59 protein-coding genes (2 of these 59 only partly in view) are annotated in these 57,671 nt (G+C 35.8%); 15 read left to right on the top strand and 44 right to left on the bottom strand.

Features of this window, described 5'->3' with window-relative positions:
* The 30 genes from SFA27_RS10230 to SFA27_RS10085 form a co-directional block, all read right to left on the bottom strand.
* Positions 1–536 carry the start of a M12 family metallo-peptidase gene (locus SFA27_RS10230; protein ID WP_407297970.1) on the bottom strand. 1,627 nt of this gene lie to the left of the window's left edge, so the window shows 536 of its 2,163 coding nt (coding positions 1–536); it begins with the start codon at positions 534–536; the stop codon falls past the left edge of the window.
* 180 nt (positions 537–716) lie between these two features.
* Positions 717–2,207 (bottom strand): MFS transporter, encoded by a 1,491-nt coding sequence (locus tag SFA27_RS10225; protein ID WP_047374457.1) that lies wholly within the window; start codon positions 2,205–2,207, stop codon positions 717–719.
* A 106-nt stretch (positions 2,208–2,313) separates the two neighbouring features.
* Positions 2,314–3,492 (bottom strand): acetyl-CoA C-acyltransferase, encoded by a 1,179-nt coding sequence (locus tag SFA27_RS10220; protein ID WP_047374454.1) that lies wholly within the window; start codon positions 3,490–3,492, stop codon positions 2,314–2,316.
* 56 nt (positions 3,493–3,548) lie between these two features.
* Positions 3,549–3,959 (bottom strand): hypothetical protein, encoded by a 411-nt coding sequence (locus tag SFA27_RS10215; protein WP_407297969.1) that lies wholly within the window; start codon positions 3,957–3,959, stop codon positions 3,549–3,551.
* Between the two features lie 3 nt (positions 3,960–3,962).
* Positions 3,963–4,367, bottom strand: a complete 405-nt coding sequence (locus SFA27_RS10210) for a hypothetical protein (protein ID WP_047374449.1) — start codon at positions 4,365–4,367, stop codon at positions 3,963–3,965.
* A 149-nt stretch (positions 4,368–4,516) separates the two neighbouring features.
* Entirely contained in the window at positions 4,517–5,611 is a 1,095-nt protein-coding gene (locus SFA27_RS10205; RefSeq protein WP_047374447.1) for a hypothetical protein, read from the bottom strand.
* 79 nt (positions 5,612–5,690) lie between these two features.
* Positions 5,691–6,398, bottom strand: coding sequence for a hypothetical protein (locus SFA27_RS10200; protein ID WP_407297968.1), 708 nt, complete (start codon positions 6,396–6,398; stop codon positions 5,691–5,693).
* Positions 6,364–6,918 (bottom strand): RNA polymerase sigma factor, encoded by a 555-nt coding sequence (locus SFA27_RS10195; RefSeq protein WP_407297967.1) that lies wholly within the window; start codon positions 6,916–6,918, stop codon positions 6,364–6,366. The genes SFA27_RS10200 and SFA27_RS10195 overlap by 35 nt, the downstream gene beginning before the upstream one ends.
* A 113-nt stretch (positions 6,919–7,031) precedes the next feature.
* Positions 7,032–8,414 carry a nucleoside permease gene (locus SFA27_RS10190; protein WP_047374441.1) on the bottom strand — a complete coding sequence of 461 codons (1,383 nt, stop codon included), beginning with the start codon at positions 8,412–8,414 and terminating at the stop codon, positions 7,032–7,034.
* Between the two features lie 22 nt (positions 8,415–8,436).
* A complete protein-coding gene (locus tag SFA27_RS10185) occupies positions 8,437–9,036 on the bottom strand; it encodes a bifunctional nuclease family protein (protein ID WP_047374438.1) in 600 nt (199 codons plus the stop codon).
* A 189-nt stretch (positions 9,037–9,225) separates the two neighbouring features.
* Positions 9,226–10,173 (bottom strand): electron transfer flavoprotein subunit alpha/FixB family protein, encoded by a 948-nt coding sequence (locus SFA27_RS10180; RefSeq protein ID WP_047374436.1) that lies wholly within the window; start codon positions 10,171–10,173, stop codon positions 9,226–9,228.
* 41 nt (positions 10,174–10,214) lie between these two features.
* Complete coding sequence (locus tag SFA27_RS10175) at positions 10,215–10,961, bottom strand: electron transfer flavoprotein subunit beta/FixA family protein (protein WP_047374434.1); 747 nt, start codon at positions 10,959–10,961, stop codon at positions 10,215–10,217.
* 149 nt (positions 10,962–11,110) lie between these two features.
* The gene (locus SFA27_RS10170; RefSeq protein WP_407297966.1) at positions 11,111–11,818 is read right to left on the bottom strand and encodes an SDR family oxidoreductase; all 708 of its coding nucleotides are present in this window, start codon (positions 11,816–11,818) and stop codon (positions 11,111–11,113) included.
* Positions 11,819–11,898: 80 nt separating this feature from the next.
* Positions 11,899–12,819, bottom strand: coding sequence for a T9SS type A sorting domain-containing protein (locus SFA27_RS10165; protein ID WP_407297965.1), 921 nt, complete (start codon positions 12,817–12,819; stop codon positions 11,899–11,901).
* Positions 12,820–13,029: 210 nt separating this feature from the next.
* On the bottom strand, positions 13,030–14,409 hold the full coding sequence (locus SFA27_RS10160; RefSeq protein WP_047374429.1) for a dipeptidase: 1,380 nt from the start codon (positions 14,407–14,409) through the stop codon (positions 13,030–13,032).
* A 157-nt stretch (positions 14,410–14,566) separates the two neighbouring features.
* On the bottom strand, positions 14,567–14,836 hold the full coding sequence (locus SFA27_RS10155) for a hypothetical protein (protein WP_047374428.1): 270 nt from the start codon (positions 14,834–14,836) through the stop codon (positions 14,567–14,569).
* 138 nt (positions 14,837–14,974) lie between these two features.
* Entirely contained in the window at positions 14,975–16,123 is a 1,149-nt protein-coding gene (locus SFA27_RS10150; RefSeq protein WP_264517795.1) for a class I SAM-dependent methyltransferase, read from the bottom strand.
* Between the two features lie 33 nt (positions 16,124–16,156).
* Positions 16,157–16,477, bottom strand: coding sequence for a GxxExxY protein (locus SFA27_RS10145; RefSeq protein ID WP_407297964.1), 321 nt, complete (start codon positions 16,475–16,477; stop codon positions 16,157–16,159).
* Positions 16,478–16,613: 136 nt separating this feature from the next.
* Positions 16,614–17,777 (bottom strand): methylmalonyl-CoA mutase family protein, encoded by a 1,164-nt coding sequence (locus SFA27_RS10140; protein WP_407297963.1) that lies wholly within the window; start codon positions 17,775–17,777, stop codon positions 16,614–16,616.
* A 103-nt stretch (positions 17,778–17,880) separates the two neighbouring features.
* The gene (locus SFA27_RS10135) at positions 17,881–18,237 is read right to left on the bottom strand and encodes a septum formation initiator family protein (RefSeq protein ID WP_047374422.1); all 357 of its coding nucleotides are present in this window, start codon (positions 18,235–18,237) and stop codon (positions 17,881–17,883) included.
* 3 nt (positions 18,238–18,240) lie between these two features.
* On the bottom strand, positions 18,241–18,855 hold the full coding sequence (udk, locus tag SFA27_RS10130; RefSeq protein ID WP_045497309.1) for a uridine kinase: 615 nt from the start codon (positions 18,853–18,855) through the stop codon (positions 18,241–18,243).
* Positions 18,856–19,065: 210 nt separating this feature from the next.
* Positions 19,066–19,371: an ATP-dependent Clp protease adaptor ClpS gene (locus SFA27_RS10125; protein WP_407297962.1), complete on the bottom strand. Its 306-nt coding sequence runs from the start codon at positions 19,369–19,371 to the stop codon at positions 19,066–19,068.
* Between the two features lie 10 nt (positions 19,372–19,381).
* Positions 19,382–20,740, bottom strand: coding sequence for a hemolysin family protein (locus SFA27_RS10120; protein ID WP_264517793.1), 1,359 nt, complete (start codon positions 20,738–20,740; stop codon positions 19,382–19,384).
* 269 nt (positions 20,741–21,009) lie between these two features.
* On the bottom strand, positions 21,010–21,873 hold the full coding sequence (atpG, locus tag SFA27_RS10115) for an ATP synthase F1 subunit gamma (protein WP_047374414.1): 864 nt from the start codon (positions 21,871–21,873) through the stop codon (positions 21,010–21,012).
* A gap of 86 nt (positions 21,874–21,959) precedes the next feature.
* Positions 21,960–23,537 carry a F0F1 ATP synthase subunit alpha gene (gene atpA, locus SFA27_RS10110; protein WP_047374412.1) on the bottom strand — a complete coding sequence of 526 codons (1,578 nt, stop codon included), beginning with the start codon at positions 23,535–23,537 and terminating at the stop codon, positions 21,960–21,962.
* 16 nt (positions 23,538–23,553) lie between these two features.
* On the bottom strand, positions 23,554–24,093 hold the full coding sequence (atpH, locus tag SFA27_RS10105; protein ID WP_407297961.1) for an ATP synthase F1 subunit delta: 540 nt from the start codon (positions 24,091–24,093) through the stop codon (positions 23,554–23,556).
* Positions 24,094–24,095: 2 nt separating this feature from the next.
* The gene (locus SFA27_RS10100; RefSeq protein ID WP_047374409.1) at positions 24,096–24,593 is read right to left on the bottom strand and encodes a F0F1 ATP synthase subunit B; all 498 of its coding nucleotides are present in this window, start codon (positions 24,591–24,593) and stop codon (positions 24,096–24,098) included.
* Between the two features lie 84 nt (positions 24,594–24,677).
* Positions 24,678–24,872, bottom strand: a complete 195-nt coding sequence (atpE, locus tag SFA27_RS10095; protein ID WP_002979108.1) for an ATP synthase F0 subunit C — start codon at positions 24,870–24,872, stop codon at positions 24,678–24,680.
* Between the two features lie 47 nt (positions 24,873–24,919).
* A complete protein-coding gene (gene atpB / locus SFA27_RS10090) occupies positions 24,920–26,017 on the bottom strand; it encodes a F0F1 ATP synthase subunit A (protein ID WP_047374407.1) in 1,098 nt (365 codons plus the stop codon).
* A gap of 59 nt (positions 26,018–26,076) precedes the next feature.
* Positions 26,077–26,448: a hypothetical protein gene (locus SFA27_RS10085; protein WP_047374405.1), complete on the bottom strand. Its 372-nt coding sequence runs from the start codon at positions 26,446–26,448 to the stop codon at positions 26,077–26,079.
* A 157-nt stretch (positions 26,449–26,605) separates the two neighbouring features.
* On the opposite strand from SFA27_RS10085, the gene ffh reads away from it, so the two are divergent.
* Positions 26,606–27,964, top strand: a complete 1,359-nt coding sequence (gene ffh, locus SFA27_RS10080) for a signal recognition particle protein (protein WP_047374403.1) — start codon at positions 26,606–26,608, stop codon at positions 27,962–27,964.
* A gap of 65 nt (positions 27,965–28,029) precedes the next feature.
* Here the strand turns inward: ffh and SFA27_RS10075 are convergent, their stop codons facing one another.
* The 6 genes from SFA27_RS10075 to SFA27_RS10050 form a co-directional block, all read right to left on the bottom strand.
* Positions 28,030–28,695: a porin family protein gene (locus SFA27_RS10075; protein ID WP_407297960.1), complete on the bottom strand. Its 666-nt coding sequence runs from the start codon at positions 28,693–28,695 to the stop codon at positions 28,030–28,032.
* A gap of 63 nt (positions 28,696–28,758) precedes the next feature.
* Complete coding sequence (locus SFA27_RS10070; protein WP_047374400.1) at positions 28,759–29,421, bottom strand: outer membrane beta-barrel protein; 663 nt, start codon at positions 29,419–29,421, stop codon at positions 28,759–28,761.
* A gap of 74 nt (positions 29,422–29,495) precedes the next feature.
* Positions 29,496–30,152 carry an outer membrane beta-barrel protein gene (locus SFA27_RS10065; RefSeq protein ID WP_047374398.1) on the bottom strand — a complete coding sequence of 219 codons (657 nt, stop codon included), beginning with the start codon at positions 30,150–30,152 and terminating at the stop codon, positions 29,496–29,498.
* Positions 30,153–30,602: 450 nt separating this feature from the next.
* Positions 30,603–31,100 carry a hypothetical protein gene (locus SFA27_RS10060; protein ID WP_047374396.1) on the bottom strand — a complete coding sequence of 166 codons (498 nt, stop codon included), beginning with the start codon at positions 31,098–31,100 and terminating at the stop codon, positions 30,603–30,605.
* Between the two features lie 132 nt (positions 31,101–31,232).
* Positions 31,233–31,895, bottom strand: a complete 663-nt coding sequence (locus tag SFA27_RS10055) for a porin family protein (RefSeq protein WP_047374394.1) — start codon at positions 31,893–31,895, stop codon at positions 31,233–31,235.
* Between the two features lie 119 nt (positions 31,896–32,014).
* Complete coding sequence (locus SFA27_RS10050) at positions 32,015–32,974, bottom strand: PhoH family protein (protein ID WP_047374392.1); 960 nt, start codon at positions 32,972–32,974, stop codon at positions 32,015–32,017.
* Between the two features lie 133 nt (positions 32,975–33,107).
* On the opposite strand from SFA27_RS10050, the gene SFA27_RS10045 reads away from it, so the two are divergent.
* From SFA27_RS10045 to rplI, 7 genes are all read left to right on the top strand, one after another.
* Positions 33,108–33,935 (top strand): S-adenosyl-l-methionine hydroxide adenosyltransferase family protein, encoded by an 828-nt coding sequence (locus SFA27_RS10045; RefSeq protein ID WP_264517791.1) that lies wholly within the window; start codon positions 33,108–33,110, stop codon positions 33,933–33,935.
* A gap of 63 nt (positions 33,936–33,998) precedes the next feature.
* The gene (locus SFA27_RS10040; protein ID WP_407297959.1) at positions 33,999–35,294 is read left to right on the top strand and encodes a dihydrolipoamide acetyltransferase family protein; all 1,296 of its coding nucleotides are present in this window, start codon (positions 33,999–34,001) and stop codon (positions 35,292–35,294) included.
* A gap of 270 nt (positions 35,295–35,564) precedes the next feature.
* On the top strand, positions 35,565–36,188 hold the full coding sequence (locus tag SFA27_RS10035; protein WP_047374387.1) for a hypothetical protein: 624 nt from the start codon (positions 35,565–35,567) through the stop codon (positions 36,186–36,188).
* A 42-nt stretch (positions 36,189–36,230) separates the two neighbouring features.
* On the top strand, positions 36,231–37,583 hold the full coding sequence (locus tag SFA27_RS10030; protein WP_264517789.1) for a chloride channel protein: 1,353 nt from the start codon (positions 36,231–36,233) through the stop codon (positions 37,581–37,583).
* A 195-nt stretch (positions 37,584–37,778) separates the two neighbouring features.
* The gene (gene rpsF, locus SFA27_RS10025; protein ID WP_047374382.1) at positions 37,779–38,120 is read left to right on the top strand and encodes a 30S ribosomal protein S6; all 342 of its coding nucleotides are present in this window, start codon (positions 37,779–37,781) and stop codon (positions 38,118–38,120) included.
* A 32-nt stretch (positions 38,121–38,152) separates the two neighbouring features.
* Positions 38,153–38,455, top strand: a complete 303-nt coding sequence (gene rpsR / locus SFA27_RS10020) for a 30S ribosomal protein S18 (protein ID WP_002979091.1) — start codon at positions 38,153–38,155, stop codon at positions 38,453–38,455.
* Between the two features lie 173 nt (positions 38,456–38,628).
* Positions 38,629–39,132 (top strand): 50S ribosomal protein L9, encoded by a 504-nt coding sequence (rplI, locus tag SFA27_RS10015; protein WP_407297958.1) that lies wholly within the window; start codon positions 38,629–38,631, stop codon positions 39,130–39,132.
* A gap of 301 nt (positions 39,133–39,433) precedes the next feature.
* Here the strand turns inward: rplI and SFA27_RS10010 are convergent, their stop codons facing one another.
* Entirely contained in the window at positions 39,434–40,237 is an 804-nt protein-coding gene (locus tag SFA27_RS10010; protein WP_047375684.1) for an AraC family transcriptional regulator, read from the bottom strand.
* 136 nt (positions 40,238–40,373) lie between these two features.
* Between SFA27_RS10010 and SFA27_RS10005 the strand changes: the two genes are divergently transcribed.
* From SFA27_RS10005 to SFA27_RS09990, 4 genes are all read left to right on the top strand, one after another.
* Positions 40,374–41,708, top strand: a complete 1,335-nt coding sequence (locus tag SFA27_RS10005; RefSeq protein ID WP_407297957.1) for a TolC family protein — start codon at positions 40,374–40,376, stop codon at positions 41,706–41,708.
* A gap of 5 nt (positions 41,709–41,713) precedes the next feature.
* Positions 41,714–42,760, top strand: a complete 1,047-nt coding sequence (locus SFA27_RS10000) for an HlyD family secretion protein (protein ID WP_407297956.1) — start codon at positions 41,714–41,716, stop codon at positions 42,758–42,760.
* 246 nt (positions 42,761–43,006) lie between these two features.
* Positions 43,007–44,569 carry an MFS transporter gene (locus SFA27_RS09995; protein ID WP_407297955.1) on the top strand — a complete coding sequence of 521 codons (1,563 nt, stop codon included), beginning with the start codon at positions 43,007–43,009 and terminating at the stop codon, positions 44,567–44,569.
* A gap of 223 nt (positions 44,570–44,792) precedes the next feature.
* Entirely contained in the window at positions 44,793–46,154 is a 1,362-nt protein-coding gene (locus tag SFA27_RS09990) for an aldehyde dehydrogenase family protein (protein ID WP_407297954.1), read from the top strand.
* Between the two features lie 167 nt (positions 46,155–46,321).
* Here SFA27_RS09990 and SFA27_RS09985 read toward each other — a convergent pair whose 3' ends face one another.
* Positions 46,322–46,894, bottom strand: coding sequence for a thioredoxin family protein (locus SFA27_RS09985; RefSeq protein WP_407297953.1), 573 nt, complete (start codon positions 46,892–46,894; stop codon positions 46,322–46,324).
* A gap of 80 nt (positions 46,895–46,974) precedes the next feature.
* Between SFA27_RS09985 and SFA27_RS09980 the strand changes: the two genes are divergently transcribed.
* From SFA27_RS09980 to SFA27_RS09970, 3 genes are all read left to right on the top strand, one after another.
* Positions 46,975–47,856: a lysophospholipid acyltransferase family protein gene (locus tag SFA27_RS09980; protein WP_047374369.1), complete on the top strand. Its 882-nt coding sequence runs from the start codon at positions 46,975–46,977 to the stop codon at positions 47,854–47,856.
* A gap of 6 nt (positions 47,857–47,862) precedes the next feature.
* Entirely contained in the window at positions 47,863–48,861 is a 999-nt protein-coding gene (locus tag SFA27_RS09975) for a glycosyltransferase family 2 protein (protein WP_407297952.1), read from the top strand.
* Between the two features lie 226 nt (positions 48,862–49,087).
* A complete protein-coding gene (locus SFA27_RS09970) occupies positions 49,088–49,642 on the top strand; it encodes a 3'-5' exonuclease (protein ID WP_407297951.1) in 555 nt (184 codons plus the stop codon).
* Positions 49,643–49,679: 37 nt separating this feature from the next.
* On the opposite strand, the gene apaG is transcribed toward SFA27_RS09970, so the two are convergent.
* The 6 genes from apaG to SFA27_RS09940 all read right to left on the bottom strand — a co-directional run.
* Positions 49,680–50,069 carry a Co2+/Mg2+ efflux protein ApaG gene (apaG, locus tag SFA27_RS09965; RefSeq protein ID WP_047374364.1) on the bottom strand — a complete coding sequence of 130 codons (390 nt, stop codon included), beginning with the start codon at positions 50,067–50,069 and terminating at the stop codon, positions 49,680–49,682.
* Between the two features lie 80 nt (positions 50,070–50,149).
* Positions 50,150–51,403 carry a 2-oxoglutarate dehydrogenase complex dihydrolipoyllysine-residue succinyltransferase gene (odhB, locus tag SFA27_RS09960; RefSeq protein ID WP_047374362.1) on the bottom strand — a complete coding sequence of 418 codons (1,254 nt, stop codon included), beginning with the start codon at positions 51,401–51,403 and terminating at the stop codon, positions 50,150–50,152.
* A gap of 39 nt (positions 51,404–51,442) precedes the next feature.
* Positions 51,443–54,259 (bottom strand): 2-oxoglutarate dehydrogenase E1 component, encoded by a 2,817-nt coding sequence (locus tag SFA27_RS09955; protein ID WP_047374360.1) that lies wholly within the window; start codon positions 54,257–54,259, stop codon positions 51,443–51,445.
* Between the two features lie 125 nt (positions 54,260–54,384).
* Entirely contained in the window at positions 54,385–55,425 is a 1,041-nt protein-coding gene (locus SFA27_RS09950) for an SRPBCC domain-containing protein (protein WP_407297950.1), read from the bottom strand.
* A 244-nt stretch (positions 55,426–55,669) separates the two neighbouring features.
* Positions 55,670–56,938: a glucose-1-phosphate adenylyltransferase gene (locus SFA27_RS09945; protein WP_047374356.1), complete on the bottom strand. Its 1,269-nt coding sequence runs from the start codon at positions 56,936–56,938 to the stop codon at positions 55,670–55,672.
* A gap of 83 nt (positions 56,939–57,021) precedes the next feature.
* Positions 57,022–57,671, bottom strand: partial view of a glycogen synthase gene (locus SFA27_RS09940; RefSeq protein WP_407297949.1) — the final stretch only. It continues 757 nt past the right edge of the window; only the last 650 of its 1,407 coding nucleotides appear in the window; its start codon lies off the right edge, out of view; the stop codon is at positions 57,022–57,024.

The raw sequence follows: 57,671 nt of genomic DNA, 5'->3' as shown, positions 1-57,671 counted from the left end.
TTAGAATCTGAATAGCTTACAAAATCTTCAGAATTTTTAGCTTTTCCTACCACAACATTTCCTAATTCTAGTGTAGAAGCAACACCTACAATATCATCATTAAAAAAACTAAAGGCAACAATAGAGGTATTATCTCCTTTTACAATTCCCTGATAATAGACCCCCGGGGTATATTCTACTGTTTTACTCTTATCGGTAACTACTTTAAAATCGCTGGTTAAGATCTGATGTTTGTACATTTCAACAGTGATCTGTCTGCTGCCATCAAAGGGAAAAGAGATTTCAAGAAAATCAGGTTTTTCTTTGATTAATCTTTTCAATTCTGCAGACTTCAAAGACATAACAGTAATATCTGCTGCTGCCCGTTTGTATTCGGCTATTTTATCAGCCGTTTTATTGGTTTCAAATAAATCGTAGGTTTTAAGTTCCGTTTTCCGATTATGAAATTCCAAAACTTTTTGAGCAACGGGTTTTAAATTTTGAGAAAAACAAAGAATAAAATATTGCAGAAAGCAAATTAATAGAAACTTTTTCATGATTTTGGTAATTTTATCTGTTTTTCACAAATAAACAAAAAAAATCAACACATAGTGAAAAACTACTATTATATTCTAGTATTTATAAAAAGTCTACAAATAAATCAAATCAAATGACAAAACAAATGTTTTTTATTCGTTAAAATAAAAAAAGACGTTAAAAATAACGTCTTTTCTTTTTTATAATGTTTCTCTGTTGGTTCTCATTTTAACCTTCAGGAATCTGATTAAAACTAATCCTGCTGCAAAGAATATGGTCATGGACAATGCCGCGATACGCATATTATTGAAATGCTCAATTAATGTTGCAAAGATGAATGTCCCGATGATGATCGCAATTTTCTCCAATACATCATAGAAACTGAAGTAGGTTGTGTTTTCCATCGAGTTTTCAGGAAGCAATTTTGAATAGGTAGATCTGGACATCGCCTGAAGACCACCCATTACTAATCCTACCACTGCAGCTACTCCATAGAACTGGTATTCTACCGTTGGATTTTCTTTATTCAGGAAATAAGCCCAGAGGCAAGCAACAATCCATAGGATGATAGCAATTGAAATAACGTTTTTGTTCCCGATTCTCTTAGATAGCCTTGAGAAAATAACAGCTCCGATAATGGCTTCAATCTGAATAACCAAAAGGGTTCCGATCAGTTTATCCTGAGCTAGATTGATCTCACTCTTTCCGAATAAGGTTGCCATAAGGAAAATCGTCTGCATTCCTACACTGTAAAAGAAGAAACTCGACAGGAAGAATTTAAGATTTCTGTCTTTGAAAAGCTCTCCTCCTACTTTAAACAGTTCGTGAAAACTTTCTTTTGCAATATCTTTATAGAAGCTCAGATTATCTTTAAATACTTCAAAGAATCCTCCCTGTTCTTCATGCTTTTTGAAGATGTTCTTATAATTCAGTAATACAAGATCTTTAGGAAGCTTGTCTTTCACATCCCCAAACTGAGGAAGGTGTTTGAATGTATATTGAGAGAATCCAAACCACCATGCTCCCGTTAACAGGAAGCTGATTCTTGTAAATAGTAACTGCTGAGCAGCTCCTTTAGCAAAAACCTGAATCAGAACCAAGCAGATTACTACTAAAACTACAGAACCAATATATCCGTAGACATATCCTCTTGCAGAAAGTGCATCCTGCCTGTCCGGTGTGGCAATATCCGGAAGAAAGGAGTTATAAAACACCAAGCTTCCCCAGAAGCCGACACTGGCCGTAATACTGAAGAGAAGTCCCAGAAATACATTGTGCATCCCTGTAAACATGGCTAATCCCATACATGATGTTGCTCCCAGATAGCAGAAAAACTGAAGGAAAGATTTTTTGTTTCCGATAGTATCTGCCAATGAAGATAAAAATGGAGACAACAATACTACAATAAAGAATGATATGGTAAGTGAATATCCATATACAGCATCCGGCTGATATCCTTCTCCAAAAATTTTGATTGTATGTCTTACCGGAACATCAATCCATGTTTTGGTTTCGGCTATGTATTCCTTTTTCTCGTACGCTGTGGTAAGGATAGAGTAATAAATAGGGAAAATAGTAGAGGTAATGACCAGGGAATACACGGAGTTTGCCCAGTCATATACAGCCCAGGCTTTCATAATCTTTGGATTATTCTTTATGTTTTTAGGCTGTCGATTCTCAGTTTCAGACATTTCAAATATATATTAGTAGCACAAAAATAGAAAAACCATTAAGAAATGGATAAGTTTTTAAAAAAATTATCAATTCCTTAATGGTAATATATTCGTAAACAGAATATTAGATATTTTCAATCACGATAGCAGAAGCTCCTCCACCACCGTTGCAGATTGCTGCTGCACCGTATTTTGCGTTATTTTGCTTTAAAACGTTGATTAATGTAACAATGATTCTTGATCCAGAACTTCCAAGTGGGTGTCCTAATGCTACAGCTCCTCCGTTTACGTTTACTTTAGCAGCGTCTAATCCTAAGATTTTGTTGTTGGCTAATCCTACTACTGAGAAAGCTTCGTTGAATTCAAAGAAATCGATATCAGAAACTTCTAATCCCGCTTTTTTAAGAGCGATAGGTAAAGCTTTTGCTGGAGCAGTTGTAAAGTTTTCAGGCTCATGTGCTGCATCAGCGTAAGAAACGATTTTTGCAAGAGGCTTCAAACCAAGTTCTTCCATTTTTTCTTTGGAAACAAGGATCAATGCAGAAGCTCCATCATTCAAGGTAGATGCGTTAGCTGCTGTTACTGTTCCTTCTTCTTTTTTGAATACGGTAGGAAGTGTTGAAATTCTGTCGAAGTTTACTGCTTTGTATTCTTCATCTTCAGCAAAGATTACAGGTTCTCCTTTTCTCTGAGGAATAGAAACCGGAACAATTTCTTCGTTGAATTTACCTTCGCTCCATGCTTTTGCTGATCTTTTGTAAGATTCTACAGCAAAGTTATCCTGATCTTCTCTTGTGATATTATAGTCTACTGCACATTTTTCTGCACATACTCCCATATGTACTTTGTTGTATACGTCTGTAAGACCGTCAAGCACCATCCCATCAAGCATTTTGATATCGCCTAACTTTGTAGCCACTCTTGCATTGTAATAATGAGGAACTAAAGACATATTTTCCATACCTCCTGCAACAATTACTTCTGCATCACCAGCTTTGATCGCCTGAGCAGCCATTGTTACAGCCTTCATTCCTGAAGCACATACTTTATTGACTGTAGTAGAAGGTGTATTGATTGAAAGACCTGCTCCTAAAGCTACCTGACGAGCCGGCGCCTGGCCTTCTCCTGCCTGCAGAACATTCCCCATATAAATTTCCTGAACAGCATTAGGATCTAAACCAATTTTATCCAGTGCTCCTTTTACAGCAGTTGCTCCCAGTTTTGTAGCAGGAACTGTTGACAAGCTTCCCATAAAACTCCCCATAGGTGTTCTTACTGCGGAAACGATGAATACTTCTTTCATGTATATAATTTTTATTTTTAACTAAACGGAACAAAGTTCCATTTTATAGGTTGAATTTATTTTACTTTTACATAGACCACGTCAAACTGAGTTCCTTCAATTTTAGTATTAACTTTCAGAAGGTTATCCTGAGTTGCTAAAATTTTATTATTGAAGACGTCTCCTATCTGTACGGGATTATTTTTATCGGATTTCTCCATAATGATTGCTTTGTAGTTGCAGTCATCCACAAAAACCAATGTTGATTTGATATAGTCTTTCCCATTATTGAAATATTCGGTCTGAACATTATCCTTAATGGTCATATGCCATATTCCTTCCGGGTAATTGGGTCTTACAAATTTCCCTTCTTTGATATTGGCACATTTAGCCGGATTATCCGGTTTTTTCTGATCTGTTGTCTGAGCGTTAACCTGTGCGGCTGCCACCAACAAAATTCCTGCGGAAAATATTTTTAAAAGGTTCATTTTTTATAGTTGTGTGCGATTATTTACTTTTTTGCTCCCTCCTGCAAAAACCAAAAGAAAAGCACCTAAAAATTCTACAGCCCAGCCCCATTTCAGTTTAACGATTCCAGCAAAAGTTTCCTGCCAGGATTTGAATGGTAAAAAGCTAAAGTATTGCAAAGACTGCATCTTCACAGCGAATAAGGTAAATGCAAATAAAAGGATAAGCAGAATACCAAAAAACCTTACGATTTTCACACTGTTATTGACAATTCCAAAGACTGCGCATGCAGCAAATATCCAACATGCAATGGCCAAATAATGATCAAGTTTCCAATAGTTCCAGTTCCCAATAACAGGTACATGTACCAAGGGTAAAAAACTGCCTATAATTACTAACAGTAATCCTAATAACTGAATATTTTTCATATTTACTAAAGTGCCAAAATACAAAAAAAAACACACTTTTAAATAGTGTGTTTTAAAAATAGAATTTCCTTACCCGAACACTTGTTAGTTATAAAAAAGTTTTAATATTTTTACTTATTATACAAAGAAATTAGTTATTTATTGCCAAATTAAAAATTAACATTTGCGATCTCTATCCCAATCTGAAGTCCATATTTTTTCTTTAGCAAAGCATTATTATTAAACGCCGGGGTAAAGTCTTTCTGAATAAACAGGTTGAACCCCGCATAGCTGATTCCTAATTTCCCTCCGAAAACAAGATCGTTCACTCCATGCATCACTTTTTCTCTTTCAACAATTCTATCGGAAAACTCGTTAGAATACTTGGAATAATTCACACTTCCTATTTTCAAACCTCCATAAACACCCAGGATAACAGACAACTGTTTTTGATTGTTATCCAGATATTTCACCCCTTCATAATTTTTATATTTTGGGTTTAAAACAAATTTCAGATCGACAGGAACGGTTAAATAAGTATTGTAAAGCATACTCTTTTTAAGGTTTCCGCGGTCAAAATCGCCAACGAATAAGGTATATTTATCTTGTTTGAATGCCTGCCCGTATTTTGGTGTAAACTGGTCTGATCGTACTCCCAATCCGAACCGGTAGAAAAAAGGACTGGTATAGCTTCCGATCTGATTACCGTACCATAATGTCAGCTGCCAGGAATTGATAACACTGTTTTTTATATCAGAATTCTTGCTGTAAAAATCAAAAGGCTTATTCTTTGAAGTTAATCCTGCTCCACCCATACCCACTGAAAGTTCTAAAGTTTCGAGATAGTTTTTCGGATTATTCTTTTTTTTCCGCTCGTTGAGTTTCATATTAAATCCATTCAGTCCCAGCCAAAGTTGGTTTCTTCCGGATTTTACTGAATCTTCAGATTTAAAAACGGCATCTTTAACCAGTTCTTTGGTTGCCATTTCAAGATCCTGCTTTTGGGAATCTATTTTTTCATTAATAATCTGCTCATATTTTGAAGCGATTGCTGTGCGCTGTTTTTGTTTTTCATCAGGTGTGATTTTCTTTTCTTTAAAGCTCTTATCAATCTGATCCAGTTCTATATTCATTTTGCCTTTTTCAGACATCACTATACTGTCAATTTTTTTTGAATAGACACTCAGGTTATTATCCTGAGTTTCCTGGCCAAATCCATAGCTAAAAGCTATTACAGCAGCCATCAATAGTAATTTTGGTTTCATATTTTTATTAATTTTAAGACAATATTTGATCACTGTCCTTATTCCGGGGCAGTTTTTCTGTGATATAAAGGATAATTATTTATTTGCTTTCCAGTGAGTCAGTGTAGACTGTTACACCAAAGATTTTAAAAGAATTGGGGCTTTTAACTTTAATTTTAGTCATATCAAGTGCTCCGAATTTTCTGGTATCTGTTCTGTTCTCTTCCCGTTTTTTTTGAAACTCTCTTCCCTGCAGGAGTTCATCAGCATTAATATATTCCGTCTTTTTAGTTTCTACAGGAGAAGCTTTGTCTGCTATAGATATTAGCTCTTTTTCCAATATAGGGGCTTTAATCTCATAATCAGCAATTATAATCTGCTCTTCTTTACTTCCGCTTAATCCTTCTTTCTGCAAAATTTCTTTTTGTTGATATACTGTAGGACTGTCTGGAATTTCTTTTATACTCTTTTGATTGGTATTTTTTTCTGTTTTGATATTCTGAACGACATCTATTTCCTGATCCGTTAAGGGTGTTTCCGTACGCTCTTTTGGCAGTTTTGTATGAACGATCGGATTGTCTGTATTGACAGGATGATTTCCATTAAAATAAAGTAACCCTCCTACCGAAACCAACAGAACTAATATGGCTGCATATTTCCACCACTGAAAAGCCTTTTTAGTGCTTACATCAGTACTTTTCTCTTCCCCCCGGTCTATTTGCTCTATCCTGCCCCAAAGATCTGCGGAAGGCTTTATTTCAAGCTTTTCGTAATCAGATTTTAACTGTTTCAGTATTTCTTTTTTCATTTTCTTTTGCTTTTAAAAATTCAGCAAGCCATTTTTTTGCCTTGCTCAACTGGCTTTTGCTTGTTCCTTCAGAGATATTAAGAATTTCAGCAATTTCACTGTGCTTTTTATCCTCAAAGACATGTAGATTAAAAATCAATCTATATCCTATTGGCATCTGGGAAAATATTTCTTCAATATTGAGTTCTTCCGGATATTCTTCATCAGGGGTTTCACTATAATCATCGGCAATTTCCACATCTGCATAGAGAATATTTTTATTCTTCCGGATGAAGGTGATAGAATCATTAACGATAATTTTTCTAAGCCAAAACGGAAAACTTTTCCCGTCTCTGCATTCATTTATTCTGGTAAAGCATTTCATAAATGCATTCAGGAGGATATCTTCCGCATCATGAAGGTTATTGACATAAGAATTTGCAATGGCCAGCATTTTGGGAGCAAACATTTCGTAAAGAGCTTTCTGCCCTCTCCGGTCTTGTTTTTGAGCCAATAAAAAATTCTCTTCGATATTCTTCATGTTTCAGTTTCTATCTATAAGACGGTCTATTTTAAAAAAGGTTGCCTGAAAATAAAAAAAATTGCATTTTTTTTCAAAAATGCAATTTAATATCTTAATAATGTTAGTTTTAATTAATGTTTTACTGATGAAACATCTTCCGGGTTATGTTTGTGTTTAAACAATACAGCAAAGAATATAGCCAGCACCAGCGAATAAATGGCAAATGAAAGCCATATCTGCTGCCAGTCTTTTACCATCACTACAGACGAAAGGGTTCCATCTGAATTAACCGCTGCATTGAAACTGTTTTTCAGTATTTCCAGGAAAGTAGGATTATCAGGGGTTGTTTCCAGATAAGTAGACAAATCTGAAGCGGTTGTAAATTTATGGGTAAAGAATTTATCAATAGCCCAACCTGCAATATAACTTCCAAAAACAGCTCCGAAACCGTTGGTCATCATCATAAATAACCCCTGAGCTGAAGAACGTATTTTTTTATCGGTAGTTGTTTCTACGAAAAGTGATCCTGAAATATTAAAGAAATCGAATGCCATTCCGTATACAATACATGAAAGGATAATCAGAGAAAGTCCGAATCCGTCCGGAACGCCATATGCAAAGAATCCGAATCTTAACACCCATGCCAGCATAGACATCAGCATTACTTTTTTTATTCCGAATTTCTTCAGGAAAAAAGGAATCGCCAAAATAAACAGGGTTTCTGATACCTGAGAAATTGACATGATGATAGTAGATCTCTGTACTACAAATGAGTCAGCATATTTAGGAAAATGGGCAAATTCACTTAAGAAAACATCTCCATATGCATTGGTAAGCTGAAGCGCTGCTCCCAAAAGCATTGAAAATAAAAAGAACAAAGCCATTTTATAGTTCCCAAAAAGTTTGAACGCATTCAATCCTAATTGTTCAGATAATGGCGAGTTTTTATCAATCAACTTTTGTGGCGGACATTTTGGTAAGGTAAGAGCATAAATTCCTAAAAATATTGCTACAGCCCCTCCAATATAGAACTGTCCTTCCGTAGCTTTGTTTCCACTAAGGTTAGTGATCCACATGGCCACAATAAAACCAATGGTACCCCATACACGAATAGGCGGAAAATCTTTTACTACATCCATATTATTATTTTTCAGGATCGTATAAGAAATAGAGTTCGCAAGTGCAATAGTTGGCATATAAAAGCACATAGCCACAAGCATTACCGAAAAGAAAGAATTCGGGTCTGCAGAATGAGGTAATATAAAAAGGATAATCCCATAAAGGATATGTAATACTGAAAATATTCGTTCCGCATTAATCCAGCGGTCAGCAATAATTCCAGTAATGGTTGGCATAAAGATGGAAGCAATTCCCATTGTTCCGAACACAGCTCCAAACTGAGTTCCTTCCCAATGTTTTGTACCAAACCAGAAGTTTGCCATCGTAATCAGCCATGCTCCCCAAACAAAAAATTGAAGAAAACTGAGGATGGTCAGTCGTAATTTTAAATTCATAGTTTATATAAAAAGTATCTCTTTAGTCAATTGTCTTTTTCCTTCTCTTGATTTCTTCCTGAATTTCAAGAGCAGTATCATAGTCTTCTTCTTTTACGGCATCATCCAGTAATTTCTGAAGTTCTTCCATAGAAAGAGATTTTAAGTTATCTTCTGTTTGTACAGTTTCTGAGAAAGATTGTTCTTCTTTGGAAACATCTTCCAGTTCTAATAAAATCCCGGCTTCATTCAGAACCTGCTGGGTAGTAAATATGGGTGCATCAAATCTTACTGCCATGGCAACAGCATCAGAAGTTCTGGCATCCAGAATAAGTTCTTCTTCGTTCACTTTATTTTTAAAGTTGATATTTGAAAAGAATACTCCGTCTACAATCTGATAGATAATAACAGAAACCAGCTCATAGTTGGCAGAGACTATAAATTTTGTAAATAAATCATGAGTAAGAGGACGCGGTGGATGAATATCTTTTTCCAATCCGAGAGAGATAGACTGGGCTTCGAAATTTCCTATAACAACAGGTAATTTTATATGTGTTTCTTCATGCTCCAATAACAATGCATAAGCCCCCGACTGGGTCTGGCTATACGATATTCCGCGAATAATTAGCTGTTTATAATCCATAGCTACAAATATAGATTAATTTTTTATTGTGATTTTACTTTTTTACGCAAAAATAAAAGCCCGGAAAGCCGAGCTTTTATCTGTATTGTTGATGATTGTCAAACGTCAATAGTGAATTTTGCTTTGCAAGTGAATTATTTAATTAAAAATTGACGAGCAAAACGAATTGACTATTCACAATTCACTTTCTTATCCTTTTATTGCTTTAATTTTCTCTGTTAATGCAGGAATAATCTGGAAAGCATCTCCTACTACCCCGTAATCAGCAGACTTGAAGAATGGTGCTTCAGGATCACTATTGATTACTACGATAGTTTTTGAAGAGTTTACTCCGGCAAGGTGCTGAATGGCTCCTGAAATCCCTACAGCAATGTAAAGATTCGGAGAAATTGCCTTACCAGTTTGTCCTACGTGTTCTGTGTGAGGTCTCCATCCGATGTCAGAAACCGGTTTAGAACATGCTGTAGCTGCTCCTAAAACGTTTGCTAAATCTTCGATCATTCCCCAGTTTTCAGGTCCTTTAAGCCCTCTACCAGCAGAAACAACAACTTCAGCTTCTTTAAGGTCTAGTTTACCTGAACTCTGCTCGTGAGAAATCACTTTAGTATCTTCATTAGCTACCGATAAGTTTTTCACTTCTTCTGAACCAGATACTGCATTTTCTTTAACACCGAAAGCATTTTGAGAAACGGTAACAATTACTCCGTTTCCTTCAGCTTTTGCATGCATAAAACCTTTTCCTGAGAATGCTCTTCTCTTTACCTGGAAAGGAGAAAGGCTTTCAGGAGCTTCTAAAGCATTAGTGATTAAAGAATAGTTCTTCATTACAGAAAGCATTGGCGCAATTGAAGAAGCATCAGTAGTGTGAGGGAAAACGATGATGTTTCCGTCTGCTACTTCACTTACAGCCTGTGCGAATGCTTTTGCTGAGAAGTTCTTAAGACCTTCGTCTTTGATATTGATTACATTTGATGCTCCATATTTGTATAATAAATCTGAAGAATCTGTTGGGTTTACAGAGATTGCCGTAACGGTATCTCCAGCTTTATCAGCAACAGCTTTAGCGTAAGAAACTGCTTCAAAAGCTGCTTTTTTGTAAACTCCGTTTATATTTTCTGCGTATACGAATACTGCCATTGTTTTACATTTAATAATTAAAAGATTGAAAAATTTAAAGATTAGATTACTTTAGCTTCTTCGTGAAGTAATCTTACCAATTCATCCAGATTATCAGGAGAAACCATTTTCACAGCTGCTCTAGCTGGAACACTGTCATAAGATACTCCCTGAACTTTTACTTCTGAAGAAGTAGGCTCTACTACCTGTAGAGGTTTTGTTCTTGCAGACATAATTCCTCTCATATTCGGGATGATAAGGTCTTTTTCATCTACCAATCCTTTCTGACCTGCAATAATTGCCGGTAATTTTACAGAAATAGTTTCTTTTCCTCCTTCAATTTCTCTTACTGCAGTAGCTTCACCTCCGTTTACGTCTAATCCTACTGAAGCATTTACGAAGGGCTGGTTCAATAGCTGAGCCACCATTCCCGGAACGGAACCTCCATTATAGTCAATAGATTCTTTCCCGCAAAGGATAAGATCATATCCTCCGTTTTGAGCTACAGCAGCAATTTCTTTTGCTGTAGAATAGCTGTCTTTAGGATCTAGATTTACTCTTACAGCATCATTAGCACCAATTGCCAAAGCCTTTCTGATCACAGGTTCTGTACCAGCATCTCCTACGTTGATTACTGTTACTGTTGCTCCCTGAGATTCCTGAAGTTTAACCGCTTTTGTCAACGCAAATTCATCTAGCGGGTTGATTACCCACTGAATTCCGTTTTTGTCGAAAGCAGATTTATCTGCTGTAAAGTTAATTTTGGAAGTAGTATCCGGAACACTACTAATACAAACTAATATTTTCATGTGTACTATTTTATTTTTTCCCTTTGATGCATAAAATCATGACAGTTTATGCAGAGATTTTGTTTGAATTAATTTTTGCTAATATAAATAAAAAATATATTATGCATGCATAATACTTATTAAATTATTATTCAATACATTAGATGTAGTTACTTCGCTGGTTTTGTTGCCCTAAACTCTATTTTACTTGGCAAAACTCTTGGATTCATCTTTAAAATATCTAATATGAGATTCCCCATATCTTCGGGTTGAATCTTCCAACTGTCTTTTTCTGACGGAATATTTCCATTAAAATGAGTTGCCACCGAACCCGGCATAATGACCGTAGATTTAATATTGTATTTCCTTAAATCAATCATCGCAGCCTGTGTAAAACCTACCACTCCGAATTTTGAGGCATTGTACCCTGTTCCGTTTTCAAAGAAGTTGGCACCTGCGAGACTTGAGATCGTGATATAGTAACCTTCTGTCTTCTTCAGTTCTTCCACAGAAGCTTTTAAGGTATAGAAAACACCTGTGAGATTGGTTTCTATCATATCATTCCACTCTTCTGCCGTGAGCTCATCTACGGGTTTAAATATTCCCAATCCTGCATTAGCAATGATATAATCCACTCTCCCGAACTTTTCAACGGTATATTTTACTGCTTCCTGCTCACTTTCCAGGCTTCTTACGTCAGAAACAATTCCCAGAACATTTTCTGAGTATTGCTTAAGTTCTTCTTCCGCCTTCATGACATCTTCTCTTTTTCTTCCTGAAAATGCTACTGAAACTCCATTTTCAAGTAAAATTTTCGCAATCCCGAAACCAATACCTTTGGTTCCTCCCGTTATATAAGCTGTTTTATTCTCTGACATTGATGACCAAATTTTAATTCTCTAAAGTAATAAAAACGCTCCAATTGGAGCGTTTTACTGATACTAAGATTTATCAGGAATTATTTTTTTATAAATTTCTCTGTGAAGTTTCTTCCTTCTGCTTTTACATTAACCATATATACACCTGCAGTCAGTCCTTTTACATTAATTCTGCTATTGTTTATTTCAGTCTTTATAAGCTTTCCCGTCCCGTCATAGATCTCAACACGTTTTACTGTACCGGGAGAATTAATCTGTATAAAATCAGTGGCAGGATTAGGATAAATTGAAACTTCTTTGGCAATAACCTTAGAATCTTTAATCCCTAATACCAAAAGTTCACTATTCACTTTAATATTATCTATATAAGCCGATCCCAACACATTATTATGGACAAAACGCAGCTGATCTATATTCACTGAACTTGCGGCTGTTCCTGTGTAAATAAGGACATTATTAAGATAGTATCTGATATCTGTGGCAGTTCCCAAAATTTTCACTCTGTACCAGATATTTGGCAGCCAGGCTGAAGGTATGGAAATCAAATCCTGTATGCCTGATACTGTATTCAGAATCTTGAACAATCCGGTTTTATCAAAATCCAGTCTCACAACAAACTGATCATCAATACCATTTACTCCCTGAAAACCAAAATCAGAGCCGTTGAGCTGCGACATATTAATATCAAATGATACGGAGAAGTTGTTGTAAGCAAGAGGAGCCGGCAGATTATAAAAGCCTCCGATAATAGGATCAGACTGAGTTCCGTAGGCTGCTTCTTTAACAATTTTGAGGGAACTGCTTCCGTCGCTGGCTTTATCTACGCTGATGGTCTGATGGGTTACATTTTGAGGCACTCCTCCTGTGGGAGTACTGATCCATCCTGCCTGGCCATGGATATTTCCAGTGTTGAATCCTTCATTGAATTCAAAGGATACAGTCTGCTGTGCAAAAATGCATGATGATAATAGTAAAATTGCAATTGAGTAGTATTTTTTCATAGTAAATCAAGTTTTGTATTAAAAATATAAACTTTCAACAAATGGTGAAATAACTTATTACAAATAAAAAATAACGCTTTTATTCTCAGTGAATTTAATTTTAAAATCCATTAAAAACGTCTTACTACAGAGGCAATACAGCTCAATTCAGAGCAAAAAAATAAGGTATCTCTTTCCAGAAATACCTTACCCTATCTTATTTTTGTTGAATTACTTTGAATAATTTTCAAAAAACAACGGAATACTTTCAATTCCTTTATAGAAATTAAATAATCCATAGTGCTCGTTTGGAGAGTGGATTGCATCAGAATCCAACCCGAAGCCCATCAATACAGACTTAGCTCCTAAAACCTGCTCAAACATCGCTGTAATTGGAATACTTCCTCCTCCTCTGTATGGAAGAACTTCTTTTCCGAATGCAGATTCCATCGCTTGTTTTGCCGCAGCAAATTCTTTGGTATTGGTTGGTAAAACATAAGGCATCCCTCCATGGTGAGGCGTTACTTTAATTTTTACTGTATCAGGAGCAATTTTTTCAAAATATTTCGTGAATTTTTCTGTGATTTCCTGTGGAGTCTGGTAAGGAACCAAACGCATTGAAATTTTAGCAAAAGCTTTTGAAGGAATTACAGTTTTTGCGCCTTCTCCGGTATAACCACCCCAAATTCCGTTGCAGTCTAAAGTAGGACGGATAGATGTTCTTTCTAAAGTTGTATATCCTTTTTCTCCTTCTATATTGCTTAATCCGATTGATTTTTTGAATTCTTCAGGATTATCTTTCAATTTGTTCATATCAGCTCTGTCTGCATCTGAAACCGTTTCTACGTTGTCATAGAACCCGTCAATTGTAATATGACCGTTTTCATCAATCAGATTAGCAATCATTCTTGAAAGAACGTGAATAGGGTTTGGAACCGCTCCACCATAAAGACCTGAGTGTAAATCTCTGTTTGGGCCTTCCACTTCTACTTCTACATAGCTTAAGCCTCTTAATCCCGTTGTCACAGTTGGCTGTTCGTTGCTGTAAATATGAGTATCGGAAATTAAGATACAGTCGCAAGCTAATTTCTCTTTATTTTCATTCACCCAGTCTCCCAAGCTCACAGAACCTACTTCCTCTTCTCCTTCTAAGATAAATTTAACGTTGCAAGGAAGAGCATTGGTTTTCATCATAGCTTCGAAGGCTTTCAGATGCATGAAAAACTGTCCTTTGTCATCCGCAGAACCTCTGGCAAAAATAGCGCCTTCAGGGTGCAGTTCAGTTTTTTCAATATAGGGTTCAAAAGGTGGTTTTGTCCATAATTCCAGTGGATCTGCCGGCTGAACATCATAATGTCCATACACCAGTACTGTAGGTAAACTTTTATCTAAAATCTTTTCCCCGAAAACAATTGGATAGCCTTTGGTCTGGCAAACTTCAACATCATCAGCTCCTGCATTTCTAAGGTGTGCCGCCACTACATCTGCACATTTCAAAACGTCATCTTTATACGCCGGATCTGCAGAAATAGAAGGAATTCTCAATAACTCAAATAATTCATCCACGAAACGCTGTTTGTTTTCGTTAATGTAATTTAATGTCTCTTGCATTGTAAAAATTTATTTTGTTAAAATTAAAAAAAATGCCCGGCAGGGACAAACAAAAAGGCAGGATTTTCCCAACCTTATGCTAATGAGCCTTATAGCCGTCTTTTTTAATAAAAAATGCCCTGCAAAAACAGGGCATTTGTATATTTTGTACTTCTAATTAGTGTTCAGCTTTTGGAGCCTTTTCAGCTTCAGCAGGTTTTGCAGCAGCAGTACTATCTGTTTTAGGGGTTGCAGCTTCCGGCTTTACAGCAACTTCTTCCTTATGCTCTGCAGCAGCTGCATGTCCGTGACCTTCTCCCTGAGCAGCATCAGAATATCTCTCTACTCCTTCTTCCAGTTTCAAAGTCCCTTTATTTCCACCAGCAGGTACTTTTTTACAACTTACCGCTACTGTTGCAATTGCTAAACATATAACTAATTTTTTCATATGTAAAATTTATTTTTTAAAGATCATATGGAACCGCACTATTTTAGTCTCTTCTGATTTATCCAAAAAGCCGGCGATTTCATGTTTAAATTTTTGATTGCCCAAAAGTAAGAAATCCTGCTTTTTTCGGCAACATTTTTATACTGATTTTAATATTATTTTCCCTTTTTTGGATTGTGTAAAAATAAGGTAATGGTCTCCCCCATCTTTCAAACCATATTTTTTCTTGATTTCTTCAGGTTTTAAAGGGTAATTCTTTGAAATGATATTAAACTGTTCTTTTTTCTTAATATTTTTAGAATCAACTGGTTCCATTTCCAAAATTCTCCCGGGAAAGTCTTCCTTCTTTTCATTGGAGGTATAAAAATGACTGTTAGGATGAAGTTTCTTCAGTCCGAATTTCAGTGAAATCAAATTAAAGACTCCCGCTTTCAAAATAGAGTTATTGGGAATGTAAATGTATTTTTCAGGCTCAGAATACTCTGATTCAGCCCTTTCTTCTTCCCAAAATCTGAAGGTAAAGGCAGATTCTCCACTCTCAAGGTTCACACAGTTGCAGATAATCTCATCTGTATTTTCATTGGATAAAACAATAACAACTTCTTTTACATCATTTTTAAGAGCAATAATTTCTATCCTTGAAATACCTGGCAGCACCGACACAAGATACTTAAGATCAATAAGTGGGGAGAGTTTAATGACTACCTGATCGGAAACAGACAGCAATTTTCCCTGAATTTCGAGAATATCAGGAGAAAGGTCCTCCAAAAGAAAAACTTTGTTTTTTTGCTGATCTCTTCTGGCCGGATCAAGATAAATGACATCAAAATGTTCCTGATTCTCGTTCAGGAAATCTTCAAGCTTTTTGTTGATAAAATTTGCCTGACGTCCCAAAATATTCCAGTTATGGGCTACAATCTCTAAAAGCTCTGTATTCTGCTCTACCAAAGTAATATGATCAAAGTTTTGAGACAGATAATAGGCATCAATACCAAAACCGCTTGTTAGATCAATAAACTGATTCCCTTTCAACATTTCAGATTTATAAAGGGCTGTTTTTTCTGACGATGACTGCTCCAGATTAAGCTGTGGCGGGAAAATGATCCCTTCTTTCAAGAGAAAAGGAAATTTTCTTTCAGCAACCTGTTTTCCTTTGATCTGCTGTACAATTTCCTGCATAGAAACTTCCGGAAAGGGTGATTTTTTCAAGAGTAATGCATGTAAATCTACATTCAGATTTGCGTTGATATAGTTTTGGATTTCTTTGTCTAATAATTTATTTCCCACAGATTTCACAAATTGCACAGATTATGGTACTTATTAAATGTTTCCGTTTATTTTTCGAATAATACTTTTATCAATATAATCAGTATTGAAATTAACCAATATTCCTAATTTCAGTTTGGTTAATTTTAAGTAGGTTAAGAGCTGCTTGTGATGAACATTAATTATTTCAGGAATTGATTTTATTTCAATAATAACTTTGTCTTCAACAATGATATCAGCAATAAAACTTGAATCAATAAAAATTCCTTTAAATGTTATGGGTATTGGAACTTGAGTTTTAACGCTTAAACCGTTATTTTTTAATTCAAGTGCCAAGACTTTCTCATAAACTTTTTCTAATAAACCTGGTCCCAACTCGTTATATACAGAAAAAAATAGATTTCCTGATATAAAAACTTATCTCATTTTCATTCATTTGTGTATAATTTAGTTTCTACAGTTGTACTGTAAAAATCTGTGTCATCTGAGAAATCTGTGGGAGCAATTAAATTTATTCAAACATTTCAGCCCAGCGGACCGCTTTTATTTCATTTTCGTTATATAGATCACCGATAGACTTTTTAACGTCTAATTTAGGGTATAAATTCACTCCGATCAGCTTTATTTTTCCTTCTTCAATCCATTGCTGCTCTTCAATAGCATGATCATAGATCTTTTTCTGAACAACTCCCTGTTTCAACAGTTCAAGATATCCTCCGGTTTCTTCTATTTCAACGAACAAAGCCCATGCTTTTTCTGCAAACTGCTGGGTAATGTCTTCAATATAATAACTTCCGTTAGAAGCATCCTCAAATACATTGATAATACTTTCGTAAGCCAGTACAATCTGCTGTTTGAAAGAAATTTCTTCCGAATTATCTGTACTTCTGCTGACAAGATAATTATTGGTGAAAACAGCATCTGCTCCTCCGATCATTGCTGAAGCAAGCTCTAATGTGGAACGGATCAGGTTATTTTCATTATCAGAAACGGCTTTATTTCTTAGTGAAGTTTCTGCAAAGATGTATGGAACTTCATCCATACCATATTCCTTGGAAAGCTGGTTGAAAACGACTTTAAAGGCTCTCAATTTTGCCATTTCAAAGAAATAATTTCCTCCTACTGCTATTCTGAAGATCAGTTTGTTTATAATTTCAGCACCGTATATTTCTATCAGTTCCTTAGCTTTTGCCAGTGCAATACCAAGCTGCTGGTAAATAGCTGCTCCGGCATTCTGATGCAGAGAAATATCGACACAAATATTTCTTTTAAAGTCTTTTGCCAATAGTTCTTTTGCCAGCTGGTCATCTATGCTTCCTTCTTTTTCATTAAAAATATCAATCAGTGAGAAATACTGATCTTCTTCTTTAGGGCTGATGTGTCCTGCAAGATCTTTATTACTGACAAAAATGGTTTTCTGATCAAGGTTTTCTACATTCTGATCAAGGATAAATGCAAATACTTCATCTTCCAGACTTTCATGGTATCTTGCTACCAAATGGGTACTTTCTTCAACTCTGGGCAGATTTACCAAAGGCTTCTGAACCTCCGTGTAAAAAGGCTTCACTTCTATTCCTTCCAAATTCTGCTTTTCTAAAATAGGGTAAATATCCTCTGTTTTAAGTTGTTTTTTGACTAAATTTTCCCAGTTTGAAAATATATCTGTATTTGACATTAGTTTTTTTATTTGTGAATGGTCAATGGTGAATTTTGCTTTGCAAGTGAGTTTTTAAAACTAAAAATAAATTTCATCATTGACGTAATTCTATTCAACTTTATTATTTCTTAGCAACTTTTGTGCTGTCTACCACCAAAATGAAGATCTCTTCATTGGGTTTTTTCATAAAATAATTTTCTCTTGCGTATTTTTCTTTCTCAGACTTATTGTTCATCAGTTTTTTATAAAAAGCATCATTCTTTTCGTATTCTTTTTTGTAGAAGTCGAGCTGCTCTTCATATTTCCTGATTTCACCGTTCAGTTCATTAATTACAAGAAATGAGGTTTTATCGAAAAAAATCATCCATACCAAAAACAGACAGATCGTAATGGTATACTTGTTCAAAACATATTTCTGTATAAGTTTGAATGTTTCAGATTTCGGCTGAATGTCTTTGATAAGGTTGTTTTCTTCCATTTTTTAATGTTTTTTCAACGAGTTTTTAATAACAGTAGTTAAAAAATCAATCGCTACAGAATTCTGCTTCATATTGGGGATAATAAGATCGGCATCATTTTTAGATGGTTCTATGAATTCCTGGTGCATTGGTTTCAAGGTAGTCTGATAACGGTGTAATACTTCGCTCAGATCTCTTCCTCTTTCCTGGGTATCTCTCCTGATCCTCCTGATCAGCCTTTCGTCAGAATCTGCATGAACGAATACTTTCAAATCAAATTCTTTCAGTAATTCTTTATTGGTAAGAACCAAAATTCCTTCTACTACCAATACGTTTTTAGGTTCTACAGTGACATGATCTCCTGTTCTGGAATGAGTGACAAAGCTGTAAATAGGCTGTTCAATAGGCTCATTATTCTTTAAAGCTTTCACATGTTTTATTAATAGTTCAAAATCTATCGACTTGGGATGGTCATAATTCAGAGCTTCTCTTTCCGTCAATGTAAGACCTTGGTTGTCGTGATAATAATTATCCTGAGAGAGGATATTCATTCCCTCAATATCAAGCTGCTGAAGTATCTTGTCAACAACTGTAGTTTTGCCGGATCCTGTACCACCGGCAATTCCTATTACAAGCATTATTTTTTTGTTTCTTTATAGTTGGTACAAATATACTATTTTAGATAAAATATGACAATGTACGAATATTGAGAAATTAAAAGATTCAAGTATTTAAAGATAAAAAGATTTTCTGGAAATCTTACCGGTCTTTGCTATTTATTGCAATTTCTCAACATTCCCCTTTGGATTCAACAAAAAAACCGACAAATTAATTGCCGGTTTTTTATTTTATACGATTTCGCTTGTTAATTCGCGCGAAATTAATTTTTCATGCATAGGTTTCAAAACATCTATTGAGCCCGTTTTTACGGTACATTTGCCTTTGTAGTGAACAAGCATTGTACATTGCTCAGCCTGCTCCAGCGTATGCTTGCATATTTCGATCAGACAGTCTATTACATAATCAAATGTGTGAACATCGTCGTTATGCAGTACCAGTTTATAGACTTCATCCGTATCATCCAGAACGAGGACTTCTTCCTCATACTGCCGCTTTGGGTTTTCGTAATCTTTTATACTGTTATAAAAATTCATTCTAACTGTTTTAAACTTCTCCAATTTTATCTGCTAAATGATCTATAGCATTAGGTTCCTCATAGACCAGCTCCACAAGTTCTACACTTTTATTATTCATTTTCAGAATTTTAAAGTGGTAGTTCTCGAGATCAAATTCCTGGTTTTCTTCAGGGATGTCTTCCAACTCATAAAGAATGAATCCGGCTAATGAATTGTACTCACTTTCTTCTGAAAGCGGCAGTCTTTTAGGCAGAAATTCATTGATTTCGTCCAAAGGCTGCGTAGCCTGTACCCAATAGGTATTATCTGATATTTTATCAACAATTTTTTCTTCGTCGTCTTCTTCATCCTGAATTTCCCCTACCAGTTCTTCCAGAATATCTTCTAATGTAATAATTCCTTCAGTTCCACCAAACTCGTCGATAACGATAGCGATATGTTGTTTTTTAAGCTGGAACGTTTTCAGTAAGTCTGAGACTTTTTTACTTTCTACAACGAAAAAGGCATCTCTCATTAAATCTTTAAGATCTTCATGATCCAGATTTCCTTTTCTTTTAACAAATTCTCTGATGATCTCTTTTGTATAGAAAATCCCGATAACATTGTCAATTGAATCAATATATACAGGAATACGGGAATACCCGCTGTCCATAATCTTATTGATGATATCATTCACATCTTCTTCAAAATCGATGGAAGTAATATTTTGTCTTGGAACCATGATCTGTTTAGCAGAATGATCAGTAAAATCAAATGCATTTTTGATAATCTCATAGTTTTCTTCCTCAATCTCTCCGCTGTCAGCACTTTGTTTTACCAAAAGCTGAAGTTCTTCTGTAGAGTGAATTTCCTGTTCGGAAGCCGGGTGAATTTTAACTAATCTAAGGAAACCATTTGACATTGAGTTCATCAACCATATAAATGGTTTAAAAATTGTGTAAAAAACTCTCAGCGGAACGGCAGTTGCCATTGTAGTTGCTTCGGATTTTCTGATCGCAATTGATTTTGGAATAAGCTCACCAAATACAATGTGCATAATGGTAATCAACACAAAACTTGTCACTACCGAAATTGTAGTAATTGTTGTCTGGGTCAAATCTATATTCAATGAGTGAAAGATATTTTCCACCACATGATGCAGGGCACTTTCTCCTACCCAACCAAGGGCAAGGGAAGCCAATGTAATTCCTAATTGTGTAGCGGAAAGATATTCATCAAGGTGCTTGATGATATGTTCTGCCTGTTTTGCCATAGAATTTCCTTCTGCGGCTTTTAACTGAATTTGTGAGTAACGAACTTTAACAATTGAAAATTCTGCGGCTACGAAGAAGCCATTTAGTAAAACAAGAAATAAGGCCAGCAATAGCCTGACTATGTCCGAGTCCATTTAGAGGTTGTATAAATTTTATTAGGTACAAAGATATGTAAAATAAAAATAACCTGAATCCGGCATAGATTATTTTGATTGAGGATTTTTTGAAATAAAATATAAAGTGATAAAATAACGTTGTTTTTCAATAAAAAAAATAATTGAAGTAACACCTTCATTTCCTCATCAAAAGAAGATTTTTGAACAGCAAATAACAGTTTTATTCTTATATAAGTAAAAAAGCACCGAAGTTATCGGTGCTTTTAATTGTATCTTAAAATAATTCTTTATGAATTTTTCAAAGCTTCTGCTCCGGAAACAATTTCCAAAATTTCGTTGGTAATTGCAGCCTGTCTTGCTTTGTTGTAGAAGATCTTCAGATCATTTCTCAACGCTTCTGCATTATCTGTAGCTTTGTGCATTGCAGTCATTCTCGCTCCATGCTCAGATGCTACTGAATCCAAGATTGATTTGAAAACCTGAGTTTTGATAGATTTTGGAATCAAATTATCCAGGATCTCAGCTCTGTTAGGTTCAAAAATATAATCTGTTTCAACCTGAGGTTCAGTGTTCTCAGGCATTGAAATCGGAAGAAGTTTTTCTGTAGTTACTTCCTGAGTTGCTGCATTCACGAATTTGTTATAAATAACATATACTTCGTCAAATTTCCCTTCTCTGAAGCTTGTCATCACCCCTTCAGTGATATGAGCAACTGCGTCAAAGTTCAGGTTATCATAAACAGAACTTCCATTAGCATATACCGCACGGTTTCTTCTTACAGCATCATATACTTTTTTACCTACTGGTAGAACTTCAATCTCATATTGAGAGTTGTTCTGGAACTGAAGGTTAAGCTCTTTTACGATAGAAGAGTTAAAAGCTCCTGCAAGACCTCTGTTTGAAGTAACAGCGATAAATAGTATTCTTTTAACCTCTCTTTTCTGAGCATATACAGAAATCTGATCAGGATCTGAGCTAGAATTTACATTCTGGATAAGCTCCTGTAATTTTTCAGAATAAGGTCTTAACATTACGATTGCATCCTGTGCTTTTTTAAGTTTCGCAGCGGAAACCATTTTCATAGCACGTGTAATCTGCATCGTAGATGAAATTGACGTAATTCTGCCTCGTATTTCTTTTAAGTTTGCCATATTGGGTTTAGTTGTTGGTTGTCGGCTGTTGGTTGCTAGTTTTAGATATTTCTGTCAACTATCAACCAACAATCATCAACTAATTTTTAATTATATTTAGAAGCTAAATCGTTAGCTGCCTGCTTAAGAACTGCTGTAATATCGTTATCGATTTTACCTGCTTTAATAGCTGCCATTGTATCAGGGTGCTTAGATCTCAGGAATGCGATATACTCAACCTGGAATTCTTTTACTTTTCTGATAGGGACATTTCTTAGCAAGTTCTCAGTTCCAGCGTAGATCATTGCAACCTGGCTGTCTACCGGAAGTGGAGAGTTTACTGGCTGCTTAAGAAGCTCTACGTTTCTTTCTCCTTTAGAGATAACTGCTAAAGTAGAAGCATCAAGGTCAGAACCGAATTTAGCAAACGCTTCTAGTTCTTTATATTGAGCCTGGTCTAATTTCAAAGTACCAGATACTTTTTTCATTGATTTGATCTGAGCGTTACCTCCTACCCTTGATACAGAGATACCTACGTTGATCGCAGGACGAACCCCTGAGTTGAATAGATCAGACTCCAAGAAGATCTGTCCGTCTGTAATAGAGATTACGTTAGTAGGGATATACGCAGAAACGTCACCAGCCTGAGTTTCAATAATTGGAAGTGCCGTTAATGAACCGCCACCTTTTACAATTGGTCTAAGAGATTCTGGCAAATCGTTCATTTGCTTAGCAATATTGTCATCAGCAATTACTTTTGCAGCTCTTTCCAATAGTCTTGAGTGAAGATAGAAAACGTCTCCAGGGTAAGCTTCACGGCCCGGTGGTCTTCTTAATAGTAGAGAAAGCTCACGGTAGGCAACAGCTTGTTTAGATAAATCATCATAAACGATCAATGCTGGTCTACCTGTATCTCTGAAGAATTCACCGATAGCAGCACCTGCCATCGCAGAATATACCTGCATTGGAACTGGATCTGACGCATTCGCTGCAACGATTACAGTATAAGCTAAAGCTCCTTTATCAGAAAGAGTTTTAACGATTTGTGCTACAGTAGAAGCTTTCTGACCGATTGCAACATATATACAATATACTGGCTGCCCAGCATCAAAGAATTCTTTTTGGTTGATGATCGTATCGATCGCAACAGTAGTTTTACCTGTCTGTCTGTCACCAATGATAAGCTCTCTCTGTCCTCTTCCTACAGGAATCATAGAGTCAATTGCAACGATACCTGACTGTAAAGGCTCAGTTACCGGCTGTCTGAAGATAACTCCAGGAGCTTTTCTTTCCAATGGCATTTCGTATAAATCCCCAGTAATAGGACCTTTACCATCGATAGGGTTACCAAGAGTATCTACTACTCTTCCTAACATACCTTCTCCTACTTTGATAGAAGAGATTCTGTTTGTTCTTCTTACTGTATCACCTTCTTTTACTAATTTACTTTCACCAAGTAGAGCAACACCTACGTTGTCTTCTTCAAGGTTAAGTACAATACCTTCTACATCACTAGAAAATTTCACCAACTCTCCGTATTGTACGTTTTCTAACCCGTATACACGAGCAATACCATCACCGATGGTTAAAACTGTACCTACTTCCTCAACGTTTGATTGAGTATCGAAGTTGGCCAATTGCTGTTTTAAGATCGCAGATACTTCTGCCGGATTTATTTCTGCCATTGTATGGTTGTTTTTCTTAATTTAATTGGAAATCTTTTTTAACTTGGTTCAATTTTGTCTTCACAGACGCATCTACCTGCTGGTCACCTACTCTTAGAACATATCCTCCAAGAATTTCAGGTTTTACATTTACTTTCAGATCAAAGTTTGAATCAGCGTTTACAAGACTTGTAGATCTTAAAATCTGATCAAGGTTCTCTTTTGAAAGCGGAGTTGCCGTAGTAAGTGTTACTCTCTGTACACCGCTAAGGTCTTCTACCTTGTTGATAAATTCCTGAGCGATATTTTTCAATTGGTTTTCACGTCCATGTTTAATCACCAATTTGATTAAATTCTGAGAAGAAACAGATAAACCTTTGAAAATCTCGTTTGCTACTTCTATTTTCTTTTTAGAATCGATATAAGGAGTCATGAAAAATTTATTTAAGTCCGCAGACTCTTTCATGATCTTTACTACATCTTTCATTTCAGAAAATACAGTAGCCGTTTGACCTGACTCATTTGTGAAATCAAGTAAACCTTGTGCGTATCTTTTAGCTACTTTAGATGTAAGCATTCTTAGTTAAGGTTTGATTTGTTTAAATAATTTTGAACTAATTCGTTTTGAGCTTCGCTGTTGTCTAATTTTTGTTTCAGGATAGACTCAGCAATGTTTACAGATAAAGTACCAATTTGAGTTTTGATGTCTGCCATAGCAGCATTTTTCTCAGCATTGATAGTCTGTTTAGCAGCTTCGATCATTCTGTCTCCTTCAGTTTTAGCAACATCTTTAGCTTCCCCTACGATTCTGTCTTTAATTTCTCTAGCTTCTTTAAGGATAGCATCTCTTTCGATTTTAGCTTCACGAATGATTCTTTCGTTATCCTCTTTTAAAGTTTCCATTTCTTTTCTAGCTAATTTAGCCTGATTAAGAGCGTCAACAATAGATGTTTCTCTGTCATTGATAGACTTTAAAATAGGTTTCCAAGCGAATTTACCTAACAAAAATAATAATGCTAGAAAAATAACAGACTGGATAATAAATAATCCTGACGAAAACTGATGAATTAATTCCATTATATAAATGTATAAATAATTATTACTTTTTTTTAAAGAACCATTACCTGTAACCAACCGTCACAGATAATGGTCTGATTTTAATTAGTTTACTGCGAATAGAGCAGCAAACGCAACACCTTCTACAAGTGCAGCTGCGATAAGCATAGCTGTTTGGATTTTTCCAGATTGCTCAGGTTGTCTAGCGATAGCTTCAAGAGCAGCAGCTCCGATTTTACCAAGACCGATACCTACACCTAGTACTACGATACCAGCACCTACAATTTTAGGGATTTCCATAATATATAATTTTAAAAAATTTGTTTTACTTTAATTTATAATTTCAATTAGTGAGCAGCATGATGCTCGTGCTCGTGCTCTTCTACTGCCATTCCGATAAACAGAGCTGATAACATTGTAAAGATGTAAGCCTGTAGGAATGCTACCAATACCTCTAGTAAATAAATTACCAATGTAAGGAACGGGAATGCAACACCTGCGATAAAATTCTTGAATACGTAGATCAATCCGATCAAACTCATTACTACGATGTGACCTGCAGTCATGTTTGCAAAAAGTCGGATCATCAAAGCAAATGGTTTTGTGATTGTTCCTAATAATTCGATAGGAAGCATAATCAACTTCATTGGAACTGGTACTCCTGGCATCCAGAAGATGTGTTTCCAGTAATCTTTGTTGGCGGAGAACGTTGTAATCAAATAAGTAAGGATAGCAAGGAAGAATGTCATTGTAATATTACCTGTAACATTGATTCCGAAAGGCATTAATCCTAAAACGTTAAGGAAAAGAATAAAGAAGAATACTGTTAACAAATAACCCATAAATCTCTTATACTTATGCCCGATGTTTGGAATAGCAACTTCATCTCTTACGAAAATGATTAATGGCTCTAAAAACCTTGCAGCACCTGTAGGAACCACTGATTTTTTATAAGACTTAGCCATACCACCAAATAACACTAACATAAAGATTGATACTAATAAAATAATCAGTACACTTTTTGTAATTGAAAGATCTAATGGTTTTTCATTAGTTGGATGACCGTGATCATCAAGAGTTATAGTTCCAGCAGCATCAGTCTTATAAATTTTCTCATGGTGCAATACATAAAAAGAACCATCTACTTCAGTAGGCTCTCCGTGCATGAACCCTTCTTTGTTACTCATGAAAGAGTGAAAACCATTATCATATACAATAACAGGAAGAGGGAAACCGATATGGTGACCATCTTTATCAACCATCAATGTGAAATCATGTGCATCCAACAAGTGATGATCGATGAACTCTTTGTTTTCTTTGCTCACTTTGTCTTTCTCTGAAAGCTCTTGAGCAGGAGCTGCCCCAGCAGTAGCCTCACCGTGCTGTGCAGACACTAAGTTTAATACAAAAATACTGTAGAATAAAACTGCGAATTTCTTAAACATTGATAGGTTTTTTTCGTTGTGCAAAAATATGATATTTTTTCTAGTTTCAATAAATTATTTTACTGTTTTTTATCATGATTAATCAGCTTGATCGCATAGTATGTAAGCAGTGCTGTCAGGACAAAATAAGGTATAATAAAATGAAATTTATAGCCAGGAATCACTTCAAAGTTCAGTTTTTTTCTGATTAAGTACATCAAACCGAATTTTAAAAGAATCAAACCAATGACAGACAATCCTAAAAATTCCGGCGCTACTCTATTGATTAAGATAATAAGAGTGATCATCATCATAAACATGACGCTTAGAAAAAGATAAAACTTAATGATCACAATTTCATCCAGGTGAAAAACAAATTTCCAAAGAGAAAAATGCACCAGGAACGTCAGAAAGAATAAAATGACAACAAGAATATTGGGATTGATTTTCATTCTAAATTTTAATTGACCGCAAAAATAGACTTTTTCTATCGTATTATGATAAGATTTGATATATATCATTTTTTCTTATCTATATAATATTACGTCCCGAACACTTTAGATATGCTAAAAATTCCTTATTTTTGCAAACCTATAATTTACAATAAATATGTTTAATAGTTTACAGGATAAATTAGACAAGGCATTACATAATATTTCCGGTAGAGGAAAAATTACTGAAATCAATGTAGCGGAAACCGTAAAGGAGATCCGTAGAGCATTGGTAGATGCCGACGTTAACTATAAAGTTGCAAAAGATCTTACTAAAAGAGTTCAGGATAAAGCATTAGGAGAGAACGTTCTTACTTCCCTTACACCGGGACAGCTGATGACAAAAATTGTTCATGATGAATTGGTAGACCTTATGGGAGGTTCCCAGGAGGGGATCAATCTTTCAGGAAAGCCATCGGTAATCCTTATTGCAGGTCTTCAGGGTTCTGGTAAGACTACATTCTCAGGAAAGCTTGCTAATTATTTACAAACAAAAAGAAATAAAAAACCTTTATTGGTAGCATGTGACGTTTATCGTCCTGCTGCGATTGACCAGCTAAAAGTTTTAGGTGGTCAAATCGGGGTTCCGGTTTTCACGGAAGAAGGTTCTACAAACCCTTCTACTATTGCTGAAAACGCAATTAATTTTGCAAAATCAAACGGTCATGATGTTGTGATTGTGGATACAGCAGGTCGTTTGGCAATTGATGAGCAGATGATGAACGAGATTAAATCTGTTCATTACTTCATTAAGCCAAATGAAACGTTATTCGTTGTTGACTCAATGACAGGTCAGGATGCTGTGAATACGGCAAAAGCATTCAACGATGCTTTGAATTTCGACGGGGTTGTTTTAACTAAATTAGATGGTGATACCCGTGGTGGAGCCGCTTTAACGATTCGTTCTGTGGTTGAAAAACCAATCAAATTCATTTCTACAGGAGAAAAAATGGAAGCTTTAGACCTTTTCTACCCGGAAAGGATGGCAGACAGGATCCTGGGAATGGGAGACGTTGTTTCCTTAGTAGAAAGAGCTCAGGAGCAGTTTGACGAAGAAGAAGCTAAAAAACTTCACAAAAAAATCGCTAAAAACGAATTCGGTTTTGATGATTTCCTAAAACAGATCAACCAGATCAAGAAAATGGGTAATATGAAGGACTTGATGGGAATGATTCCTGGTGTTGGAAAAGCGATCAAAGATGTAGAGATCAGTGATGATGCATTCAAACATATTGAAGCAATTATCTACTCTATGACTCCTGAAGAAAGAAGAAGACCTTCTATCATTAATACTCAGAGAAAAGGAAGAATTGCCAAAGGTGCCGGAAGAAAAATCGAAGATGTAAATCAACTGATGAAGCAATTCGACCAGATGGGTAAAATGATGAAGATGATGCAGGGACCTCAAGGAAAGCAGATGATGCAGATGATGAGCAAAATGCCAAACATGCCTGGAATGGGCGGAATGGGAAAATAAAAAGACAAAATCCTATATAAAAAAACTCTCAGAAATTCTGAGAGTTTTTTTATATAGACATCGGTTTATTTAAACTTGTATCCTACTCCCAACTGGAAGAAATTCATTTTCAGTTTTTCACCATCCACAGGATTTTTTATCATATTGGTAAGACCAAAACTGTAACGAGCATCAAGAAATAATCCTTTATACACTTTGTAATCTGCTCCGAAGAACAATCCGAAATCTGTAGATTTTAAAGAATCATCCAGGAATTTCTCCACATACTTCTCTCCTTCTCTAATTCCTTCAGGATTAGTCATCACTGCATTGGGACCGCTCATTTCAAATTTCACCTTGTTATTCGTCTTAAAGCTCACATATGGACCTGCATAAATCCCCAGTTCAGGCATTGCATAATATCTTGCAGATACGGGAATTACAATTCTGTTCAGATTCATCTTTTCAGTTACAGTAATACCAACAGGCGTTGCAACTTCTGCTTTTCCTCCAAGATTAGCATACTCCAGTTCTCCCTGAACAGCAAACTTATTATTGAATTTATGTTCAACTAAACCTCCAATATAAAATCCTGCCTTCGATTTTAGACCTCCTTCAAACCCACCAAATTCAAAGCCATTTTCATTAGAGTTCAGCTTTGATAAAGCAAAACCTGCTTTTACACCGAATGTAGTTTGTGCATGTAAGCCTGCAAATAAAGCAATTGCTGATGCCAATAAGATTTTTTTCATGATTATTATTAAGTTTTATATTAAAGAAGCCCTAAGACAGCTATCTCAGGGCTAATATATATATTATTTTGCAAATACGTATTTAACTCCAAAAGTCACGGAAGTTAAACTGATACCAAATTTATAATCATCAGTTCTTTTCGCTCCGTCAATATCTCTTTTGTAAGTATTGTATCCGAACTCACCTATTGTCGCTTCAACTGACCAGTTTTTCGTAATGAAATAATCCAGACCTGGTTTAATATTCACCCCAATATTGGTATAGTTATTTTCTCTTTCAAAGGCAGCTGCAAGCAGAGGGTCTCCACCGTTAATATTACTGTTTGCATCCATTTTTTCCTTACCAAATTCCAATGGAACCTGTAATTGTCCGAAGATGTATAATTTATCTGATAAAGTCCAGTATTTTCTCACAAATGGAGCTACTACAAAAGCGTTATCTGTATCTTTAATCTCCAGAACATTGCTGATAGCAGCATTCCCAACTTTGTATTTTGTAACAGCACTTTTATATCCCACGCCAAGTCCCACGGCTAGATTAGTAGTAACGAAATAACCAGCTGTAGGAAGGATTCTGATCACATCATCCTTTCTTTTAGTGTTGAATTCGTCCTTTTCACTGTGATAGTATCCTACCTGTCCTGAAAGATAAGAAGTTCCTTTAGCAATTTGTGCATTTGATAAACCGAAAAGCGCAACAGCGCCCATCAATACGATTTTTTTCATGATTATTATATTAGTTTTTTATAGAAAAAAGCCCTAAGAGTTTCTCAGGGCTTTCTTGCTATATGCTTTGTTTATTATTTTGCAAATACATATTTAACTCCGAAAGTTACAGAAGATAAATTCAATCCGAAGTTATAGTTGTTTGTAGCATCACCATCTTTTGGTTTGTAGTTGCTATAACCGAACTCACCGATAGTAGCTTCGATAGACCAGTTCTTGTTTAAGAAATAATCTAAACCTGGCTTCACAGTAACACCGATTTTAGTGTATTTAGCTTCAGTAGAAGTAGAGTTTGTAACAACTGTGTTTCCGTTAGTAGCTACAGAGCTAGTTTCAGTTTCAGTTTTACCAAACTGCATTGGTACTGCTAATTGTCCGAAGAAATATAACTTGTCAGATAAAGTCCAGTATTTTCTTACGAATGGAGCAACAACAAAAGCTGGAGTTTTAACAACGCTCTCGTTTACAACTGTAGTGTTTCCTAAAGTTGTAGTTGTAGTTAGGGTGTTTTTTTCAGTTTGGTAACCAACTCCTAATCCGATTGCTAGGTTAGTGTTTACGAAATATCCAACTGTAGGTAATACGTTGAAGTTTTCTTTTTTATCATTACCGTTGTTAGATTCTACTTGAGAATAACCAACAGATCCTGATAAATATGTAGTTCCTTTAGCAATCTGAGCATTTGATAAACCGAAAAGTGCAACAGCACCCGCTAATAATATTTTTTTCATTTTAAAAAATTTTAATACTTTCTGAGGGCAAATTTACTCTGGTCCCCACTAATATTAAAATTTGTTAATGTGATTAATATCATTGTTAAAATTTAGAGTATTGTAAAAATAAATCATATTCAAGAGAAGTCTTTGAGTTTTTCACAATATTATGAATAAAAAAATTCAATTTTATTAACGAGAGGCGAATATGTTTACTTTTTTAAATTTTCATTTTTTTTCTAAAACCCTATGAATTCAGGGAAATGCCAAAATAAATTAACCTAAAATATTAATTTTTAAGTTATTAACTCTTAAAAATCAAACATATGTTTATAATTGGGAGCTGTCTTTATCTTTTCCTGATTGCTGTGAGGCCATTATTTCAAAAATTTCTGGTAAAGGATCCATAGAATCTACTTATAAAAAAACTCCGGCCTTCGGCCGGAGTTTTTTATTTTTCAACTGTCTTTATTTGATAAAGAAATTAAATCCTAAGTTTACAGCTCCTACACTCCAGTTGTCTCTGTACCAGCCATAATCACGTCTGTTACTGATTGACTGATATCCGATGTATAACTCTCCTTTGGACATTTGGTATCCAAATTTAGGTTGTGCATAGAAACCTCCATCTACCCCATCTTTTGTAGAAATACCATATCCAAGGTCTAATCCTACAAAAATAGGAGCTCCTTTAAATTTATATTTCCCGGAAACAGCTACAGGAATAAATCCAAAATCATCAAAGTGATCTTTTCCAAAGAAGTGAGAATATCCTGTGGTTACCCCAAGGTCAAAACCTTTAGCAATATTCCACATATAAGCTGCATCCACTCCTAATGTAAATGAAGATACATCACTTGCATCAGATACAGGAACCCCAATGTGTCCACCAAGTTTAAAACCTTCCTGCGCCTGTACAGCACCTCCTAAAAGTGCAAAAGCACCTAGTAATAATAGTTTTTTCATTTTTTTAGTAGCTTTGAATTATTCCGCAAAAGTACTAATTATTTTCATTATTAGGATAAACTGCTCTGCAACGAAAAAAAGCAGGTCAAAAATTGTCCTGCTTTTTATTATTTCTAAATAAGATTTTCAGAATTAGTTTCCTCCGAATTTGAAACCTACACCCACCTGAGCAAAGCTGTTCTTTACAGTACCTCCGCTATTATCATTAGATAGGTTAGATACTCCTAAGCTGTATCTTGCATCAAAGAAAAGTCCATTTTCCAGCATATATTCAACGCCTAAGAATGGAGCAAGATTTAAAGACTTGATATCTTTTTTAATATCTCCGTCGCCAGTATCTCCTTCCATTTCTACATCAAGGAAATCCGAACCAATTACAGTTTTTTGTTTAGCGGTAAGAATAATCCCTACGTTAACACCTGCTGCTACAGAGAATCCTTCAGTAATAAAATACTTCGCAGAAACAGGAACCAAAAGAGTTCCAAAAGTAATTTTAGTCTGCTCACCAAAATACATTCCTCCTGCGTTTACTCCGTCAATTTTTTCTTTAGCACCAAGTGGTGAATACAAAACCTCTCCCTGAACAGCAAAGTTATCATTGAATTTGTACTCAGCCATCCCCCCAATATAGAAAGTATATTTAGGATCCATTTTTCTTCCGTCAAGATCATCTTGCTTATCGTCCAGTTTAATGGTTGACATTGCAAAACCAGCTTTTGGACCAAATCGAAATTCTTGTGCGTTGGCACAAATTCCCATAGCAGCGACCGCTGCAACAAGTAAAAGTTTTTTCATGTTTAATTAGTTTTTACATTTAAGGTTTGCAAAACTAATTATTTTTTTCAAATTAACAAATTTTAACTAACCAATTTAAGGTTAACAAAAGGTTAACGGAAACTTTTACTTATTCTTAACTAGTCGTTTCTTAGTCTTTTCTCTTCATCATTATAAGCAAGGATAATCTTTCTTACCACCGGATGTCTTACCACATCTTCTTCTGTAAGATGTACAAACCCGATCTCCTTTACTCCGTTTAGAATTCTCATGGCTTCTTTCAGCCCGGACTGCTGGTTTTTCGGAAGGTCAATCTGGCTTGGATCTCCTGTAATAATAAATTTAGCGTTCATCCCCATTCTGGTAAGGAACATTTTCATTTGTGCATGCGTTGTATTCTGTGCTTCATCAAGAATCACGAACGCTTCATCCAATGTACGTCCTCTCATAAAAGCCAAAGGAGCTACTTCAATCACTTTTTTCTCCATGAAACCTTCAAGCTTCTCATGAGGAATCATATCACGAAGTGCATCATATAAAGGCTGCAAATACGGATCCAGCTTTTCTTTAAGGTCACCGGGAAGGAATCCCAGACTTTCTCCCGCTTCCACAGCCGGTCTTGTCAGAATAATTCTTTTTACTTCTTTATCTCTTAAAGCTCTTGCTGCCAATGCTACACTGGTATACGTTTTTCCGGTTCCGGCAGGACCAATGGCGAAGACCATATCCTTTTTCTCCGTTTCCTTTACCAGTTTTTTAAGATTGGTTGTTTTAGCCTTAATAATTTTTCCGTTTACCCCTTTTACAATAATATCCTGATCAAAAACCAATTGTTTCTCGTTTTCGTCTTTAATATTCAATATATTTTCAACGTCTTTCAGGCCTATTGAGTTATTTTTGGAGATAAAACTGACAATATCATCCAGTTTTTGTTTCAGTATGTCTAAAGCTTCCTTATTTCCCATGGCAAAGATGACATGATCTCTTCCTGTAATTTTAATGGTTGGAAAGCTTGATTTTATTAAGTTGAAATATTGGTTATTAACTCCATAGAAGATTTTCGCATCGATATCTTCCAAATCATATGTTAATTCAAACATGCAGTATTTTTATTTTTAGATTTTAAAATTAAAGCTTTTTTTCAAATTTATATCAAATTCTTTTCAACAATCTTTCGGGCTTTCTTTTTATTTTAAATAACTTTGCAATAGTACACTATTCTATAAATTGCTCATGTCAATTATTACCCTTACTTCGGATTTCGGAAATTTAGATTACAGAGTTGCCGCTGTGAAAGGCAAAATTCTGTCTCTAAACCCTGAGGTTAATATTATTGATATAACCCACGACATCCAGGCATTCAACCTTATACAGACTTCGTATATTGTAAGAAATGCTTATAAATATTTTCCTAAAGGAAGTATCCACATCATTTCTGTAGACAGTTTTTACAACAGATCAAGAAAAAATATCATTTATAAAGCCGATGGATCCTACTTTTTAGCGGCAGATAATGGTCTTTTAAGCCTTATCTTTTTTGATATTAAACCGGAAGCTATCTATGAACTTACACTGAACAACCGCTTTGATGACATCATCAACTTTACTTCTACAGACATTTTTGTTCCTGCAGCGGTACATCTTGCCAATGGCGGACTCCCTGAAGTAATAGGACGAAAAATACATTCAGCCAAACAACTGATGTTCCCGAGAGCGGTTTATAATGAATCGGAAGGTATGATTATCGGTGAAGTAACTTACATTGACAATTTCGGAAATATAATCTCAAATATCAACAAAGATTTTTTCGAGAATATCAGCAAAAGCTACGATAGTTTTACTATAAAATTCAGAAATTTAAGCCTTTCAAGGATATTTTCCAGCCATACGGAGGTTGTTTCAGACTGGGAAAGGGAAACAGAATTCCATGGGCAGTCTGCTGCTATTTTCAATGATAGTCAATTATTGGAGCTTACCATCTACAAAGGAAGCAAGAAAAACGGTGCTAAAAGCCTGTTTGGATTGAATGTGGGTGAAAATATTTATATTGAATTCAGCTAAGATTATATATTTCTTAAAAAAACCGATTTTTTTTATATATTTGTCAAAATCTAAAAATCAAAAATGGCAGAATACAAATTATTGCTTCCTTCCATGGGAGAAGGTGTTATGGAAGCGACAATTATCACTTGGTTATTCAATGAAGGTGATAACGTAAAGGAGGATGACTCCGTAGTAGAAATTGCAACAGATAAAGTAGATTCAGACGTACCGACACCAGTTTCGGGGAAAATTGTAAAGATTTTAAAGCAAAAAGATGAAGTTGCAAAAGTAGGTGAAGCCATTGCTATTTTAGAAATTGAAGGAGAAGGTACAGCTTCAGAAGAAGTAAAAACTGAAACTCCGGCGGCTACTCCGGATGCTGACACTTTAAAAGCGATTGAAGAGCCTTTACAGACAACAGCTGCTTCAAACGTAGAATTCTCAGGAGATCTTTACCTATCTCCACTTGTAAAATCTATTGCACAACAGGAAAATATTTCTGAAACTGAACTGAAATCCATTAAAGGAAGCGGTTTGGAAGGAAGAATTACAAAAGAAGATATATTAGCATATGTTGCTAACAGAGGAAACCAGACAGCTCCGGTACAGGCAGCGTCTACTCCAAAACCAGCAGTATCTGCTCCGGCAGCTACAATTCCGGTAAGTGCAGGTGACGAAATCATTCCAATGGACAGAATGAGAAAGATCATCGCTGAAAATATGGTAAAAGCAAAACAAATTGCTCCACACGTTACCTCTTTCATTGAAACAGACGTTACCAACGTTGTAAAATGGAGAAATAAAAACAAAGCTGTATTTGAAAAACGTGAAGGTGAAAAACTGACTTTCATGCCTATTTTCGTAAAAGCTGTAGTGAAAGCAATTCAGGATTTCCCAATGATCAATGTTTCTATCAATGGTGAAAACATCATCAAAAAGAAAAACATCAACATCGGTATGGCTACTGCCCTTCCGGACGGAAACCTTATTGTTCCTGTAATTAAAAATGCTGATCAGTTATCACTTTCAGGCCTTGCAAAAGCAATCAATGACCTGGCTTACAGAGCAAGAAACAAGAAATTAAGACCAGAAGACACTCAAGGTGCAACTTATACTATTTCTAACGTAGGAAGCTTTGGAAACCTTATGGGAACACCAATCATTCCTCAGCCTCAGGTAGCTATTTTAGCTATCGGAGCCATTGTTAAGAAACCTGCAGTTCTTGAAACAGCCGACGGTGATGTAATCGCAATCAGAAACTTAATGTTCATGTCTCACTCTTATGACCACAGAGTAGTAGACGGTTCTTTAGGAGGAATGATGCTGAAGCACGTTCACGACTACCTTGAAAACTGGGATCTGAACACAGAAATATAAGCAATGAATAATCAGTAATAAGTAATTTTGCTTATTGTTGATCATATAAAATGAAAACCTTCGATTAAATCGGAGGTTTTTTTGTTTTTATAATTAAGTTTAATAAAATTCCAAAAGGTCAAATATTTTATCAAATAAATACCAAATAATTAATAAATAAGACTTTTGTTTAATAAATCAATAATTAAATAAAAATAATACTATACTATAATAACTTTTTTGGAAATTAGATTGATTAATATTATTTTTAAGCAAATATTATTTGGAAAAATGGATCCGGATTACAGAAAATATGATGTTACAAGATTTTTTGATTTCACCGAAGAAGATGAAAAATTAATTACTGAGGTATATGATCAGCTTTCTGAGTCATATTATGTTTCAGTGATCGATATTAAAGAATCTCCTTACGACCAATTTAGTTCTCATGATATGTACCCATTATTTATTCCACAAATCTGTTATCTGGTAAAAGACAGGAACAAGGATAACTCTTTCTATCTTTTTATCGTCAGTAAGGTTGGAATGACTTCCAGAGGTGGGCTTTTAGGACGTAAATATGACACTCTACAACTTTGGGGACTAAAAAATCTGGATGAAAATTTTGGATATATATCCCTCAACAAGAAGAAACTAATGGATAAAGTGGCAGGAATTTTCAGCAGTTTTAATGTTAATTTTACAGATCGTGAGTTTAAAGATTTTTATGTAGTGGGAAATGATCAATTTAAAATCATGAATTTTTTAAATCCAAAGAGAAAAGAAACGATAAAGAACTTTCCGAATGAAGATTTTAAACTTGAAGTCAGAAATACTATTTTGAGTTTTGGCATACCTGACATCCTTACAATGGAAAACGCTGAAATAATCTCAAAGTTTTTAGAAGAAATATAAAATCTGCAAAAATCACTTACTTTTACATCTCTAAATTAACAAATGCTGAAAATTTTCGCTCTTATAAAAAAATCCCTCAAAAATTCCTTTGACAATATCCGGAACGAACAGCTGAAGTACAACCTGCTTCAGGCTATCCCTTTTTGGATAGGATCTGTTATTACAGGTTTTTTTGCCGTCATGTATGCACAGATATTTGCCTGGGGTGAACATCTCATGAATTTTATTTTTGACTGGCATGCATGGATGATTTTTATTATTGCTCCCATAGGATTTGTACTTTCCTGGTGGCTGGTGAAAGAATTTGCGCCTAATGCTAAAGGGAGCGGTATCCCACAGGTAATGGCAGCGGTAGAACTGGCCAATCCGAAAGAACACCGCAAGATCAGAAATCTTCTGAGCATTAAGATTATTTTTTTCAAAATCCTGTCTTCTGTCATTCTGGTAATCGGAGGAGGAGCGGTAGGACGTGAAGGACCTACCATTCAGATTGCAGGCTCCGTTTTCAGAAAAGTCAACGAGTATCTTCCCGAATGGTGGCCGAAGATTTCCAAGAAAAATATGATTATGACAGGAGCTGCTGCCGGACTTGCTGCTGCCTTTAACACTCCGCTGGGAGGTATTGTTTTCGCTGTGGAAGAACTGTCGAAAACCCATATTAATTACTTTAAAACAGCTTTGTTTACCGCGGTAATTATTGCCGGTCTCACAGCACAGACACTGGCAGGATCTTATTTATATCTGGGATATCCAAAAACTAATGATGTTTCTTTAATGGTAATGTTTCCCATTGTACTTGTTGCTGCTGTGGCAGGTATTCTCGCCAGTCAGCTTTCTGTTGCTATGCTTAAAATCAACAGATGGAAAAAGAATACACTGAAAACCGATAAAGCCAATGTGATGTTCCTGATTATTTGTGCTTTAATCATTGCTTCAATCGCTTATTTCATCAACAGGGAAATTCTCGGCTCCGGAAAAGAAATTATGGAACGGGTACTTTTTACGAAAGATAAGCACGAAGACTGGTATGTTCCGGTTTTAAGAATGCTTGGCCCTGCCCTTTCTTTTACTTCAGGAGGTGCAGGAGGAATTTTCGCCCCTGCCCTCACAGCGGGAGCAAGTATAGGCTCTGTTATTTCAGGCGCCATTCATTTAACACCTAACGAAACCAATGTGGTTGTTCTGGCCGGAATGGTTGCTTTTCTAACCGGAATTACAAGAGCGCCATTTACTTCAGCCATTATTGTTCTGGAAATGACAGACAGGCACTCATTGATATTTCACCTGATGCTGGCAGGAATGGTTTCTTCTATTGCCTCTATTCTCGTAAGCAGACATTCGTTGTACGATGTCTTAAAGGTGAATTTTCTGACGGAGTTAAGACAAAAAGATTAGTCGAGAAAGTGGAGGGCTATTTAAGAGTATATTATTGGAAATAACTTTTAAATGTAATCTTAAGTAATCCCTTCAAAACATTAAACTTTAAATTCCCAACCATCAACACTCAACTATTTCACAAATCCTCTTGCATATACGAAATATATTCTCTAATTTTGCACCTCGAAATAATTAACAAATTCATTTAACATTATGAACAATTACGAAACTGTTTTCATTTTAACTCCCGTTCTATCTGAGTCACAGGTAGAGGAAGCAGTGAACAAGTATGTAGATCTTATCAAAGAAAAGAACTGCGAAATCGTTGCTAAAGAAAACTGGGGATTGAAAAAATTAGCTTATCCTATCCAATTGAAAAAGAACGGGTTCTATACTCTAATCGAATTCAAAGGAGAAGGTAGTGTAGTAGCTGATTTAGAATTAGCATTTAAGCGTGACGAGAGAGTAATCCGTTACCTTACTACAAAACTTGACAAGCATGCTGTTGAGTACGCTGTAACTAGAAGAACTAAAGTAAAAGCAGCTAAAGCTTAATTAATTAACCCTATTTTTTAAAAAGACAAGACATGGCAATAGATGAAATGGCTAAACAAGCCTCAGCTGGAGGAGAATCAGAAGTAAAATTCCTTACTCCGCTTGATATCAATACAAAATCTGAAAAGAAATATTGTAGATTCAAAAAATACGGAATTAAGCACGTTGATTACAAAGATGCTGACTTCTTATTACAATTTGTAAACGAGCAAGGTAAAATTTTACCAAGAAGATACACTGGAACTTCTTTAAAATACCAAAGAAAAGTTTCTGCTGCTATCAAAAGAGCAAGACACCTTGCATTACTACCATACGTAGCTGACTTATTGAAATAAGACAAAAAATAAATAAAAGAAGAGGGCAACCTCTTCTTTTGTTGCTGAATAAATAATTAATTCTAACGAAATTGAGATTTTAAATTTTAGATTCTGGATTTAGATTTTTTATATTTCTACATCTTTGAATTTTTCAATCTTTTAATTTTTCAATCTTAAAACGGACAACAACAATGGAAATTATCCTTAAAAAAGACGTAGAAAACTTAGGACTTGAGTTTGATACAGTAAACGTAAAGCCAGGTTATGCTAGAAATTTCTTAATTCCTCAAGGAATTGCTCTTTTAGCTACACCTAAAAACAAAGCTGCTTTAGAAGCTACATTAGAAGCTAGAAAAGAAGAAGAAGCTAAATTAATCGCTGCTGCTAACGCTGTAGTTGATCAATTGAAGAAAACTTCTATCACTATTCCTGCAAAAGTAGGTACTGGTGATAAACTATTCGGATCTATCAACAATGCTGATCTATCTGCTGCTTTAGAAAAAGCTGGTGTTTCTGTAGAGAAAAAATACATCAAGATTCCTGGTAACACAATCAAAAGAACTGGTAAATTCTCAGCTCTTATCAGACTTCACAGAAATGTTGAGTACAACTATGAGTTCGATATCGTTTCTGACGCTCCAGTTGTAGCTGCTCCTGCTGCTAAGAAGGAAGAAGCTAAATCTGAAGAAGCTTAATAAGCAACGAGAATTTCTCACAATATAAAACCATCTCATTTATTTGAGGTGGTTTTTTTATATAATTGGGGAAAGACAACGCGCAGAGACTACCCCGTCTTTTTGCTTTGCAAAAATCCACCCCTTCAGGGAAGGGGAATGTAGGAAATCTTAACAACTATTACTCATTATATTAGCTTTTTAACAACCTTACACGTAAGAATGCAAGAAAACCTATCCCACACTATAAAACCCGTTACCACATAACACGTACCCCGTAACCCGAATCTCAAACCCTCAAACTCTCAAACACTCCCACTCACTACTTATCTCCTCTCAATTTATGCTGATATTCCGTAGGAGCAATACCAATTACTTTTTTGAAAATATTGCTGAAAGATGACAGACTGTTGTACCCTACCATCATCGCAATTTCATACATATTATACTTTCCTTCCAGCATCAGTTCAAGAGAACGGGTAATTCTCAAAGCCCTTAGAAAACGGACATAATTCATGCCCAGGATCTCTTTAAATTTCCTCGAAAGGGTTCTTGTACTCATTCCGAATTCTTTTGCCGTAGATTCGATGGTAAGGGGCTTTTCAAGGTTAGCATGAATATACCTTGCAATCTTCAGTAATGTTTCATCTTTTGGAAATGGATGCTGTATTGGAAATGCCAGATGCTTGTGCTTTTTTTCCTGTAAAACACCTTTAAGGGCTTTGAGAAAAAAGTATTTAGAAGTATCATTTTTTGTGATTTTCCCATCCCATTCTTTAGTATACAAAATCATCTCCCGAAGTAAATTATTGACGGAATAAATATTAATTTCATCAAAAAAGCCATTTTCATTTTCTTCTTTTTTAAAATAAAAATTATATAAATCAACTTTCGGACTGGTAGAAAAAATATAATGAGGCGTCCCGGCAGGAATCCACATAAAGCATCTTGCAGGAAGATACCAATGCTTTTGATCTGTAAAAACATGTACAATACCTCCTTCTGCGTATACTAATTGTGCAGAACTATGGTAATGAATCTCTGTTGTTACATTACCTGTGAGGACATGGTAGATGTAAAACTCTGCATCATCCTCTTCTACTGCTTTAAAATGGCTGTCATTCATGAAATAAAGATAAGAAGAATTTTCAAATTGGCGTAAATGAGCAAATCTTTTTCTGTTTTCACAAATCGGGTCCGACACTTGTCGTCGTAACTTTGCTGCATCAAAATCATTTTAGCAAAAATCCTTTAATTAATTTATGAATATCATATTTAACGCATGCCGGTATCTGTGCATTGCGTTGTGCTTATTATTAAGCAACTTTTTACATTCACAGATGGTAGATTATCAGCATCTCGGCTTACAGCAAGCTGTAGAGATTGGGCTGAAAAATAATAAAAACATACAGATAAGTCATCTCAAACAGGAAATGTCCGCTACCAAAGAGAAAGATCTTAAAATGGAAAAGCTTCCGGACATTGAATTTCATACCAGCTATACTCAGGTAACCAATTTATATCAGCATCAGAACGGCGTATTTAACAAAGCAACAGAATATGATGCTATCAATGGAATGTATGATTTTACATTATCTGCTTCCATTCCGGTATATATGGGGGGTAAAATAAAAAATACGGAAAAGAAAGCGGCTATTGATACTGAGATTTCAGCCTTAAAAACCCATCTGGATGAGAGACAGCTTAAAATGGTAATCATTACAGCATTTCTTCAGATCCATCATTTAAAAGAGCAGCAGAGTCTTATTAATGATAAAATGAAAGAAGATTCCGTAAACATCAAACAGGTAAAATCTTTGAAAGCTAATGGTGTTGTAACGGTAAATGAAGTCTTAAGAACCTCACTGCAGCTTTCCAATCACAAAATGAGCTGGACGGAACTGGATAACGATATTCAGATTGCTGAACACAAACTGAAGACTATTCTTTCGCTTCCGGAAAATCAGGAAATGCATGTGAATACAGAAGATCTTATTTCGGAGAATGCAGCCATTCCTTATGTTGATGAACTGACAGAAACAGCTTTAAACAAAAATGAGTCTGTTGAAATCACCCATAAAAATCTTTCTCTGAAAGAACTGGATCAAAAAATTACCAAAGCTAATTATTTACCCAAAATTACAGCTGGTGGAGAATATTTTTTAAAATATCCGAACATGATGTTCTTTCCTCCCGAACCGTATGCATACCGTCTGGGAATGATGGGGGTAAATCTTACCTATCCTATCGAAAATCTGTACAAGAACAAATACAGAATGCAGGAAGCACGGGAAAATATTGACCTGGCCAAACTTCAGATAGAAGAAAACGAGGAAAATGTAAGACATAATGTATATGAAGCTTATAAAAAGTTTGAAGAGACAGACCAGAAGGTAAAAATTGCTGAAGAAGCAATTAATCAAGCTAAGGAAAACTATCGTATTGTAAGAACAAAATATGCCAATAAGTTAAGCCTTATCACTGAACTGATCGACGCCGATAATACTTATCTGGAAGCTGAATCTAATCTTATTTCCGTAAAAATCAACAGACAACTTAAATATTACCAACTCCAATATACGATTGGAAACTTATAAAAACTATGGCACAGAAACAACTGACACAAAAGGAAAAAAGAATCAACAAGTCCATTACTTTACTGGCCTGGATCCTGATTATAAGCGGAATCACAGGAATGGTAAGCTTTTATCTTTTTTCAAGAAAAAATGTAACGACGAATGATGCACAGATTGAACAATATATCACGCCTGTATCCAGCAAAGTTTCAGGGTTCATTAAAACTATAAAATTTAACGAAAATCAGTTTGTACACAAAGGAGATACATTAATCGTGATCGACAACAGGGAGTTTGTGAATCAGGTACACATGGCTGAAGCTAACCTTCACGCAAACACTGCAACCATAAGCACAATTGAAAGCGGTGTCAGTACCAAAGAAAGCGACACAAAGATTATTGATGCTAAAATAGCTTCTGCAAGAATTGATATCTGGAGAACAGAACAAGATTATAAAAGATATAAAAACCTTTTGACAGAAGATGCGGCTACAGAACAGGAATTTGAGAATGTAAAGGCTTCTTATGAGCAGTCAAAAGCTAATCTTTTAGCATTGGAACAGCAGAAAAATGCAATAAGAGCCGGAGCCAATGAGCAGCAGACTAAGGTTGCTCCTGTTAAAAGTCAGATTCAGCAGAGTTCTGCAAGTCTTAATAATGCGAAACTGTATCTTTCTTATACAGTGATTACGGCTCCTTATGACGGATGGGTGGGAAAAAAAACGATTCAGGAAGGGCAGCTGATTAAAGAAGGTCAGGCTCTGGTACAAATGGTCAGCAAAGAAAAATGGATCATAGCCAATTATAAAGAAACACAGCTTGGACAGATTGACCAAAGCCAGGAAGTAATTATTACAGCGGATGCTTATCCCGATGTTGAATTTAAAGGAAAAATACTTTCCGTTTCTCCAGCTTCAGGATCTCAGTTTTCATTAGTAAAGCCCGATAATGCAACCGGAAACTTTGTGAAAATCGAGCAGAGATTTCCTGTGAAAATTATTCTGGATAACAATAAAGACAACGAAAAACTGCTTTCCGGAATGAATGTTCTGGTAAGTGCGAAGAAGATATGAGTTTGAGTGTGGGAGGGTTTTAGAGTTTTAGAGTGCAAAATTACCTTCTGATCAACATATTTCAGGCTTTACAATACATTATTTTTTAGCGAAAAGACAAACTGCAAATTTTTTCTTAAGCATATTTGCCATTTTACCTTTTACTTGTTTACACCTTTGCCTTTGTCTTTTCGCATTTTTTTAATCCGGTTCAATGACAGATTTGTTCATTTGCCGTCTCTTCCTGAGCTTAATGCTTAAAAAATTATGCAACACAATACAGTTTATCATAAATGGGTACCACAATGGCTGAAACTGCCTCTTCTTATATTGGCATTGTTTCCCCACCTGATGTTGTTGTCGCTTTTACATTCAAACAGCGCCTTCACATCTTCTTTTATGGATGCGGATTCAGATGACATCCAGTATTTAATGATTTTGATGTATGGGACATTTGTGGTTACCCTTTTAGTTTTACAAAGATTTATGGCGTATTTCAGCGTCAAATATTATGTACTGCTGATGGCTTCCATTTCCGTGATTATTCTTTATGTTTTATCAGTTACCAATGATTATCATGTTATCTTGGTAATCCGGTTTTTAGAAGGAATTTTCGGGCTGCTGGAAGGAGCTATTTTCCTGCCGTTGATTATTGCTGAATTAAAAACTAAACATGCTAAAGTTCTAGCCTATCTATTCATGTACACCATCATGCTGACCGGGGGAACAATTACCACTTCCCTTTTAAAATCCAGTATTGAAGATTACGATTTTCAGCATATGATCCTGATGATGGTCTATTTTCATGTGTTTGTACTGATTATTGGTATTGCTTTATTCAACAGAAACAGATTCTTTCCTAAAAAACCTTTGTATCAATTGGATATTACCAGCTGGTTTTTGCTTTGGGTATGCCTGCAGGCTGGCGGTTATGCTATTATTTATGGTAAAAGACTGATGTGGCTCGAGTCTGACACGATTATCATATGTTTATTTATATTCCTGCTTTCGGGAGGATTATTTATGCTTAAACAAAGAAATTCTAAGAGACCATTGTTTCATTTCGAAGTTTTCAGTTCAAAAAATGTGATCGCGGGAATGATTCTGTTTTTCATTTTTTACCTGATCCGCTCCGGATTGAATAACGTATACAGCATCATGGCAACAGTATGGAAATGGCCCTGGGATTATATTGTGAACATTCAATACTGGAATGTGGCGGGAACTCTTTTGGGGATATTATTATCGGGAATCTGCCTGGTTCGGGGAATTTCCTCAAGAATTGTTTTCTTTACAGGATTTCTATTACTGGCCATAGATTGTGCATGGTTTACCTATACTTTTTATCCTGACACTACCCTTTCTACGATCTGTCCACCATTATTTCTGCAGGGAGTCGCTCAGGGATTATTATTTACGCCGCTTGTTTTCTTTTTAATTTCAGGGACTCCGGAAGAATATGTATCCAATGCTACTGCGTTGGGGACTACAACCCGTTTCTGGACAACCGCTATCGGATATGCTTTAATGCAGAATCTGATGCTATTTTTAACATTAAAACATTCCGATACACTCAGCGCCAATTTTACAGACACTAATCCTGTATTTTACAATCAATGGAGTCAAATTTTCGGGGCTAATATTTCGAAATTATCAGTGAATGATTCTCTATCCATGACAGCAGGAGCTTTTAAAGCTAAAATAACTGCTCAGTCTATTCTCCTTTCCAATATGGAAATTTTCACGGGATTATTCTGGCTGGCGTTAATGACTGCCATCTGTTTATTACTTTATCATCCGGTAAAAATAGCTGTGAGAAATATTATGTAAAAAAGGAAGCTGGAGGTTGGAAAGAATGAAGTTCTGGAAGACGTATATAATAATTAAAGACGCTCAGATTAATATGTAAAACACTTAATAATTTTTTTTAAATAACCAGTTACCTTCAAACAATCAGGAGACTTCCATCTTCATCCACTTTGGCCGGTTTATTGTTCGTGTTTTCTGATCGCAATATTGCACAGGCCATCACGTTTAATACAAAAGCTTACGAATGGAAATTGAAAGAATTTTACTGAACCAAAGGGATTTTTTTAAAACACAGCAAACCAAAAGTCTTGCTTTTCGGAAAATGTATCTCGAAAAGCTTAAAAGTCTTATTATTTCTAATGAAAATATGCTGTATGAAGCTATTAATAAGGACTTCGGAAAATCTAAATTTGATACACTCACAACAGAACTATCTTTCATTCTGAATGATATTGACTATTATATAAAGAATTTAAAATCTCTTTCAAAATCTAAAAAAGTAAGCACCAATCTTGTCAACCAATTGGGAAGCAGTAGAGTCTACGCTGATCCATTGGGTTGTATTCTTGTGATTGGAGCCTGGAACTATCCTTATCAGTTATCTCTTTCTCCTATTATTGCTGCAATGGCTGCCGGCAACTGTTGTATTCTTAAGCCCAGCGAAATTGCTGAAAATACAATGAAAGCAATGGCAACCATCATCAATAAAAATTTTCCACCTGAATACCTGTATGTGTACGAAGGGGGTATTGATGAAACCACGGCTCTTTTAACATTAAAATTTGACAAAATATTTTTTACAGGAAGCACTAAAGTTGGAAAGATTGTTTACAAAGCTGCAGCAGAACATCTTACTCCTGTAACCCTTGAGCTGGGAGGAAAATCCCCGGCTATTGTCACTAAAAATGCTAATCTCGAAATGGCCGCTAAAAGAATTGTCTGGGGAAAGTTTCTTAATGCCGGACAAACCTGTGTAGCTCCCGATTATTTGTTGGTAGAAGAAACCATTCAGGAACAGTTTCTTGAAATGCTCAGAAAATATATCAAAGAATTTAAATATGAACCAAGTTCTGAGCAATACACAAGAATTATTAATCAAAGGAATTTCCAGCGTCTTATATCCCTTATTGATAAAGAAAAAATCTATTCCGGAGGATATTGTAATGAAGAAAAACTACACATAGAGCCTACTATACTGAATGATATAGACTGGAATGACAAAATCATGCAGGAAGAAATTTTTGGACCTCTCCTGCCAGTGATCAGTTTTCAAAGCTACAATGCAGTTCTTAACTCTGTTTTAGAACTTGACAAACCATTGGCGGCCTATCTTTTTACCAACAACTCTGAAGAAAAAGAAATCTTTACACGCAAACTTTCTTTTGGTGGAGGCTGCATCAATGATACTGTAATGCATTTAAGCAATGATAATCTGCCTTTTGGAGGTATAGGAAGTTCAGGTATAGGAAATTATCATGGGAAATATGGTTTTGAAGCCTTTTCACATCAAAAAGCTATTCTTGAAAAAACCACATGGGGTGAACCTGATATTAAATACCCGCCATATTCTGATAAAAAATTAAACTGGATTAAAAAGTTACTATAAGTTCTGTAATTATTATTTTCTCACAAATCCTGCTGATTGAAAAACATCTACTCTATCTGAATAATCGTTGAAAGACTTCATTTTACATAGAAAATATTACGGATTCTGGTAAAGCAGATTTACAGGAATAAAAAAACTGCCTCATTTCTGAAGCAGTTTTTTGTATTTTATCCTTTTTTAGGAGCCCATGTATTAAAGAATTCTTTTACTTTCTCTTTACTGTAACCCTTCCCCTCTTCTAAGACATCACTCTGCTGAACTTTGATCATTTTCCCGTCTTTATCTAAAATAATAAATACTGGATATCCAAATTTCTCACCAGGATTATCATATTGCGCAAAAATTTTCTCATTCTTATTATCAGGAGAATAATTCAGGTGATAATACAGATAGTTTTTGTCTACAATTTCCTTCAAGTCAGGAGTAGTTTGTACAAAATTGTTAAAACGAAGACACCAGATACACCAGTTTCCACCAGCCTGGATCATAATATTCTTACCTTCTTTCTTAGCCTGAGCTACCAATTTATTAATATCAGCCTGAGCATCTGCTTTTGGATCATAAGGCTTTGGCAGCTTCGCTTTTTCTTCAGCAGCTTTTTTCTTTGCTTCTAACTCTTTCTGCTCAGTAGGAACTATAAGAGCGGTTTTTTGCTTTCCATTATCTGGTGTATTTTTTACATCCTGGGCAAAAGCAATTGCATTTAATCCCAGGAAAGCTAATATTGTCAATTTTTTCATAACATAAAAATAAAAAAATAATATATATCCCTCTGCAAAAATAGAACCATAATTTTATTATCACTAAATTTGCGTGTTTTATGAATTTCTTAATCAAAATATTATACTTCGTCTCTAAGCTTCCGCTTAAAATATTATATATTTTTTCGGACGTCATCTTTTTCCTGAATTATTATCTGGTAGGATACAGAAAAGAGGTAATTACCCAAAATCTGAAAAAATCTTTCCCTGATAAATCGGAAGAAGAAATTAAAGAGATCCGAAAAAAATTCTACCTTAATTTCTCAGATTATCTGGTAGAAACTATAAAATCTTTCAGCATTTCTGAGACAGAAGCCAGAGTGAGAATGCAGCATATCAATCAGGAACTGTTTCATGATGCTAAAAAGGAAGGTAAAAATATCATCCTGCTGGCAGGACATGTTTTCAATTGGGAATGGATCAATGCATTGGCAAAGATTGTTCCCCAAGCTCACTGCCACCCTGTATACAGAAAAGTAAATAATGATTTTTGGGAAAACCAGATGAAAAAGGTCCGAAACAAATTCGGAAATGAAGCATTGGAAGCCAATGAAGTAATCCTGAATATCTTCAGATCTAAAAATAACGGAGATTCTGCTTATATGTTTGTAGCTGACCAAACGCCTCACCACGCTCATGTCACTTATGGGTTAGAGTTTTTGAATCAGCGTACTCCTGCTTTCATAGGCTATGACAGACTTGCCACAAGAATGGATCTTGTTTTCATCTATTGTGAAATGAAAAAGGTGAAAAGAGGTTATTATCAGGTAAATTATCATAGAATATATCCTGATGGTGAAAAGTTTACTGAAAATGAAGTGGTAAGAAAGTTTCATAAATTATTGGAAAATACACTGCATAAGAATCCGGACAACTACCTTTGGTCACACAGAAAATGGAAATATCAGGACTCTATCAAAAATTTTGATTCTGAAAAATAGATTGACATGCAAAAAAAACTGGCGGTTGCCATCTTAAACTGGAACGGCAGAAATTGGCTTGAAAAGTTTCTTCCGGATGTAGTACAATTTTCTCAAAATGCGGATATTTTTGTTATTGACAATCTTTCTACGGATGATTCCGTTGAATTTCTACAAAAGAATTTTCCCACAGTAAATGTTATTAAAAACGATAAAAACTATGGGTTTGCAGGAGGTTATAATGAAGGGTTGAAAGCCATCCCGAATGAATATTATTGCCTTCTCAATTCTGATGTGGAAGTTACAGAAAACTGGATAGAACCAGCTTTAGAACTATTAGAAAAGAATCCTTCCATTTCAGCAGTACAGCCTAAAATCTTATCTTATCACAATAGAAGCTATTTTGAGTTTGCAGGAGCTGCCGGCGGATTAATAGACAACCTTGGATATCCTTATTGCAGAGGCAGGATTTTTGATGATCTGGAAGAGGATAAAGGACAGTATAATGATGAAACAGAGATCTTCTGGGCATCAGGATGCTGCTTTTTCATCCGTTCAAAAGATTTCTGGGAACAGAATGGCTTTGACGCCAGGTTTTTTGCCCATCAGGAAGAAATTGACCTTTGCTGGAGACTCATTAATTCAGGAAAAAAGATTTATTATATCGGAAAATCCAAAGTTTACCATGTAGGCGGCGGAACGCTCAACAAACAGAGTGCACAAAAGACTTTTCTGAACATCAGGAATAATCTTTCTATGATGCTTAAAAACCTTCCCTTTCCTCAGTTGATCTGGCTGATTTTTTTCAGATTATGCCTTGATGGGGTTGCCGGAATTTATTTTGGATTAAAGCATGGCTTTCCACATCTGTGGGCTGTTGTAAGAGCTCATTTTGGGTTTTATGGACAGCTTCCGGGAACATGGAAACTTCGTCAGAAAAACCAAAAGAATGAGTTCTATCAATCGAAATGGCTTATTTTTAAACATTTTTTGGGAGGAAGGCAGCAGGTGGCAGATGATAGGTAATAGGTTCTAGGGATTAGGGATTAGGGATTAGGGATTAGGGATTAGGGAAACAAATCTTCTACTATATAATAACTAGAACGTGTAAATGAAAAAATTTATAATTTCAACAAACCTTACACTTTGAACCCAAAACCTTGAACATTAAACTTTGAACATTAAACTCTAAAACCAGCAACAAAAAAACAGCCAGCAACCAACAACTATCAACAACTTATAATTTAAAACAATGGATTTCTGTGCAATAGATTTTGAAACGGCCACTCACGAGAAAAGTTCAGCTTGTGAGATGGGGATATGTGTGGTACAGGATTCTAAGATTGTAGAGACTAAAACCTGGCTGATCAAACCTCCGAGTTTTCCTTATTTCAGCAGATTCAATATTGCAGTGCATGGGATTCAACCGGAAGATGTGAAGGATGCACCTACCTTTGATGAAGTGTGGTATGAAGCCCAGGATATGATGTACGGCAGCCTTATGATTGCTCATAATGCAGGATTTGATGCTTCTGTTTTAAGGGGATGTTTGGAGCATTATGAAATGTTCACTCCCCAGCTCAATTATTTGTGCAGCATACAGCTTGCCAAGAAATCATGGAACTACCTTCCAAAATATGGTTTGAAACCTTTGGCTGAGTATCATAAAATTGATTTCACCCACCACAGAGCAGGTGCAGATGCTGAAGTGTGTGCAAAGATCTCACTGCTGGCTTTTGAGAAACTGTTTCTCACCAGCAATGATGAAGTAAACGATTATATGAAGGCGAAAATAAAAAAGCTTTAATAAGAACCCGGGTTCTTAATCTGCTATCTATTAATCATTAATTACTCAACACTTCGGACAGGAGATTGAATTTTGGAATATCAATCTCAAATGTCTCCTGTGTCTCCAGGTTTTTAACAAGGTATTTTCCGCTCATATTGCCTACTCCGGAACGAAGCATTACATTGGAGAAATAAGCGAAATTCTCACTCGTTCCTATTTCAGGAGTCAGGCCGATAACGCCATCACCTATAATCTCTGTGTATCCAAATCCTACATCAAAAATCAACCATTTTCTTTTCAATACTTTGATAGGAAAGCTTCCGTCATTTTCTATCGTGATATTGTATTTAAAAACGTAACGGTTTTCGGATGGATAACTGTTTTTACTATCATATTCAGGTATAACTGAAACTTTGATATTGGAAGTCATTTTTGAAAACATCATTGTAGCATTTTCTTAATAAATACAAAAATCTCGCCTTTTTTAAGGCGAGATAATATATTTACATTATAATTTCATTAAAACTATAATCCAAGGCCTTTTCTTTCATCACCACCCATTAGTATTTCAACAGGATTGTCGATACCTTCTTTTACCGCTACAAGGAATCCTACAGACTCTTTTCCATCGATAATTCTGTGGTCATAAGACATTGCTACATACATCATTGGTCTGATTACTACCTGTCCGTCAACAGCAACTGGTCTCTGGATAATGTTGTGCATTCCTAAGATTGCAGATTGTGGAGGGTTAATAATTGGTGTAGACATCATAGATCCGAAAGTACCACCGTTTGTAATAGTGAATGTACCACCAGTCATTTCATCAACAGTAATTTTACCGTCTCTTACTTTGGTAGCAAGATCTTTAATGTTTGCTTCAACTCCGCTGAAAGACATGTTTTCTGCATTTCTCAATACAGGAACCATTAATCCTTTAGGACCTGAAACTGCAATTGAAATATCGCAGAAGTCGTAGTTGATTTTGAAGTCACCGTCAATAGATGCATTTACATCCGGGTACATTTGTAATGCTCTTGTAACTGCTTTAGTAAAGAAAGACATGAAACCAAGTCCAACTCCGTGTTTCTGAGCAAATTCTTCTTTATATTGTTTTCTTAATCTGAAAATTTCAGACATATCCACTTCGTTGAAAGTCGTCAACATAGCTGTTTCATTCTTCACAGAAACCAGTCTTTGTGCGATTTTTCTTCTTAAAACTGAAAGTTTAGTCGTAGTGGTAGTTCTTGCACCTGTAGCTGTCATTGGGCTTCCTCCTAATGCAGGAACAGCCGCTAATTCAGCATCAGTTTTAGTGATTCTTCCATCTCTTCCTGTTCCTGAAACCTGAGCAGCATCCATTCCTTTTTCATCAAGGATTTTTTTAGCAGCCGGAGATGGAGCTCCTGTTGCATATGTTTGTGGAGCCGCTACCGGAGCTGCAGGTTTTGGAGCTTCTTGTTTTACAGGTTCAGCAGCTTTCGGAGCTTCTTCCTGTTTTGGAGCTTCAGCAGCAGGTGCAGCACCTTCTGGTCTTTTAGCATCCATATCAATTAAACAAACTACCTGACCTACCTGTACTACATCACCTTCTTCTGCCTTTAAAGTGATAATACCACTTTGTTCTGCCGGCAATTCAAGAGTTGCTTTATCTGAATCCACTTCGGCGATAGGTTGATCTTTTTCTACATAATCACCATCTTTTACAAGCCAAGTTGCAATTTCAACTTCTGTAATTGATTCGCCCGGTGAAGGAACTTTCATTTCTAAAACTGACATATCGAGTATTTTTTATTTTTTAATTGGATATTATTTAAATTAAGCTGTAACTGGTCTTTTTGCAGGAGCATCATCTCTATCAAAAACTCTGTTGATCACTGCATTCTGGTTTTTCTCAAACATTTTGTGGCTACCTGGAGCCGGAGCACCGCTTGGTACCGGAGCAACCACCTGGATTCCTGTATCTCTGAAGTTTCTCAGGATATAAGACCAAGCACCCATGTTTTCAGGCTCTTCCTGAGCCCAAACCAATTGTTTTTTGTTTTCGTATTTGTTGAAGATCGCTTCAATAGCATCTGTCTGAAGTGGATATAACTGCTCAAATCTTACTAATGCAATATTTTCACAGTTCAGTTCTTCTTTCTTTGCTAATAATTCAAAGTACAGTTTACCTGAACAAAGAACCAGCTTTTCTACTTTTTTAGGATCAGCAGTTGGATCGTCTAAGATAGGCTGGAATGCACCGTTTGCAAAGTCTTCAATTGGAGAAACCACTTTAGGATGTCTCAGTAAAGATTTAGGGCTCATTACAATCAATGGTTTTCTGAATCCCCATTTCAACTGTCTTCTCAATAAGTGGAAATAGTTGGCAGGTGAAGTAATATTAGCAACCACCATGTTTTCGTTAGCACAAAGGGTAAGGAATCTCTCCAATCTTGCCGAAGAGTGTTCTGCTCCCTGTCCTTCTGAACCGTGAGGTAATAGCATCACCATTCCGTTCTGGATTTTCCATTTTTCTTCTGCTGCAGCAAGATACTGGTCAACAATAATCTGAGCACCATTTACGAAATCTCCGAACTGAGCTTCCCAGATCGTTAATGTATTGGGAGAAGCCATTGCATATCCGTAATCGAAACCTAGAACTCCGTATTCTGAAAGGTGAGAGTTGAACACATCAAATCTGCTTTCTGATACGTGTCTTAACGGGATATATTCTTCTTCTGTATCTTCTGTTTTTACTACCGCGTGTCTGTGAGAGAAAGTACCTCTTTCCACATCTTCTCCGGAAATTCTTACGTTGTGACCTTCTACAAGTAGTGTTGCATAAGCTAACCACTCTCCTAACGCCCAGTCTAATGAGTTTCCTTCAATAGCCTTGATACGGTTTTCGAAAAGTCTTGTAATTTTATTGATGAATTTTTTATCAACAGGAAGCGTTGACATTTTAAGCGCTAATTCTTTCAGTTTTGCTGCATCGTATTTTGTATCAACCGGTAACTGAACTGCACCTCTTTTTCCAATTGGATAGTTTGTCCAGTCTTCAGCCATAAACAGATCCATTACGTTCTTCTCAATTTCTTTTGAAGCATCAAAATCTTTATCTAAAAGGGCTTTGAATTCCGTTTCCATCTTAGCAATTACATCATTTGAAGTAATGCTGTCTTTAAGCAATTTATCTTTATAAATTTCTCTTGGATTCGGGTGTTTTGAAATAGTCTTATATAGATTAGGCTGAGTGAATCTTGGTTCATCACCTTCGTTGTGACCGTATTTTCTATATCCTAAAAGGTCTATATAAACATCTTTTCCGAATTTTGCTCTGAAATCAGCAGCAAAGTGAATAGCATGAACAACAGCTTCAGCATCGTCAGCATTCACGTGCATTACAGGAGATTCTGTAACTTTTGCGATGTCTGTACAGTATGTTGAAGATCTTGCATCCATATAGTTTGTTGTAAATGAAACCTGGTTATTTACAACAATATGAACTGTACCACCTGTTCTGTATCCTTCCAAAGTCATCATCTGAGCAACTTCGTAAGCAATACCTTGTCCGGCAATTGCTCCGTCACCGTGGATGATGATTGGCAATACTTTAGAGTAATCTTTATATTTGTCGTCTACTTTTGCACGGCAGATACCTTCTACCAGAGCAGCCACCGTTTCAAGGTGAGACGGGTTTGGAGTCAAATTGATACATACTTCTTCTCCTGAAGCGGTTTTGATTTTTTTAGATGATCCTAAGTGATATTTAACGTCACCAGAGAATACATCTTCTTCAAATTCTTTCCCTTCAAATTCTGAGAAGATCTGCTTGTAAGATTTTCCGAAGATATTAGTCAGTACGTTGAGTCTACCTCTGTGAGCCATTCCTAATACCACTTCATCTACTCCTAACTGAGAAGATCTTGAGATCAACTGATCTAAAGCAGGGATTAATGTTTCACCACCTTCTAATGAGAATCTTTTTTGTCCTACAAATTTTGTGTGAAGATAATTTTCAAAGGCAACCGCCTGGTTTAATTTTAATAAGATTTCTGTTTTTTCGTTTGCAGAAAGGCTTGGATGGTTTTCATTTACCTGAAGCCATCTTTTAATAAAATCTTTTTCTTCAACGTTGTTGATGTGCATGTACTCTACTCCGATAGAATCACAGTAGATGTTTTCAAGGTGCTTGATAAGATCTGCCAAAGTAGCAGGCTCTTTCATTCCTGTTTCAACAGCGCAGTTGAATTTTGTATTTAAATCTTCTTTAGAAAGACCGAAGTTCTCGATGTCTAAAGTAGGTGTATAGTGTCTTCTTTCTCTAACCGGGTTAGTTTTTGTAAAAAGGTGCCCTCTTGTTCTGTAAGCCTCAATAAGGTTTACTACTTTAAATTCTTTTTTGATGTGCTCAGGAACCTCTCCGTTTGATACTGCCTGAGAAATCTGTTGTTGTACTGCCGGAGCAGCGTTGGCTGAAGCCTGAATAAACTGAGTGTTATCGTCATCTCCGTAGTTCTCCAAAGCAAAATCGAAGCCTTGAAAGAAGGCTTTCCATGATGGTTCTAGGGAGTCCGGGAATTTTAAGTACTGTTGGTATAAATCCTCAATTAACTGAGAATGAGCTGCGTTTAGGAATGAAAATCTGTCCATTATTACAGTTTATCTATTTATTAAAATTTATTTGTAGAATTAATCTTCAAATTTAATAAAAAAAACCGAGTTAGAACAGTCTGAAACCGTTAAAAAAACTTAAGAAAAAATAAATTAAAAAAAAATCACTTATACACTGATAATGAGAGCTTAACGTTTACCTCCTGCCCTTCCATCGGACGTTCAATAAAGGTCTGGTGGATATCTCCGAAGCGCATCTCGTCTTTTTTGGCTTTCTGAATCAGCTGCTGAATTGCCCGAATTCGTCCCTCATAGCTCCCTTTGTAGTACATAACATAATTTTGAGACGGATTTACGGATCTAAAATTGAAATTATTGTCAGATACTCCAATTCTCTTAGAAAGCGGAATTCCGAGAAAATATGAAACTTCTTTGTCTTTATAATTGTCTGCATCAGTGATCAGGATGGGATATCCAAATTCATCATCTCTTTTCCCCATATCCATCGTCACGAAATTATAAACTTTATTATAATTCATCACAATATTTTTGTACAGAGCGTCTTTTTTATTTGAAGTACTTACATTGATCCCGAGAAGCAGCTTTTCTTCTTCATTTTCTACCATAAGACTGTCATATTTGATCGCGGCCATTTGATTATCTTTTTCTACTTTATTTCCTAAAGAGTTTTTAAGATTGGTCATGCTTTTGTTGATATTCTCAGCAAAACGATCTTCAGTCCAGAAGTTCTCTACTCTTTTCCAGACAGGCAGTTTGGGTGTATGTACGTACCAGATGATTTTTGTTTTTTCTGCAGAAACAGGTTTAAATTTGACATCAACCAACGTTGGATTTTCATTTTCATCCTCAAAAAGCTGATATTTCAATGTCTTATTAAGGTTCTCATACCTGATGAACATTTCTCCATCTGTATTATTTTTAGGATCCACATAGCTGATGGCACTTCCCTGTCCTTCGTAAGGCGTATAATAGTCAATATCAATAGATTGCGAACTGGTAAAGAAGTTGTTCCATCTCGTAAAATTCTGCAGATTATTAAACTGGGTAAAAACCTTATCTACCGGATAATCAATCTCCTTTTCAATAGTAAAGTTTTTACTTTCGTCTACAAAATAGTACATGGAAGCAGCATAAGCTCCCCCCAACAAAACAACGATAAAAGTTAATATTTTAAAAATACGCATCGCACAAAAATAATACAAATAAAAAGAGTGAACAATATGCTGATCACCCTGATTGTATGTTTAACAATAATTAACCTGGTTAAAGGCTGGAAGATGGATGAGGGAAGCTGGAAGTTACTATTGGGTAGAAATCGCTAATAGACTTCTGATTGAAAATATTCTGCTTACCCAAATAAGCCTAAATTCTAATATGATAGGACCCCTAGTTCTATTCCTTCCTTGATAACTTCCATCTTCCTTCCTACTATCCAACATGTGTTCCTGGAGCAATTACAGCACCTTTCTTCACTACAACAATCCCATCCTGTACGGAATAGGTTCCATAATCACCATCCGGGATATGTTTTCCTCCTATAATTTTCACATTGTCTCCGATGTAACAGTTTTTATCAAGGATTGCTTTTTCTATATAACAATATTTCCCAATGCCCATATTAGGACGGCCAGCTCTGTCATTCAGTACAATTTCTGTAGTATTCTGGTAAAAATCAGCTCCCATAACGTAAGAATTCACGATGGTACTTCCTTTATCAATCCTTGTTCTGTTCCCGATTACTGAATTTTCAATTTTATCAGCCATAATGATACATCCGTCGCCAAATACAGCCTTACTTACATAAGAACCATTGATTTTTGACGGTGGAAGCATCCTTGCTCTGGTATAAATGGGTGAAGAAGAGAAAAGATTAAACTGAGGAAGATCCAGACAAAGATCCAGATTGGCTTCGTAGAAAGATTCTATAGTTCCAATATCTGTCCAGTAACCTTCATACTGATAGCTTAATGTCTTGTATTTTCCGATGGAACTTGGAATAATATCTTTTCCGAAATCATCACCAGCTCCTTCATCAAACATCTTTTTAAGGATGGTCTTGGTGAAGATGTAGATTCCCATGGAGGCCAGGAATTCTTTTCCTGTATGTTTATTTTCTGCTGAAACCTCAGATTTCAGACCTTCCAGCATCTCATAATCCGGCTTTTCATAGAAAGATGTAATATTTCCTTCATCATCCGACTTTAAGATCCCAAAACCTGTGGCATCTTTTGCATTCACCGGAATGGTAGCGATGGTAAGATCTCCCCCATTTTCAATGTGAAAATCAAGCATTTCTCTGAAATCCATCTGATACAGCTGATCTCCTGAAAGAATCAGGATATAATCATAATCATACTTTTCAAGGTGTTTCATCGATTGTCTTACAGCATCTGCAGTTCCCTGGTACCAGCTTTCATTTTCTACATTCTGTTCGGCTGCCAGGATATCGACGAAGCCTTTACTGAAGATATCAAAGTGATAAGAATTCTTAATGTGTGAATTGAGAGAAGCAGAATTAAACTGCGTTAAAACCAGAATTTTATTTAATCCTGAATTCAGGCAGTTTGAAATAGGAATATCTACCAACCTGTATTTCCCCGCGATAGGCACAGCCGGTTTCGATCTGGAATATGTTAACGGGAATAATCTTGTTCCCCTGCCTCCTCCTAAAACAATGGAGATTACATTTCGATTCATAAATATCTTGCGTTTTTTATTTAGTTTATTGTTTTGTTCTTAGTGTTCACTGCTACTTTAAAACATTCTCTATTTTCATTGTATCAGCTATTATATAAAGCTATGTATTTTTCTGCAGATTTCTCCCATGCAAAGTCAAAATTCATGTTGGCATGGATAAGATCTTCCATCACTCCCTTTTGATTATAAATTGCCATTGCCCTGTTCATCGCATGTACAACATCATCTACACCCGGATAAGTAAAGTTCAGTCCTGCTCCTCCCGTTGAAATATCTTCTACGGTATCCCTGAGGCCTCCCGTATACCTTACCACTGGAACAGTGCCATATCTCATGGAATACATCTGATTCAATCCGCAAGGCTCTACCCTTGAAGGCATCAGAAGGAAATCTGCCGATGCATAGATTTTATGGGAAAGATGTTCTTTATATCCCAGATCCAGAGCAAAGTTGGTATAAGTGTAATCATATTCCTTTAGCTTATTCTCAATATAGGTATTTCCGGAACCCAGAATCATTATATTTAAAGCTCCGTAGCTCTGTTTAATACTTTTCCATACTACATCCGGTAAAAGATCTGCTCCTTTTTCCGTGGCAAATCTCCCAATAAAGGCAAATAAAGGCAGTTCCGGCTTCAAACCATATTCTTTACACAGTTGTTCTTTATTTTTCTTCTTCTGAGCTACTGCATTTTTACTGTTAAAGTTAAAATCCAGCATCGGATCGGTTTCAG

The organism is Chryseobacterium sp. HR92, from assembly GCF_045689405.1.
Taxonomy (GTDB): Bacteria; Bacteroidota; Bacteroidia; order Flavobacteriales; family Weeksellaceae; genus Chryseobacterium; species Chryseobacterium viscerum_A.
This window is presented reverse-complemented; position numbering and strand designations above follow the sequence as displayed.

What these genes read in the sequence shown, in the direction of transcription:
- SFA27_RS10225 (WP_047374457.1), bottom strand. Translation starts at nt 2,207, where the DNA reads ATGTCTGAAACTGAGAATCGACAGCCTAAAAACATAAAGAATAATCCA.
- SFA27_RS10220 (WP_047374454.1), bottom strand. Translation starts at nt 3,492, where the DNA reads ATGAAAGAAGTATTCATCGTTTCCGCAGTAAGAACACCTATGGGGAGT.
- SFA27_RS10215 (WP_407297969.1), bottom strand. Translation starts at nt 3,959, where the DNA reads ATGAACCTTTTAAAAATATTTTCCGCAGGAATTTTGTTGGTGGCAGCC.
- SFA27_RS10210 (WP_047374449.1), bottom strand. Translation starts at nt 4,367, where the DNA reads ATGAAAAATATTCAGTTATTAGGATTACTGTTAGTAATTATAGGCAGT.
- SFA27_RS10205 (WP_047374447.1), bottom strand. Translation starts at nt 5,611, where the DNA reads ATGAAACCAAAATTACTATTGATGGCTGCTGTAATAGCTTTTAGCTAT.
- SFA27_RS10200 (WP_407297968.1), bottom strand. Translation starts at nt 6,398, where the DNA reads ATGAAAAAAGAAATACTGAAACAGTTAAAATCTGATTACGAAAAGCTT.
- SFA27_RS10195 (WP_407297967.1), bottom strand. Translation starts at nt 6,918, where the DNA reads ATGAAGAATATCGAAGAGAATTTTTTATTGGCTCAAAAACAAGACCGG.
- SFA27_RS10190 (WP_047374441.1), bottom strand. Translation starts at nt 8,414, where the DNA reads ATGAATTTAAAATTACGACTGACCATCCTCAGTTTTCTTCAATTTTTT.
- SFA27_RS10185 (WP_047374438.1), bottom strand. Translation starts at nt 9,036, where the DNA reads ATGGATTATAAACAGCTAATTATTCGCGGAATATCGTATAGCCAGACC.
- SFA27_RS10180 (WP_047374436.1), bottom strand. Translation starts at nt 10,173, where the DNA reads ATGGCAGTATTCGTATACGCAGAAAATATAAACGGAGTTTACAAAAAA.
- SFA27_RS10175 (WP_047374434.1), bottom strand. Translation starts at nt 10,961, where the DNA reads ATGAAAATATTAGTTTGTATTAGTAGTGTTCCGGATACTACTTCCAAA.
- SFA27_RS10170 (WP_407297966.1), bottom strand. Translation starts at nt 11,818, where the DNA reads ATGTCAGAGAATAAAACAGCTTATATAACGGGAGGAACCAAAGGTATT.
- SFA27_RS10165 (WP_407297965.1), bottom strand. Translation starts at nt 12,819, where the DNA reads ATGAAAAAATACTACTCAATTGCAATTTTACTATTATCATCATGCATT.
- SFA27_RS10160 (WP_047374429.1), bottom strand. Translation starts at nt 14,409, where the DNA reads ATGCAAGAGACATTAAATTACATTAACGAAAACAAACAGCGTTTCGTG.
- SFA27_RS10155 (WP_047374428.1), bottom strand. Translation starts at nt 14,836, where the DNA reads ATGAAAAAATTAGTTATATGTTTAGCAATTGCAACAGTAGCGGTAAGT.
- SFA27_RS10140 (WP_407297963.1), bottom strand. Translation starts at nt 17,777, where the DNA reads ATGTCAAATACAGATATATTTTCAAACTGGGAAAATTTAGTCAAAAAA.
- SFA27_RS10135 (WP_047374422.1), bottom strand. Translation starts at nt 18,237, where the DNA reads ATGGAAGAAAACAACCTTATCAAAGACATTCAGCCGAAATCTGAAACA.
- udk (WP_045497309.1), bottom strand. Translation starts at nt 18,855, where the DNA reads ATGCTTGTAATAGGAATTGCCGGTGGTACAGGATCCGGCAAAACTACA.
- SFA27_RS10125 (WP_407297962.1), bottom strand. Translation starts at nt 19,371, where the DNA reads ATGAATTTTTATAACAGTATAAAAGATTACGAAAACCCAAAGCGGCAG.
- SFA27_RS10120 (WP_264517793.1), bottom strand. Translation starts at nt 20,740, where the DNA reads ATGGACTCGGACATAGTCAGGCTATTGCTGGCCTTATTTCTTGTTTTA.
- atpG (WP_047374414.1), bottom strand. Translation starts at nt 21,873, where the DNA reads ATGGCAAACTTAAAAGAAATACGAGGCAGAATTACGTCAATTTCATCT.
- atpA (WP_047374412.1), bottom strand. Translation starts at nt 23,537, where the DNA reads ATGGCAGAAATAAATCCGGCAGAAGTATCTGCGATCTTAAAACAGCAA.
- atpH (WP_407297961.1), bottom strand. Translation starts at nt 24,093, where the DNA reads ATGCTTACATCTAAAGTAGCTAAAAGATACGCACAAGGTTTACTTGAT.
- SFA27_RS10100 (WP_047374409.1), bottom strand. Translation starts at nt 24,593, where the DNA reads ATGGAATTAATTCATCAGTTTTCGTCAGGATTATTTATTATCCAGTCT.
- atpE (WP_002979108.1), bottom strand. Translation starts at nt 24,872, where the DNA reads ATGGAAATCCCTAAAATTGTAGGTGCTGGTATCGTAGTACTAGGTGTA.
- atpB (WP_047374407.1), bottom strand. Translation starts at nt 26,017, where the DNA reads ATGTTTAAGAAATTCGCAGTTTTATTCTACAGTATTTTTGTATTAAAC.
- SFA27_RS10085 (WP_047374405.1), bottom strand. Translation starts at nt 26,448, where the DNA reads ATGAAAATCAATCCCAATATTCTTGTTGTCATTTTATTCTTTCTGACG.
- ffh (WP_047374403.1), top strand. Translation starts at nt 26,606, where the DNA reads ATGTTTAATAGTTTACAGGATAAATTAGACAAGGCATTACATAATATT.
- SFA27_RS10075 (WP_407297960.1), bottom strand. Translation starts at nt 28,695, where the DNA reads ATGAAAAAAATCTTATTGGCATCAGCAATTGCTTTATTTGCAGGCTTA.
- SFA27_RS10070 (WP_047374400.1), bottom strand. Translation starts at nt 29,421, where the DNA reads ATGAAAAAAATCGTATTGATGGGCGCTGTTGCGCTTTTCGGTTTATCA.
- SFA27_RS10065 (WP_047374398.1), bottom strand. Translation starts at nt 30,152, where the DNA reads ATGAAAAAAATATTATTAGCGGGTGCTGTTGCACTTTTCGGTTTATCA.
- SFA27_RS10060 (WP_047374396.1), bottom strand. Translation starts at nt 31,100, where the DNA reads ATGAAAAAACTATTATTACTAGGTGCTTTTGCACTTTTAGGAGGTGCT.
- SFA27_RS10055 (WP_047374394.1), bottom strand. Translation starts at nt 31,895, where the DNA reads ATGAAAAAACTTTTACTTGTTGCAGCGGTCGCTGCTATGGGAATTTGT.
- SFA27_RS10050 (WP_047374392.1), bottom strand. Translation starts at nt 32,974, where the DNA reads ATGTTTGAATTAACATATGATTTGGAAGATATCGATGCGAAAATCTTC.
- SFA27_RS10045 (WP_264517791.1), top strand. Translation starts at nt 33,108, where the DNA reads ATGTCAATTATTACCCTTACTTCGGATTTCGGAAATTTAGATTACAGA.
- SFA27_RS10040 (WP_407297959.1), top strand. Translation starts at nt 33,999, where the DNA reads ATGGCAGAATACAAATTATTGCTTCCTTCCATGGGAGAAGGTGTTATG.
- SFA27_RS10035 (WP_047374387.1), top strand. Translation starts at nt 35,565, where the DNA reads ATGGATCCGGATTACAGAAAATATGATGTTACAAGATTTTTTGATTTC.
- SFA27_RS10030 (WP_264517789.1), top strand. Translation starts at nt 36,231, where the DNA reads ATGCTGAAAATTTTCGCTCTTATAAAAAAATCCCTCAAAAATTCCTTT.
- rpsF (WP_047374382.1), top strand. Translation starts at nt 37,779, where the DNA reads ATGAACAATTACGAAACTGTTTTCATTTTAACTCCCGTTCTATCTGAG.
- rpsR (WP_002979091.1), top strand. Translation starts at nt 38,153, where the DNA reads ATGGCAATAGATGAAATGGCTAAACAAGCCTCAGCTGGAGGAGAATCA.
- rplI (WP_407297958.1), top strand. Translation starts at nt 38,629, where the DNA reads ATGGAAATTATCCTTAAAAAAGACGTAGAAAACTTAGGACTTGAGTTT.
- SFA27_RS10010 (WP_047375684.1), bottom strand. Translation starts at nt 40,237, where the DNA reads ATGAATGACAGCCATTTTAAAGCAGTAGAAGAGGATGATGCAGAGTTT.
- SFA27_RS10005 (WP_407297957.1), top strand. Translation starts at nt 40,374, where the DNA reads ATGAATATCATATTTAACGCATGCCGGTATCTGTGCATTGCGTTGTGC.
- SFA27_RS10000 (WP_407297956.1), top strand. Translation starts at nt 41,714, where the DNA reads ATGGCACAGAAACAACTGACACAAAAGGAAAAAAGAATCAACAAGTCC.
- SFA27_RS09995 (WP_407297955.1), top strand. Translation starts at nt 43,007, where the DNA reads ATGCAACACAATACAGTTTATCATAAATGGGTACCACAATGGCTGAAA.
- SFA27_RS09990 (WP_407297954.1), top strand. Translation starts at nt 44,793, where the DNA reads ATGGAAATTGAAAGAATTTTACTGAACCAAAGGGATTTTTTTAAAACA.
- SFA27_RS09985 (WP_407297953.1), bottom strand. Translation starts at nt 46,894, where the DNA reads ATGAAAAAATTGACAATATTAGCTTTCCTGGGATTAAATGCAATTGCT.
- SFA27_RS09980 (WP_047374369.1), top strand. Translation starts at nt 46,975, where the DNA reads ATGAATTTCTTAATCAAAATATTATACTTCGTCTCTAAGCTTCCGCTT.
- SFA27_RS09975 (WP_407297952.1), top strand. Translation starts at nt 47,863, where the DNA reads ATGCAAAAAAAACTGGCGGTTGCCATCTTAAACTGGAACGGCAGAAAT.
- SFA27_RS09970 (WP_407297951.1), top strand. Translation starts at nt 49,088, where the DNA reads ATGGATTTCTGTGCAATAGATTTTGAAACGGCCACTCACGAGAAAAGT.
- apaG (WP_047374364.1), bottom strand. Translation starts at nt 50,069, where the DNA reads ATGATGTTTTCAAAAATGACTTCCAATATCAAAGTTTCAGTTATACCT.
- odhB (WP_047374362.1), bottom strand. Translation starts at nt 51,403, where the DNA reads ATGTCAGTTTTAGAAATGAAAGTTCCTTCACCGGGCGAATCAATTACA.
- SFA27_RS09955 (WP_047374360.1), bottom strand. Translation starts at nt 54,259, where the DNA reads ATGGACAGATTTTCATTCCTAAACGCAGCTCATTCTCAGTTAATTGAG.
- SFA27_RS09950 (WP_407297950.1), bottom strand. Translation starts at nt 55,425, where the DNA reads ATGCGTATTTTTAAAATATTAACTTTTATCGTTGTTTTGTTGGGGGGA.
- SFA27_RS09945 (WP_047374356.1), bottom strand. Translation starts at nt 56,938, where the DNA reads ATGAATCGAAATGTAATCTCCATTGTTTTAGGAGGAGGCAGGGGAACA.